The following is a 57,312-nucleotide window of genomic DNA, read 5'->3' as shown; positions in this document are numbered from 1 at the left end:
AGGTCGCCGGTCGACGACTTGCCGAAGCCGTAGACCAGGGCCGAGTCGATGTCGCCGTGCTGGAGGCGTACCCATGACTCGTACAGGGCCCAGGCGCCGTCCATCTCCACGTGGCTCTCCTGGATGGGCGGCCAGGCCCCCAGCGCGTCGAGTGACGACACGAACGAGAACGGCGCGCCCGCCAGGTAGTCGCAGCTCCCCGAACAGGTGAAGCCGAACCGGTCGAGCCCGGTGCGCTCCTTGACCTCGTTGATCACGGGCAGGATCAGCTCGGACTCGGTCAGCCCGGTGTCGTGGCCGGTGTGCCGCGTCTGGGCGAACGCGACGATCGCGATCTCTCTCATGGCAGCTCCCTGTCCGGCTCGCCGGTGGGGGCGAACCAGCGGACGTTCGCCATGGACGCCGTACGCTCGCCCTCCGGGACCCAGACCGCCTTGACGCGCATGCCCTGGCGTACCTCGTGCGCGGGGACGTCGCCGATCAGCGCGATCATGGGGATGTCGGCGTCGTCGACCAGAATGTACGCCGACACGAACGGCACCTCCGGAGCCCGTGGGTCGGGCAGGTTGTTGATGGCGAACGTGGTGATCGTGCCTGTGTCGGGGAGTTCGATCGTCTCCGGGATGGCGTTCCCGCATTGGGGGCAGGACAGGCGGTAGGGCACGTACACCTTGTCGCAGGCGGCGCACCGGCCGCCGAGGAAGACTCCGCGCCGGACGCCCTCAAGGAAGACGCGCAGCGCGCCACCGGCCTGGAGTCGGTATTCGGTGCGCACGTTCGACACGATCTTCGTGACCTCAGGAACGAAATACGAAATGTCGGTGATGTTGCCGGTGGGCCGGTCGCGCCAGACCGGCCAGACCCGGGTGCCCGCCCGCAGCGCCTTGGGGTCCCCGGCGTCCACGGCGTGCACCAGCGCGGTGTCCGCACCGTCCAGGTCGATCAGCGCCCACGCGAACGGGCGGTCGAGCGGGTGGCCGTCGAGCGGCTCCTCGACCCAGGCGCACGTGGTGACCGTGCCGGCCGGGCCGACCTCGACGTACTCGCCGGTGACCGGTTCGCCGGTGGCGGGGTCGTACTCGAGGGGCGGCACCAGGACCCTGCCCTCCCTCGTACGCACCCCGACGATGCGACGCGCGCGCAACTCGCTCAGGAACCGGCCGATGACCGGCCCGGTCGTACGCGTGTAGCCACCGGGGAACTCCAGGACGTGCCGGGCGACCAGCGGATCAGATGGCACGGTCGTGTCCCTCCCAGTACGGGTCGCGGAGTTTGCGTTTGAGCAGCTTGCCGTTGGGCTCGCGGGGCATCTCGGCGATGAAGTCGATGCTCCTCGGCCACTTCATCCTGGCCAGCCGGCCCTCCAGCGAGGCGATCAGCTCCGCCGCCAGCTCCGGTCCCGGCTCGATGCCTGCGGCGGGCTCGACGACGGCCTTGATCTGCTCGCCCCACTCCTCGTCCGGGATCCCGAACACGGCCACGTCGGCCACCTTGGGATGGATCACGAGCTCGTTCTCGATCTCGGCGGGGTAGATGTTCGCGCCGCCCGAGATGATCATGTCGGCCTTGCGGTCGCGGAGGTACAGGAAGCCGTCCTCGTCCAGGTAGCCGATGTCGCCGACGGTGAAGAAGTCCTTGAGCCGGTTCGCCTCGGTCTTGGCCGGGTCGCCCTTGTACTCGAAGCCGGAGCCCATCATCTTCATGTAGATCGTGCCGGAGGCGTCGGTCGGCACCGGCTCGCCGGCCTCGTCGACGACGAGCAGCTCGCTGATCGGCCAGGCCCGCCCGACCGTGCCCGGGTGGGACCTCCAGTCTTCGGGGGTGGCCAGGGTGCCGCCGCCCTCGGTGGCCGCGTAGTACTCGTAGACCACGTCGCCCCACCATTCGAGCATGGCCTGCTTGACCGGCACCGGGCAGGGGGCCGCGGCGTGGATCATCCACCTCAGCGAGGACAGGTCGTACTTCTCGCGGGTCCGCGCCGGGAGCGACAGCAGGCGCTTGAAGTGGGTGGGGACCAGGTGCGAGTTGGTGATCCGGTGGCGCTCGCAGAGCCGGAGCATCTCCTCGGCGTCCCACCGGTCCATGTAGACCAGCGTGTGACCCATGTGCAGGGCCGTGCCGCCGAACTGGGTGACGGCCGTGTGGTAGCTCGGCGAGGTGACCAGATGCGCGTTGGGCCGCCCGGCGGTGATGCCGAACATGCTCGGCAGGAACGCCATCGACTCGGCCCCGTCGTCCGGGTCGAGGCCGGTCAGCGGTCGCCGGACACCCTTGGGCCTGCCTGTCGTGCCCGAGGTGTAGTGCATGGTGGCGCCGGCCGTACGGTCCTGCGGCAGAGTGTCCGGCCGGCCGTCGGTGAGCTCGCCGATCGGGCGGAAACCCGCTGTATCGGCTGTGGCGAACCGGCGCTCCGCGGCGATGACCTCGGCGCCCCTGGCGCCCTCGGCCGCGTGTCTCGGGTGGACGAAGAAGGCCCTGGCCTCGCTGTCGGACAGGATGTACGCGATCTCGGGCCCGGTGAGATGCCAGTTGATCGGGGTGTAGTACCAGCCGGCCTGCAGGGCGGCCAGGTAGAGGACGAGGCCGTCGGCGCCGTTCGGGACCAGCCCGCAGAAGCCGTCGCCGGGCCGCAGACCCAGCTCGCGCAGCCCATGAACGAGACGGTTCGCCCTGGCCAGCAGGTCGCCCGCGCGATGCTCCGTACCGTCGGGATCCACCGCCGCGACCCACTCGGGATCCGCCTGTGCGAGCCTCCAGAAACCGAGCGTCCCCATCCGAACTCCTCAGGCGAGCGGGCAAATAGGAACCTGTTCTCGTTTGTTGGGGGGAGCGTATCCTGGGGCAAAGTTGGTAGCAAGCGCTTGATCTTCGTGACTTCGGAGGCGTACGTGGAGCTCTTGACGATCAGCACTCCCCACTGCCGGATCGAACGCGACGGCCATGTCCTGATCGTCACCATGAACCGCCCGGAGGCCCGCAACGCGCTCTCCTCGGACATGCTGGTCGGCCTGGCCTCGGCGTGGGCGTACGCGTCGGCCGAGGCCGGGATCCGGGTGGCGATCCTGACGGGCGCGGCGGGCACGTTCTGCTCCGGCGCCGACCTCAAGGCCATGGGCCTGCCGTCCAGCGACCCGGAGGTCCAGGAAAGGGCCGCGCAGATCCCGAACTACCACTGGAAGGGCCTCCTGCGCGAGGACCTGCCGACCAAGCCGATCATCAGCGCCGTGGAGGGCTACGCGGTGGCGGGCGGCACGGAACTGCTGGTGGGCACCGACCTGCGCATCGTGGCGGAGTCGGCCACGCTCGGCCTGTTCGAGGCCAAGCGGGCGCTGTTCCCCATGGGCGGCAGCGCGGTCCGCCTGCCCCGCCAGATCCCGTACTGCCACGCGATGGACCTGCTGCTCACCGGACGCGCGGTCACGGCGGCGGAGGCCCTGGGGATGGGCCTGGTCAACCGGGTGGTGCCGGACGGCCAGGCGCTCAGCGCGGCTCGCGACCTGGCGGCGGACGTGGCGGCGTCGGGGCCGCTGGCCGTGCAGGCGATCCTGCGCGCGTACCGCGACACGCTGGGACTGCCGGAGCCGGAGGCGCTGAAGGTGTCGGACGAGCTCGGCTGGCCGGTCATCGGCTCGCAGGACGCCGCGGAAGGCGCCCGCGCCTTCCGCGAAAAGCGCCCCCCTGCCTACCACTCCCACTGAAGAGACGCAGGGGTACGGCAGGCGCATGGCGAAGGTCATCACCCAGCGGGAGTTGCGCGACGACTCCGCCGCCGTCATGGATCGGGTTGAGGCGGGCGAGATGTTCCACATCACCCGCGACGGAGTTGCGACCGCTCCCGCGCAAGCGGCGCCTGAGCGCCGATGAGTTCGTCGCCAGGCATCGCCGGCTCCCACGCATGGATCACGGGGAGATGCGCGGGGAGGCCGGCGAGTCGTTTCCCGTTCAGGGGTCAGTCGGTGGTGAGGCGTTTCAGGCGGTCGAGGGCCTCGGCGTACTCCTCCAGGAGGCCGAACACCACGTCCTTCGTGGAGCGGACCTGGTTGGTGATGCCGATGATCTGGCCCGCGGGGAACGTCGCGAGCTCCGACGCGTCCGACCGGCCGATCCGCCGCAGCGCGTCCGAGACCAGCATGAACTGCAGCGGCATCGGCAGCGTCCCCGGCGACTCCGCGGACTCCCACGCCTCGGTCCATTCGTTCCTGAGCAGCCGCGCCGGCTTCCCCGTCCAGCTGCGGGACCTGACGGTGTCCCTGGAGGTGGCCTCCAGGATGCGGCGCCTGGCCATCTCCGGCGTGTCGGCCTCCTCGACGGTGAGCCAGAGCGAGCCGGTCCACACGCCCTCCGCGCCCAGAGCCATCCCCGCCGCCATCTGACGGCCGTTGCCGATTCCGCCCGCCGCCAGTACGGGCACCTCCACGGCATCCACGACCTGCGGGATCAGCACCATGGTCGAGATCTCGCCGGTGTGGCCGCCGGCCTCCGTGCCCTGGGCCACCACCACGTCGACGCCCACCTCCACCTGCTTGAGCGCGTGGCGAGGGGTGGAGGCGAGCGCGGCGACCTTGACGCCCTGGGCGTGGGCGAGGTCCACGACGTCGGCGGGCGGCGGGCCGAGGGCGTTGGCCAGGAGGGCGATGGGGTGCCGCAGCGCGACCTCCACCTGCGGCCGGGCCGTGGCGTCCGTCCAGCCGAGCAGCACCCTGCCGGGATCCGCGTCCGAGGAGAGCGCCGGCACCCCGTGCCTGCCGAGCAGCTCCTCGACGAAGGCGCGGTGGCCCTGGGGGATCATCGACTGCAGGCGGCCCACCAGCTCGTCGGGCGCGAAGTCGGCGCCCTCGTAGGAGGCGGGCATGACCACGTCCACGCCGTACGGCTTGCCGTCCACGTGGTCGTCGATCCACTTGAGCTCCAGTTCGAGCTCTTCGGGAGTGAAGTAGAGAGCGCCGAGCACACCCATCCCTCCGGCCCGGCTGACCGCGGCGACCACGTCGCGGCAGTGGCTGAAGGCGAAGATCGGCAGGTCGATTCCGAACATGTCCGTGACACGTGTCCGCATGCCTCGACGATACGACCGGCGGGGAGCAAACTGCAACGCGTTCTAGTTGGTCATTCGGCCGTACCCCGCCTGCGTCCGACGAACACCGCCACCAGGAGCACCAGCACGCCGAGCGCGAGCAGCGCGATGGGGATCGTGACCTTCAGCAACGTGATCTGGCTCGTGGCGTCGGTGGCCACGCGCAGCATGGCGTCGACGGTCTTCGGCGTGTAGGTGGCGGTGATGACCAGGGCCTTGGTGCGCTCGACACCGTCCTGGGTCGTGAGCGTCTCGTCGCGGTGCACCTCCTGCTTGACGGGAGTGCCGCTCGTCGGCTCGATCCAGTGCGTCTCGACGCCCTCGTACCAGCGGTCGAGCTGGACGTCGCCCTCCTCATCCAGGCCGAAGAGCGAACCGGGAGCGGTCATGGTCGCGATCTTGGTGGGTGGCACCCGCATCTGGAACTTGTAGACGGGCACCCCGTTGATCGTTTCCTCGCCGACGAAGGTCGAGTCGAAGGCCTTGCGGGCCGTCTGGCTGAAGAACTTGTAGGTTTTCTTCTCCACCCCGAACGGGTAGAGGTAGACCTGACCCTCCAGGCGCACCGGCTCCTTGTCGACGCTGACGCCGCAGCAGTTGACGGCCACGCCTGTGTGCCGGTCGAAGGCGCTGCGCCGCTCGGAGATGTTGATCTGCGAGTGGTCGTTGGTCACGTCGTCTACCACGGTGAACTCGTCCCAGACCACCCGCGAGTCGGTCGCCTGCGCGACGTCGCCCCGGGTGGTGACGAGCACGCTGAGGTCGGCGGTCAGCACCTTGCCTTCTGCGATGGAGAAGTACTGCGAGCTGGGAGCGGCCAACTCGAGCACGCTGTACTGGTTCGCCGGCGCCGAGATGATCCTGTCGGCGGCCCAGATCCGGACCATGCCCGCCAGCACGACCAGGAACGTGCCGATGGCGACGAGGACGAGAACAGGTGTGCGTCGCATCCAGAATCCTCCTGGCGGTCGCGGGACATGAGAACGTGTTACATGAGACACCTGGTCACCCCGAACGACAAGTCACCGTCCACCGCCTGCGACCCGCTCGCTACTGGAAATTAGCATTTGCTGACAAACCGTCGCAGCCCCTTCTGGATAACAAAAGTGTCAGAGCGGGATGTTGCCATGCGCGCCCCGCGCGGGGACCGCCTCGGCCAGGGCCCGGCGGATGGCGCCCCGCGTCTTCTCCGGCTCCACGACCTCGTCCACCACCCCGAGCTCGAGCGCCCGCCCCAGCCCGCCGGCCCGCGCGGCGTGTTCCTCGGCCAGCCTGGCCTCCAGACCCGGCCGCTCCTCCTCCGACGCGGCCGCCAGCTCGCGGCGCTTCAGCACCCGCACCGCCGCGACCGCGTTCATGACCGCGATCTCGCTGTCCGGCCAGGCGAACACCTTGGTCGCGCCGAGCGCACGGGAGTTCATCGCGATGTAGGCGCCACCGTAGGCCTTGCGGGTCACCACCGTGACGCGCGGCACCGAGCACTCGGCGAACGCGTGCAACAGCTTGGCGCCGCGCCGGACCACGCCCCCGTGCTCCTGGGTGATGCCGGGCAGGTAGCCGGGCACGTCCACCAGAGTGATCAAGGCGGTGCCGAACGCGTCGCACATGCGTACGAACCTGGCGGCCTTCTCCGCGGACAACGCGTCCAGGCAGCCTCCGAGACGCAGGGGATTGTTCGCCACCACCCCGACGGTCCGGCCCGCGAACCTGCCGAGCGTGGTGACGATGTTCGGCGCCCATCGGGGGTGCAGTTCCACGCCGGGCTCGTCCAGCATCCCGGTGACGAGCGGCCGGACGTCGTAGGCGCGGCGCGGTGAGTCGGGCAGCAGGCCGGACAGGTCGGCCTCGGCCACCTCCGGCCGGAACAGACCCTGGTGGCCGAGCAGCGCGGCGAGCCGCCGCGCCGCGTGGCAGGCCTCCATCTCCGTGCCGGTCACCATGTGCGCCACGCCGCTGCGCCTGCTGTGCGGTTCCGGGCCGCCGAGAGTCTCCATGTCGAACCGCTCCCCCGTCACGCTCCTGACGACGTCGGGACCGGTGACGAAGATCCGGCCTGGGCCGGCCATGATGACGATGTCGGTCAGCGCGGGGCCGTACGCCGCACCGCCGGCCGCCGGCCCGGCCACCACGGAGATCTGGGGGACCAACCCGGAAGCCCGGGTCATGACCGCGAAGACCCGGCCGACCGCGTCGAGCGACTCGACGCCCTCGGCGAGCCGGGCGCCACCCGAGTGCCAGACGCCGATGATCGGCAGCCGCTCGCGCATGGCCACGTCGTAGCCGCGGACCACCTGCTCGCAACCGTCGGCGCCGAGTGCCCCGCCCTGGACCCGCGCGTCTGTGCAGAAGGCCACCACACGCACCCCGTCCGCCCGTCCCCAGGCCACCTGCACGCCGCCGGCGGCCGACCCGATCGGCCGCATGGTGCCGGGATCGAGCAGCGCGGCGAGACGGGCCACCGGGTCGCGGGGGTCCGCCGCGCCCGTGAGGATCGTGCCGTCACGGCCGTTCATGTCTCCTCCTCGACCCCGAACCGCCGGATGTACGCGGCGAACGTTTCGCCCCATCCGTCATCGGTCCCGAGGATGCCGCGGTCGTAGGCGACCCGCCCGTGCCTGCCCGGCGGGTGCGCGGCCACGTACGCGGCCAGCTGCTCCCGCGCCACGTCGGTGAAGGGCTGCCCCGCCCGCTCGTACACCGCCTCGGCCACCGCCAGGTTGTCGGCGACGAGCGCGGCGAACCGCACGTCGATCGAGCGCTCGGGCGCCGGCAGGTCCCTGGTGCCGGTGCAGGCGGCCAGCATGTGGCGGGTCCGGTCGGCCCAGTACGCGCCCACCCGGGCCACGTCCACCTTGTCGAGGTACATCCGCGCGGTGTAGGCGTGCATCGTCGCGAAGGAGGTCGCGACCGAGTACGGGTCACGGTGCGTGACCACCACGGTGGCGTCGGGGAAGACCGTGGACAGCGGCTCGAACAGCTCCAGGTGCTGGGGCGACTTCAGCACCCAGCGGGAGCCGCCGCGCAACCGCGTGAGGACCTGGAGGACCTTGCGCAGGTAGCGGTAGGCGAACGTCTGGTCGGCCGACCGGTACCAGTCGCGGTAGGTGGGCAGCCCGCCCGCCCACGTTTCGAAGTACAACGTCGAGAACGCCAGAGCCAGCAGATGGATCTCCTCCGGCCGGTGCCCGACGGTCATCTCATGCATCTGCCGCAACCTCGGCATGCACGTGTTGAGCATGCCGACGACCTGCTTGGCCCGGTCGAGGCGCGGGTCACGCCGGGCGCGCACGCGGCGTTCCTGCGGCGGCGGCACCGGCTCGTTCGCCTCCCAGAAGGGCATGGAGCGCAGCGCGGGATCGGCGGAGAGCAGGTTGTGCAGGTGAGTGGTGCCCGATCGGGGCATCCCCGCGATCACGATCGGCCGCTCGATCGAGATGTCGAGGATGCTCGGATCGGTGCGGACCAGGTCCTCGACCAGCAGCCTGTTCATCAGCAGCCGGCTGATCTGGTTCCACGCGTACACCTGCCCGAAGGGGCTCAGCGACACGTCCTTCGCCAGCGACTCGCACAGGACGGCCAGCGGCTCGTGGAACGACGGGTCACCGAAGTCAGACAGTCCCGTCTCGGCCATCGCCGTGTCCATCAGGGCGGACGGTTCCAGGTGTGGTGACGCGGTACGCACCATGAACGCCCGCATCGACTCGACCATCGGGGTGAACCGCGGACAGGCGAGATCGTCAATGGTGGTCGCCTCGGTACTCATGGTCTTCACCTCATCCTCATGACCGAACGGCGGAACATGAACATCGACCCGGCGGTCAGCGCGATCCCCATGCCGAGCAGCACCGCGAGGGGCGTGAGCGCGCCGTCGAGGCCGCGCAGTGGCAGCGCCAGCAGGGCGTCCATCGCCCAGGCGTGCGGGAAGACGTGGCCGGCGGCCCGGAGCACGGGCGGCACGATGAGCAGCGGCCACATGCAGCCGCCGAGCATGCCCAGCATGATGCCGATGGGCGGCGCGAGCGCGGCGGCCTGCAGGCCGGTCTTGGCGAGGCTGCCCACGAGCATCGCCACCCCCGTCGCCACCAGGCAGAAAGCCGCCGTGACCACCAGCACTCCGGCGGGCGGTCCCCACTCCACGCCGAAGAGCAGGGCCGTCACCACCACCACGAGCAGGGCCTGCAGCAGGGCGATCAGGTAGCGGCTCACCGCTTCCCCGGCCAGGAGCACTCCCGGTCTGACCGGCGCGGCCAGACTCCGGCGGCTGATGCCCAGCCGCCTGGTCTCCACCAGCGCGCCGGCGACCGCCGCCGAGTTGATGAAGGTGAACAACACAAGATTGGCCGGCGCGGTGTAGGCGAACCCGAGCCGCAGCGACTCGGCGCCCGGGACGATCCGGATGTCGGCGAAGATCGGGTCGGTCTCCGCCACCGCCGTGTCGACCTGCGCCGGGGTGACGCCGACCGCTTCGGCCACCCGCCGAGCGTCGGCCAGCGCGCCGTACCGGCCGAGCGCGGCGTGCACGTTGTTGCGTACGACGGCGGCCTCACCGCTGTTCTCCACCATGACGAACCGCAGAGCGGCGGCCGTGGAGTCGGCGCCCTCGGGCACCACCAGGCCGGCCACCAGCGAGCCCTGCCCGATCTGGCGGCGCAGTTCGCGCTCTCCTCCTGCGACCTTCGCCACCGTCAGGCCGGGATGCTCCACCAGGCTCGTGATCAGCTCGGCCGAGCCAGCTCCGGTTCCCTCCACCACCAGTCCGAGGCGGAAGCGCTGCACGTCGCTGGAGTGCCCGCCGAGCGCCAGCCCGACGACGGTGATGATGACGAAGGGCAGGATGACGATGAAGAAGAGCCCGATGCGGTCGCGGCCCTGTCGCCGCAGGTTGGCCGCCACCAGCGCGGCCACGATGTAGACGCCCCCGAAGAGGGCGGCGAAACGGCTCACGTGAGTCCCCTCCTGAATCGCACGACGACCATGCCGGCGAAGAACAACGCGATGACGGCGAGCACCGCGAGCGGAGCGCCGAGGTCGGCGAGCCCGCCTTCGCCCGCCGTCAGGATCGAGAACCCGCGCGTGGCCCACCCGTTGGGGGTCAGCAGCGAGACCCACTGCATGAACTCGGGCATCTGGTAGAGGCTGACCATGTTGCCGCCGAGGATGGCGAAGGTGAACGCGGTCACCAACAGCGAGCCCTCCGTCTCACCACCGGTACGCGGCCCGGACACCAACGCCATGGTGATGCCCGTCGCGGCGAGCGCGAAGACCGTCAGCAGCGCCACGACCGCCACCGGCTCCCCCCAGTCCGCGCCGAAGAGCAGCGCAGACGAGGCCCAGGTCGTCACCATGCTGAGCAGTGCGAAGACGAAACCGACCAGGCCCTTGGCGGCCACCACCGCCAGCGGCGAGACGGGCGTGGCCCGAATCCTGGCCAGCGTGCCCAGCCGCCGCTCGGCCAGCAGGCTGCGCGCGGCCGCGGCCACGGCGAAGAATCCGAAGAGCAGCGCCATGCCAGGCCCGTAGTAGGCCGCCGCGACGGACGAGCCGCCCGGCATGGTCTGGGTGGTGAGCGTGAGCCCCGCCATCGGGACGTGATGGCTCTCGGCCAGCCCCTTCGCCTCGTCCTCGGCGACGTCGCCGAGCACGGCTACCTTGGTGGCCAGCGTTCTGGCGTACACCGCGGCGGAGACGCGGTCCACCACGCCCTTGGCCGCGACGCCGCCGCGGGCCCCTTCCGCGGGGCTGAGGACGCGCAGCGACTGCCCGCCCGCGCGCTCCACGTTGCGGCTGAAGTCCGCGGGGAACACCACCGCCGCGCCGATCTCACCGGTCTTGAGCGCCTGCTCGGCCGCCTGCTCGGAGGGCAGCCGGCGCAGCTTGATGACCGCGGCGAGCTCCGGCGACTTGGCGACCTCGTCGATGACCTGGGTGGAGGCCTCTCCGCCGTCCAGGTTCACGACACCCAGCACACCGCCGGCCGGCGGATCCGCGCGTCCGAGCGCGAAGCTGAAGAGGGAGGCGAGCACGACGGGCGCGAGCACGATCACCAGCAGGGCGGTTCTGTCACGCAGGCGGGCGGTGAACTCCCGGCCGCTCATGACGAGGATGGTTCGCATCGGACAGTCCGTTCAGTCGCGTAACGAGGTGCCGGTCAGCTGCAGGAAGACCTCTTCGAGGGTGGGCCGGACCGCCTCGGTGCGTACGACGGTCACCACGCCGTCCAGGGCCCGCAGCACGTCCGCCAGCCGGTCGGCGCCCTCTCCCCAGGCGATCAGGAGCCGCGAGCGGTGCGCGGTCACCGTCACCCCGGCCAGCGCGGCCACCGCGGCCTCGGCCGCCCGTACGTCGCCCTCGACCTCGATCTCGGTCCGGCCGCCCGGCGCCAGCATGCCCATCAGTTCCTCGGGGGTCCCCTCCGCGAGGATGCGGCCGTGGTCGATGACGCCGACCCGGTCGCACACCTTCTCGACCTCCTCCATGTAGTGGGAGGTGTAGAGCACGGTCATGCCGTCGGCCACGAGCCGCTGGACGCTCTCCAGGATCGCGTTGCGGCTCTGCGGGTCCACGCCGACCGTCGGCTCGTCGAGAATCAGCACGGACGGCTCGTGCACCAGACCGGCGGCGATGTTGATGCGCCGCTGCATGCCGCCCGAGTACGTGCCGAGCAACTGGTCGGCACGGTCGGCCAGGCCCACCACGTCCAGCAGCGCCGACACCCGCTCCGCGAGCCGGCGCCCGCGCAGCCCGAACAGCCTGCCGAAATAGCGCAGGTTCTCCCGCCCGGTGAGGTCCGGGTAGAGCGCCACTTCCTGCGGCACGTAGCCGACGAGCCCCTTGGCCTGCCGCGGCTGCCGCCACACGTCGTGGCCGTGCACCCTGGCGATGCCGCTGTCGGGCGCCAGCACACCGACGATCATGCCGATGGTGGTGCTCTTGCCGGAGCCGTTCGGCCCCAGCAGGCCGTACGCCTCGCCCTGGGCCACGCATAGTTTCAGCCCGTCCACGGCCAGCAGGCCGCCGTACCGTTTCGTCAGTCCTTCGCACTCGAGTGCTGTGCGCACGATCCCTCCTCCAAGAGCACCGCGATGGCCAAGATGTGATCTTCTTTCTGTCCCCAGAGCGCCGCCCCGCACAGACCGCGGTCCGAGACGGCGCAGCCCGTGACGCGGAACTCCGCGGGGCCGTCCGCCGCGCGGAGCGCCCGGCCGGCGTCGGCCAGCAGCGCCCGCGCGTTGTCGCAGGCCACGCCGCCGGTCCTCAGGTCGTGCCAGCTGAACGGGTCCGGCCTGGCACCCAGCGCCTTGATCAGGCACTCCTTCACGGCCAGGCACGCGGCCACCCCCAGGGGCTCGCTCCCCCACTCCTCCCGCTCGGCGGGGGAGCAGATCCGGGCGGAGTAGGCGGGCCCCCACTCGGACATGGCGCGCGCCACCCGCTCCGGCTGAAGGGCGTCCACCCCCATGAGGATGTTCATGCCAAGGCCGCGTGCGCCAGGTCGAGTTCGGCCATGAAGTCGCGCATGATGGCGATGTACTCCGCCGACTTCTCTGCCATGGGCACGTGCCCGCATTGCTCGATCAGGACGAGCCGGTGGTTGTCGTACATCTCCGCGACGGCGATCCAGGGCTCGACCGGGGTCGTGCGGTCCGAGTCGCCCCAGATGTTCAGCACCGGGCAGTGGGTGTGCTTGAGCGCCGCCCGGATGTTGTAGCGCCTGATCGCCCTGATCCCGCGGCTGATGCCGACCATGCCGTCGCGGTCGGTGAAGACCGCCTTGATCCGCTCGAGCCCTTCCTGGGTGGCGACTTCGTTGTCCATGCCCTCGTGGATGAGCGCCTTCGCCATGCGGTCGATGAAGTCCTCGGAGAAGATGAGACTCCCGCCGCGCCAGTCGGGCGCGATGCCGAGGTCCGGATCGGGGGTGAGCCCGGGGGTGCCCGTCAGCACGAGCGCGTGGACGCGTTCGGGCTCTGCCAGCGCCGCGTCCAGGACCACGGCCGCGCCCATCGACACGCCCACCAGGATCACGTCCGAGATCCCCGCCTTGTCGCATGTGTCCATCAGGGCTTTCCTGACCTTGGGCACCGAGCCCGCGAGGTCCGGCAATTTGGCGATCGGCTCAATGATGCGGGCGACCGGCCAGCCGTCCTCGGTAAGCGCTTCGAAGGTAAGATCCCACGTCCACGCGCCGGCGAACATACCGGACATCAGGACTATGGTGGGCCGGGTGCTGTCGCCCGCCCGGTGCTCCAAGGCGAATGTCGTCGTCATCGTCACTCCTTCGTTCATAACAGGGGCCGTGGTCCTGGCGTCCGGCCGCAGGCGCACTGCGGCGTGGCCGACAGCTCGTTCAGTGACCCGCAGCCGGGGCAGCGGACGTAGTCGGAGATGCGCAACGGGGTCCACACGGTGACCGCGCCGCCCGTGCAGAGCCCCGAGCGGAAGAATCGCCGTACGGCCCGCTGATGGGGTTTCATGTGCACGGCCCGGGTGGACTCGGGCCGGTCGAACGCGCTCAGCGTGTACATGCGCCCGCCGACGTGCAGCTCGGCGGCGCCGAGGAAGCCCCGCGAGTTGCGCAGGCCGGCCGTCACGGCGGCGCTGAGCATGCCGACCTGCTCCTCCTCCTGCTGGTCGGCGGCGTCCAGGCGAGTCAGGACGAGCGCGCCAGGCCGTTCCGCGCGGGTCGTCTCCAGCCGGGACCCCAGGCCGTACTCCCAGCCGCGGATCGGCTGCGGCTGCGGCGAGACCTGGATACCGAGCCGGTCGAGCAGGTCGAGGCGGTCGAAGGCGCGCGCCACGTGCACCCGCCCGTGGCCGGCGCGGACGGTGTCGGTGCCGCTGATCGTGGCCGTCGCCTGGGTGGGCGGCACGCCGAGATAGCGGCCCAGTTGCTCGACGTCCAGCGTCCAGGAGAGCACGGCGTGGCCGGGCCCGGACGCCTCGACGTCGATGCCGAACTTCAGCCCGGGAAACGCCTCGAACAGCTCCGCGGCGTGCGCCCGCAACTCCTCGCCGGCGACGGGCCCGCCGGTGCCTGGGGCGTCGAACAGGTCGGCCGTGGCCGCCACCCGCGCCGGGTCGTGGCCGTTCCACGCGTCCATGTGCAGCACGGCCGCTTGGTGCGCATCCACCGCTCATCCTCCGTTCGGGGTCCGGGTCACCAGGGCGACCGCCAGGGCGACGTGCGAGGTGTGACTCACCGACACCTGGATCCGCGCGATCCCGGCTCCGGCTGCGCGCTCGGCCAGCTTCCCGCCGAACCTGACGGCGGGCGGGTGGCCGTGCGGGCACGCCTGCCCGCGGCGGCAGCCCGGTGGGGTGGCGGGCAGGATCTCGACCTCGCTCAGCGGGCCGGGCGCGCGGTCGTAGCCGAGCGCCTCGATCACCGCGTGCTTGGCCGCCAGCCGCCCGGCCCAGGAGGCCAGGGAGGCGCCCGCGCCCGAGCGCAGCCGTTCGAGCCGGGTGAAGACCGCCTCCAACGGCGCGGGCCGGACCAGGTCGGCCGGCGCACCGGCCGAACCGTAGTCCACCCGCGAGCACGACCAGCGGCCGGCGGCCGCCGTGCCGGTCATGCGCTCGCCCGCGCGGTGGCGCGCAGCGCGCGGGTCATCCTGGGCCAGGCCGGATCGGACATGCTCACGCAGCTCAGCCCGGCCGCCCTGGCCAGCCCGGTGAGGGCCTTGCTGTCGCCCACCTCCACGCCCGCCCGTACGCCCATGCGCACGGCGCTGCGCAGCACGCCCGCCCAGAGCACCCGTCCGGTGAACTGGGCGATCAGTCCCTGTCTGATCTCCGCACGGTCCATGGTCGCCCTGCCGGTGGCGTTGAGCAGGACCGGGCAGGCCGGGTCACGCAGCGTCTCCTCGCCGACCCGCTCCGCCCACTCGTCCGCCACCTCGGCCATGAGCGGGCTGTGGAAGGCGTGGCTCACGCTGAGCGGGAGCACCTTCCTGGCGCCGCTCGCCATGGCGAGCGGGACGAAGCCGCCCAGGGCGTCCGGCGGCCCGGACACCACCACGTGGTCGGCCCCGTTCTCGATGGCCACGGCGAGCGTGCCGCCGGGCTCGGCGACCCGGGCCAGGGCGGCGACGGTGGGGACGTTCAGCCCGAACACGGCCGACATACCGCCCTCGCGCCTGACCCTGGCCATCAGCCGGGCACGGAAGTCCACCAGGCGCAGCGTGGCCGTGAAGTCCAGCACCCCGGCGGCGTGCACCGCGCTCAGCTCGCCCACGCTGTGCCCGGCGACCACGTCGGGCTCCAGCCCGTTGGCCCGGAGCGCGGCCAGGCCCGCCAGGTTGCAGGCGGTCACGACCGGTTGCGCGTTCTCGGTACTGATCAGGGTGGCCAGCGGGCCACGCGAGCACAGGGCGGACAGGTCGCGGCCGAGCACGAGCTCCGCGTCCGCCAGCGCCGCCGCGGCGGCGGGGTGGCGGCGGAACGCCTGGCCGATTCCCAGGCGCAGGGTGCCCTGGCCGGGAAAGAAGCATGCGATCATGGCAACGTTCCTCTCCTTCAGTTGCGGCGGCGCCGGTGTGCCGCCTGCACCGGCTCGGCGTGCCCCGCGAGGAAGTCCAGGAGCAGGCCGCCGACGACACCGGGGGCGTCGAGCGGCAGCCAGTGACTCGCCCCCTCCACCCGCTCGTAGCGCCAGGGACCGCGGACGAAGCGCGCGGATCCCGTCATCGTCTCCTCGATGATCTGGCGGTCGCCCGACGACCAGACCCCGAGCGTGGGAGCGTGCACAGGGAGGCCCACAGGAGCCGGCGCGAGCTCCAGAGCGGGCGCGAGATTGGCGCGATACCAGTTCAGCGCCGCCGTCAGGGCCCCCGGCCTGGCCAGGTCCACCACATAGCGGTCGAGGTCGCCAGAATCCGCCAGGATCTCCCGCAGCAGCCGCCAGTCGCCGGTTCGCAGCAGTTCCTCGCTCACCTCCGGGAACTGGAAGAGCAGCACGTACCACGACTTCTCGCGCTGCTCCACCGAGGGGTGCGCGCGGGCGGCCGGGTGACCCACCGACAGCGCCACCAGATGGTCCACCTTGGCCGGCAGCATGGCGGCGTACGTCCAGGCCACCGCGGCGCCCCAGTCGTGCCCGACCACGTGCGCCCGGTCCACACCCAACGCCTCGGCGATCCTGGCCACGTCGCTGACGATCAGGGGCAGCCGGTAGGCGGCCGTCTGCTCCGGCTTCGCCGACGCGCCGAACCCGCGCAGGTCCGGCGCGATGACCTGGTACCCGGCGGCCACCAGGAGCGGGATCTGGTGCCGCCACAGCGCCGCGGAGTCGGGGAAGCCGTGGAGCAGGATCACCGGGCGCCCCTCCCCCGCGACGGTGACCGCCAGATCGAGCCCATTGGCCCTGACCCTCCGCACGATGCCGGTCATGGCGCCTTCTCGTCTCCCCATCGGTTCCAGAACGTCCGCTCGGCGGCGGGGGTGCGCTTGGCCGGCCGGAAATCGGTGCCGATCGTGTACGCCACCGGCATCATGCAGATCGGCGTCACGGCGGTCGGGAGCCCGAGCACCTCGGCGAACGGGCCGGGGAACATCAGGTTCAGGCAGGTGATCGTGCTGCCCAGGCCCCTGCTGCGAAGCGCCAGCTGGAACGACCACACGGCCGGATAGATGGAGCCGTAGAAGTTGCTGGCCATCATCTCGCCGATGCGGCCCTGCAGGCGTATGTCGTCCCGCTCGAACTTGGCCGCCCGCTTCTGCCATTCGGCGTTGGCCCGGCCGATGTCCGGAGTCCTGCCCATCACACACGGGACGACCAGCGCAGGCACCTTCGCGATGGTGTCGACCAGCGACGCCACGGACTCCTCCAGCCGATGGGTCTCGGCGGCGTGCCGCCGGCGGCCCGAGAGGCCGGAGATCCGCTTCTGGTTCAAGTACCACGCCATACGGAACAGCTCGGCGATCTTCGCCCGGACCTTCTCGTCGGTGATCACCAACCAGCGCCAGCTCTGCTGGTTGTGCGAGGTGGGCGCCTGGATGGCGATCTCAAGCACCTGCTGGATCAACTCCGCAGGCACAGGGCGGTTCACGTCCAGGCGCCGGCGCACCGAGCGCGTGGTCGTCAGCAGGCGGTCGACCTCGGCCACATCGAACGGGGTCGGTTCCGATAGATACACCGTCATCCCAGCCTTCCGAGTAGGACGGCTCCTCGAACGGAGCCGATCGCGGCCGTCAGCGCCACGGCCGCGTCGACACGCGTCGCGGAACCGGGACGGGTCACGTAGCGGGCGAGGTCTCCGACCTCCGGCTCGGCGAGCCCGGCGACGGGCGGGACCACGCCCTCCCGCACGGCCAGCGCGGCCACCGCGAGGTTCATGGCGCCAGAAGCCGCCTGGCAGCCACCGGTCAGCGCCGCCGGGGCGGTCACCAGCGCCGACGGCAGGCACGCGGCCAGCGCCTCGGCCTCCGCGGCGTCCTCCGGACTGCCGTCGGCCATGCCCACGACCAGTTCGGGCCGGTGCCCTCCCGACGCGGCGGCGGCCAGGCTCCGCCGCACGGCGTCGCACTCGCCGTCGCCGCCGCGGCTGGCGTGCATCGTGCTGATCACCCGCGCGTACGGGACGCCGCCGCGGGCCGCGCAGTGCTCGGCCGACTCCACCACCAGCGCGACGGCGGCCGTGCCCGGCACCGCCCCGTCCCGCCGCCGGTCGTAGGGCAGTGCCGCGCCCTTCGCGGAGAGCCGGCCGCCCCCCAGGAGGCTGCCGAGCATGGGCTCGTTGAGGTCGTCGGCGGCCAGCACGACGACCACCTCGGCCTTGCGCGCCCGGATGAGATCCAGGGCGCAGTCCAGGGCCAGCGAGGCCGACACGCCTCCGTGGCAGATCGTGGTCGTCTCGCCCCGCAGGCCGAGCGCCTGGCAGACCGCTCCGCCCGTGGCGTTCAGCACCACGCTGGAGAAGTCCATGACCGACGCGTGGCGGGGGTCGGACGTCACGCTCTGATCGAAACTCTGCACGCTCTCCATCGAGCCGCCGGCGGTGGCGAAGATCAGGCCGACCTCGTCCATCTGCGCCCTGCGCAGTGCCAGCCCGGCGTCCTCCCAGGCCAGCCGGGTGGCAGCGGTGGAGAGTTTGGAGAGGTGGTTCATGTGCCGCCACACGTTCCTTGGCGCGTACGGGCGTTCGAGCGGGGCGGCCTCCGCGCGCATGCCCGTGCCGCGCCGCGAGACACCGGACCTGCCCTCCGCCAGGGCGGCCCGCCACCGCGCCACCCCCACGCCCAGCGCGGACACCGGGCCGAGACCGCTGATCACGGCCTCCCGCGGCGGGTGCACCGGCCGCTCGGGCCCGCCGGGCTTGCGCAGGACCACCGAGACGTTGTTGCCGCCGAAGGCGTAGTTGTTGGACACCACGACGTCGATCGGCATGGCACGCGGCTCGTTCGGCACGAAGTCCAGGTCGGCGACCTCGATGTCGGCCTGGTCGAACCCCGCGGTGGGGGGCGCCGTGTCCTCGTTGAGAGCGATCACCCCGGCCAGCGCCTCGATGGCGCCGGACGCGCCGAGGGTGTGCCCGACGAAGGACTTGATGCTGCTCATCGGCACGGTGGCGGCCCGGTCGCCGAACACCGTGCGCATCACCTTCCGCTCCATGGCGTCGTTGGCCGGCGTGCCGGTCCCGTGCCCGCTGACGTAGTCGACGTCCTCGACGCCCAGGCCGGCCTCGGCCAGCGCGCGCCGGACGGCGCTCGCGCCGCCGCGGCCCGTGGGGTCCGGGGCCGTCGGGTGGTGGGCGTCGGCGGACAGGCCGTATCCGGCCACCTCGGCGAGGAGCGTGGCGCCCCTGGCCTCAGCGTGCCGCCGCGACTCCACCAGCAGGAACGCCGCCCCTTCGCCCAGGCTGAGCCCGTCGGACCTGCTGTAGGGACGGGTGGGGCCGGGGCTGAGCGCCTGCAGGCCGTTGAATCCGGCCGTCACGTCGAACAGCAGCGGGTCCAGCCCGCCCGCCAGCATGACGTCCGCCTCGCCGGCAAGGATCCTGTCCCTGGCCATCCCGACGGCGTTGCCGCCGGCCGCGCAGGCCGTGCTGACGAGGATCCGCGGGCCGTACGCCGCCACCCGGCCCGCGATGATGTCGAGCGAGGCGTGCATGGGCTGGTACTTCCAGCCGCCGCTGGCATCCCGCTGCTTGAGGTTACGTGCCGCGACACACCTGCCCAGCACCACCCCGAACCGGCCGGCGTCGGCTTCGGTGAGATCGAGGGATCCGTGCGCGATGGCCTGGCGTGCCGCGACGAGTCCCATCTGCGAGTCCTTGTCGAGCTCCAGATCAGCGCCGGACAGTTGGTCGAGCAGCCATTCGCCGGGGATCTGGCCGGCGTACGCGGATTCGAAGACCGCGTACGCCGGATCAAGGATGGCGGTGATCGCGGTCTGCCCGGTCAGGAGCCGCGCCCAGAACTCCTTGGGGTTCCTGCCTCCCGAGCAAATGATCCCGAGACCGGTCACGACTACGGAATGAAGCTCCACGAGCGGCCCTTCCTACGAGATGGGGGTGATCCAGCTCTTCGGCAGGATGTAAGGGGTGCTCATCGTCTCGACGTCGAGCTCTCCCACGGTGAACGGCAGGCCGGCCGCGGCCAGCGTCGCGTCCACTCTCATCAAGCCGAGTACGGCGCCGAGGCCGCTGCTGTCGACCGCGTGCACCACGGAGCCGACGACGTGGCCGTCGGCCAGCACCGGCGTGCCGGAGGCGGGAACCGTCCCACCGGACTCCCCGGCGAAGCCGATGGTCCTGATGGTCGCCGGCGTCTCGAACTCGGCCAGCATCGCCTCGCGGCCGACGAACGTCTCCTTGGCGGTCTCCACCAGCCAGCTGAGGCCCAGGACGACCACGCCGTGCTCGTCCGACACCTCGCGGTGCATGATCGGCTGGCGGACCTCGAGCATCGCCGCCTCGACCGTCTCCATCCCGATCGGGGTGGCGCGCTCGGCGGCGATGTGCCAGAACTCGACGGCGGCGGCGTGGCCGGTGATCAGCTTGTAACCGTACTCGCCGGTGACGCCGGTGCGCGCGAGCAGCACGTCAGTGCCGTTGAGGCTGGTGTCGGCCATCGACTCGAACGGCATGGCGGTCGTCTCTTCGCCGAAGAGGCGGCCGATGATCCTCCAGGCGTTGGGCCCCTCCAGGCCGACGACCGTGAGGTCGCCGCTCCGGTCCACGATCTCCACGCTCTCGTCCGCGTGCGCGGTCAGGTGCGCCCAGAGCCGGTCGCCGCCGGCGGGCGAGCTCTCCAGCAGCATGCCTTCGTCGCGACCGTAGACGGTCACGATGTCGACGACCTTGCCCGCCTCGTCCAGGACCAGGCTGCAGACACACCGCTCGCCTGCGAGGTACTCCACGTCCCTGGTGAGCAGGCGCTGCATGAAGTCGACGGTCTCGCCGCGGACCTCGATCACCCTGGCGTCGCCCCAGTCGATGAGGCCGGCGTCCTCGCGCAGCGCCTTGTACTCCGCCTCGCGGGTGGAGAACCGCCAGGCGAGTTCCGTCCCGCCGACCGTCCGGAACTCGGGGGTCACGGGATATGCCGTACTCAGCGGGGTGCCGTTCTTCGTCACGACTGTCATCTGCTGGCTCCTTCAGCCGTCATGCTTTGGATGTGGTGGGCGTAGTGGGCGTCCGCGGCGGTGAGCACACCGGTCACCGCCAACACCCCGTCGACCCTGGCCTCGCCGCGGAACTCGCCGGTCCCGTTCGCGCCGGCCGTGCGCTCGATCTTCATGACCAGCCGGTCTCCTGGCACGACCAGCCGGCGGAACCTGAAGTTGCGCAGGCCCGTCAGGTAGCCGATCGACCGGGTGGGGCGGCCTTTGTACAGCGCATCGACCGCACAGACCAGGAGGGCCAGCTGGGCCAGCGCCTCCACGGCCAGGACTCCGGGAAAGACGACCTTGCCGGGGAAGTGGCCGGGGCACCAGGACTCACCGTTCGAGACGTTCTTGATGCCGGTCGCGCTGACGCCGGGAACCATGTCCGTGGCGGAGTCCAGCATGAGCATCGGCCACCGGTGCGGCAGGATCCTGGCGATCTCGTCCGCGTCATAGGAGTGCTTCGGCTGGACGCTGTTCGTGGCTGGGGCCGCGTCCTGGGTCATGTCTGCGGCTGCAGGTCGGGCTGCCACCGGCTGCGCCGGAGACCGGGCTCGACCGCGTTGGCCAGCGTGCTGACCGATCCGAACACCGAGATCTGGCTCTCGTAGAGCGCCACCCCGAACTCGACCTCGACGCCCACGGCGAGCTCGAGGAAGTCGAGGCTGTCCAGCTCCAGCCCACGGCCGAAGAGGGACTGGTCGTCGGTGATCCACTCCGGGTCCATGGTCAGGTCCAAGCGGGACACGATCATCTTCTTGATCCGGGAGCAGGTCATCTGACGGCGCTCGACCTCGGCGCGCATTTCGTTGATGTCCATGGTTTTCTCCTTCTAGTGGATGATGGCGCCGTACTCGAAGCCTCCGCCGTGCACCTCGAGCACGGAGCCGGTGATGTAGGAGCCGCGGCTGGAGGCGAGGAAGCTCACCAGGTACGCGACCTCTTCGGGCCGCGCCATGCGGCCCAGTCCGATCCGGGAGGAGTACTCCTTGCGCCGCGCGGCGGGCAGCGCATTGGTCATCTCGGTTTCCACGAAGCCGGGCGCGACCGTGTTGACCCGGATTCCGCGCCTGCTGACCTCGTTCGCCAGCGTCTTGGAGAAGGCGATGATGCCTCCCTTGGAGGCGGCGTAGTTGGTCTGTCCTGGCAGTCCGCCGTGGATGCCGACGGCGGACGAGATGGTGACGATGGAGCCGCTGCGGCGGTGCTCCATCAGCCGTACCGCCTCGCGGCAGGTCAAGAACGTGCCGACCATGTTGACGTCCAGGACTTCGCGGAAGCGGTCCACGCCCATGGTGATGAGGTGGCGGTCGCGGGAGACCCCGGCGTTGGCCACCAGCACGTCCAACCGGCCGTACGTCTCCCTGATCTCCTTGAACAGCCCCCGGACCGAATCCTCGTCGGCGATGTCCGCCTTGGCGAGGGCGGCCCGTCCGCCGGCCGCCTCAATCAGGCGGATGGTCTCCTTGGCGGCCTCCTCGTCCTGCCGGTAGTTCACGATCACTTCGGCACCCTCGTGGGCCAGGTCCATGGCCACGGCCCGGCCGATTCCTTTGACCGCGCCGGTGACCAGGGCCACCGTGTCCGTTGGGAAGAGCATCGAGACTCCCCTCAATTGCTCGTTGGTCGATGTCGTGTGCGGCCCGCGCGCCGGAGCGAGAGGGTGAGGCGACGATCGCTCGGCGCCCCGTCCGTGGCAGGGCCGTCCGGGACGTCACCGGACGGCCCTGCCTCCATCACTGTCGTACGCGGATTGCTACGTGACGTTGGTGCTGCTCAGTACCGGACTGGGCGAGGGGTAGCAGCTCGACGAGGCGATGATCGGCGGGTCCGGGTCGACCGGAACCACCGAGGTGATCCGCAGGCCCGGGTTGGCGTAGTCGGTGCCCGCGATCTTCAGCCTGATCGTGCCGGTCGTGTTGCCGGCCGTTCCTGTGATCTTGATGCTGGGCAGGGTCACCGTCGTACCGGCGGGCAGCGGACCGGCCACCTTCATCGTCACGGTCGTGCTGGTGGTGGTCACGGTGCGCGGGCCGGGCCCGAGGTTGGCACCACCGGAGAGAGTGGCGCCGCTGATGGCGCCGGGGCCGGACATCACCAGCGTCAGGGTGAAGTCACGCAACTCCGTGACGGGGATCTCGCCGTTGATCCACTTGGGCACGACGAAGGCCCCGGACGATCCGGTGCCGGAGAAGGTGGCGCCCCGGGCCACCGACGACGGCACGCTCACATTGACCGTCTGGCTGTTGGTGAAGAACAAGTTGTCGAAGGGCCAGTCCCCTCGACACGCGAACGACACCGGAGTGGCCGCGGCGGCGGCGGTCGCCGCGTTCGCGGGAACCGCGGACGCTCCGCCCGCCACCAGAGCGAGACCGAGCGCCATGCTGGCAATTGCCTGTGTTTTCCGACTTGGCATATCTATCTACCTCCTGAAGAAGGAGAATGCTGGGCGCTGATCCACCCCAGGTACACGGCAGGTTCACGGGCGATACACAGCACGGACAAGGCCATTTTTTCCGGCTTAAATTGCGTCATGGATATCTTTGAGGCGCTTTATACGACCCGCGCTATGCGCCGGGTGAAGCCCGATCCCCTCCCCGCTGAGGTGCAACGGAGCATTCTCGACGCGGCGGTCCGCGCCCCCAGCGCGGGCGACCTCCAGAGCTGGCGCTTCCTGCTGGTGGATGACCCAGCGATCAAGGCACGCCTCGCCCCGCTGTACCAGGACGCGTTGACCCGGCTCTTCGCCGGGCCGTACAAGTCACACGACGGGCCGCGCATTCTGGCGTCGGCCCGGTATCTGGCGGACCACTTCGAGACCTATCCGCTGTTGATGTTCGCCTTCTCCACGGACCCGTCGGGGGCGTCGATCTTCCCCGCCGTGTGGAGCGCCCAGCTCGCCGCCCGCGCGCACGGTGTGGGCAGCGCGCTGACCACCGTGCTCGGGATCTATCACCCCACGGCGACGATGCGGATCCTGCGCGTGCCGAAGACCGAGGGCTGGCGTCCGGCCTGCATGGTCACCTTCGGCTATCCCACCGGCCGGTGGGGCCTGGCCGTCCGGCAGCCCGCCGGTCAGGTGAGCTACCGCAACCAGTGGGGGGCCGGCGTCGGCCTGGACCTCATCGAGCCCGTCTGGCAGCCGCGGTCATGAACCGGCTGGCCGGCCGCAACGCGGTGGTGACCGGCGCCGCCTCCGGCATCGGCTGGGAGATCGCCAGGCTCTTCCACGCCGAGGGCGCCGACGTGACCCTGATCGACTTCAACGCGGAATCGGTCCGCAAACGCGCCGCAGAACTGGGCGAGCGCGCCCTCGCCCAGCCCGCCGACGTCACCGACGAGGACCAGCTGGCGGCGGGCATCGAGGCCGCGGTGGCGGCCTTCGGCCCGGTGCACATCGGCGTGAACTCGGCGGGCGTCGGCGCCCTCGCCCCCATCGCCGAGCTGGCGGCGAGCGAGTGGCGGCGGATCGTGGAGGTCTGCCTGACCGGGGTCTTCCTGTCGATCAAGCACGAGGCGCGCCACATGTCCGAGGGCGGCTCGATCGTGAACATCGCCTCGCTCAACGCCCGCCAGCCCGCCGAGGGCTTCGCCGCTTACTGCGCGGCCAAGGCGGGCGTGGAAATGCTCACCAAGGTCGCCGCGATGGAGCTCGGCGCGCGCGGGGTGCGGGTGAACGCGCTCGCTCCCGGGCTGGTGGACACCCCTCTCTCCAAGGCGTTCACCGGATCCCCGCTGCGCAGGGAGTTCGTCGCGAACATCCCCCTGGGCCGGATCGGGGAACCAGCCGACGTGGCGGCCGCCGCGCTCTTCCTCGCCTCCGCCGAATCCTCGTGGGTGACCGGAGACACCCTCGTGGTGGACGGCGGCCAGCACACCAAGCGCTACCCCGAGCTGATCAAACACTTCCGGCGCGGAGAACGCGGCCGCCGACGATGACAGTGCGTATCCGACCGGGATCACATCACGGAAAAACGTGATGTGACCAGCGGGTAATACGCCGAACCCGGCTCAGCACACAAAAAATCATGTTTTAGTACGGAAGCCAACACCGCACAACCCCTTGATTCGCCGCTGGACGACGAATATGTTCACGTTTGGCAGATCGGGTGTAAACGTTTTCGGGTCATCACCCAGAGGGTTTCGACCGAGTGCCGCGTCCACTGCTGTGAGCCACGTGCTCGCATCACGCGGACGCTCCCTCCGCTCCACCGTCCTACGGCTCGGGCCATCCGGCATGCGTCCGGGCCGCCCCTCGAAGATCCCGGGCCCGCTGCGAACGTACGGAAGGAGAGGAGCAGTGCTCACACTGCCGAAAAGCACCCTGGAGACGCAGTCACCCATCTACTTACGCAGGCCGGAGTTCCTCTTGTTAGGGAACGTCGGCATCCGTCTCGCGACCGGTGACTATTCGTCACCACCACGACCGAAACACCGTCAACTGCTGGCGCTGCTGCTCCTGCAGGCCAACTCTCCCGTGCCCACGGACACGCTGATCGAGCGGCTCTGGGACGGCACGCCCCCCTCCTCGGCCTTCGGCAACCTCAAGACCTACATCTGCCAGCTGCGCAGATACATCTCCCCCGGCGATCCGGCGAACGCGCCGATCAGCACGATCTCCAACGGCTACCGCATCACGGTCGGCTCCGACGACCTGGACATGGCCCGCTTCAAGCGGCTGGCCAGGGAGGGACGCCACGCCCTCGACCACAACGACCACATCACCGCGTGGGATCGGTTCGACAGCGCGCTGCGTGAGTGGCGCGGCCGGGCGCTGCAGGACACCCAGACCGTCAGGGCGCTGCGCGACGAGGCGGACTACCTGGAGGAGCAGCGGATCAGCGTGGTGGCCGAACTGGTCGACCTGCTCATCGCCCGCCGCGCGTACGCCGACGCGATCGAGCGGCTGCGCCTGGTCATGGACACCGAGAAGCCCAGGGAACGACTGTGGGCCCAGCTCATGCTGGCCCTGTATCTCGACGGGCGCCAGATCGAGGCGCTCGACACCTACCAGCAGTTGCGGCGCCTGCTGATCGACGGTGCCGGCGTCGAGCCCACCCACTCCGTGCAGCGACTCCACCGGCGCATCCTCTCCGCCGACTCCACACTTGTCCTGGTCTAGCGTCGACCTGCGCCGAGACAGCACCACGCTAAAGTGGCAGCTTCTCGAGTGCTCGGGGGTCACGCGCATGTGCGCCGATCTGGCCAGGTCCATCCGCCTGTTCCGTGCGTTCAGGACCGAGCAGGCCGTGCCGGGCGCCTATTACGCCACGCTCGCCGCCGACACCGCAGCCCAACTGGGACGTTACGTGTCACTGTCCGGCAAGACCGTGCTCGATGTGGGCGGCGGCCCCGGTTACTTCTCCGCGGCGTTCCGGCGCGCCGGCGCGCGCTGCCTGTGCGTGGACGTCGACGCCGGCGAGCTGGCCGGCCAGGGCGCCCGCGGCGGCGCGGTGCTGGGCAGCGCGATGAGCCTGCCTGTCGCCGACGCCCGCTTCGACGTCTGTTTCTCCTCCAACGTCCTGGAACACGTTCCGGACCCGTGGCGGATGGCCGCCGAGATGGCGCGGGTGACGCGGCCCGGCGGCCTGATCTTCCTCACGTACACCAACTGGTTGTCCCCCTGGGGCGGGCACGAGACCTCGCCGTGGCACTATCTGGGCGGCGACAGGGCCGCCCGCAGGTACGCGGACAGGAACGGCGAGCCGCCCAAGAACCACTACGGCCGGAGCCTCTATTCCGTCTCCGTCGCCGGCGGCCTGCGCTGGGCGCGGTCCCAGGACGACCTCCAGCTGGTGGACGCGCTGCCCCGCTACCTGCCCGGCTGGTACCGCCCGGTGCTGAAGGTCCCGATCGTGAGGGAGTTCGCCACGTGGAATCTGCTCCTGGTGCTGAGGAAGCGCCGTGAAGGGCCGTGACGCGGCTCTCGACGGCATCCGGGCCCTCGCGGCGCTCGGCGTGTGGGTGTTGCACGTCGGCGGCCACACGGGCCTGATGTATCGCGACGGCATGTACGCCTGGATGATGAGCAGGCTGGGCATCGCCGTGCCGATCTTCTTCCTGCTCTCCGGCCTGCTGCTCTACCGGCCGTGGGCCCGGGCGGTGCTGGAGGACGCCCCGGCGCCCCGGCCCGCCCGCTATCTGTGGCGCAGGATACTGCGGGTGATGCCCGCGTACTGGCTGGTCACGGTGCCGGTGTTGCTGGCGTGGAGCTCGCTCGACTGGACCGGCTGGGTCAAGTGGCTGCTCCTGCTGCAGAACTACACCGAGCAGGAGCAGGCGCCAGACGGCCTCTACCAGATGTGGACGATGCCGGTCGAGATGGCCTTCTACCTGGTGCTGCCGGTGCTGGCCTGGCTGCTGCACCGGTGGGCTCGCGGCGGCGACAGACCGGTCAGGCTGCTGGTGGGCATCGCGGTGCTGCCGGTGGTCTCGCTGACCAGCGTGGTCGTCTCCCACGCGCTGCAGCAGTATCAGCTGGCTCTGTGGCTGCCACACCATCTGGTCTTCTTCGCCGCGGGGATGGCGATGGCGGTGCTGTCGGTGTGGGGCAAGGGCGGCAAGGCCGTCGACGCGATGGCGCCGCAGCTCCTGGTGCTGGCCCTGCTGCTCTACGCGGTGCTGAGCACGGAGCTGGCCGGACCGCGTGAGCTGACGCTGCCGAGCCTGTCGCAGTCACTCTGGCGGCTGGTCCTGGAGTCCTCGGTGGCGGTCCTGGTGGTGGCGCCGTTCGCGCTCGCCCCGCGGCGCGACTCGCTCAGGCACCGTGTGCTGGGCAATCCCGTCGCCGCCTACATGGGCCGCGTCTCCTTCAGCTTCTTCCTCTGGCACGCCCCCGTGATCACGCTGTTCTACAAGCTCACCGGCAGCCCGTTGTTCACCGGCGACTTCGTCCAGATCGTGACCGTGACGTTCGTGGTGACGGCGCTGCTCAGCGCGGCCTCCTACCACCTGGTCGAGGAGAGCGCGCTGCGCCTCAGCGGGCGCGGGTCAGGGGCCGCTCCGCCGCCTCCTGCGCCGTCTCCTCAACCGGCGGCGCCGGCTCCTGCTCCCTGACCAGGGTGCCGAAGAGCGCGCCCACGGCCGCGCAGGCGGCGAGCTGCGGCACGTGGTCCGCCAGCGCCGCCACCTCCACCCCGCGCTCGCGCAGCGCCATGGCCGTGGCCAGGCTCAGCGTGGCGATGCAGAACAGCCCGGCGGGCAGCCAGTGCACCGGCTCGTTCCGCCCGCGCAGCCACGGCACGGCGGCCAGCGCGAGGACCGTGACGAGCATGCCTGGCCACCCCGCCACCCAGGTTCCGAACGCCAGCCCGAGCACGACCGCGTAGGGCGCGCGCCAGCTCCGCAGCCGGGCGTCCGCGGCCGAGGCGGTCTGCCGCACGTGCTCAGGGCGCGGCCCACGCAGCACCACCGAGAACAGCGCGAGCAGCGCGACGCCGAGCAGCCCCAGGCCCAGCGCCAGCCGGTACGGCCGGTCGGGCAGGTACTCCAGCCGGACCGTGCCTGACGTCCCCGCGGGCAGCTCCCAAGCCTGCTTCCAGCCGTCCAGCCGGGCAGGGGTGAGCGTCCGGCCGTCGAGCGTGGCCCGCCAGCCGGTGTTGTGGTTCTCGTTGACCACGAGGAAGGCGTCCTCGGGCGCGGAGACCCGCACCTCGCGTTCGGTGGCGGCCCACGTCCTGACGGTCGCGGCGCCGTCCACGGACAGCGGCCTCGCGGGCAGCTCGCCGACCGCCAGATCACTGATCGAGTACGCCTCCCAGCCCGCCACCCGCACCCGGTTGTCCCCCTTCTCCAGCTCGGGCCGCGAGCAGCCGGTGAACCGCAGCGGCCGCTGCTCCAGCAGGTCGGCGTAACTGCCGGTGACCTTGGTCCGCACGGTCGTGCCGTTCACCTGGACGCTCGGCCCGAGCCCGCACGGCAGCAGGAACGGCATGCCCGATGGCCGGCTCGCCGGCTCGACGCCGGGGATCACCAGCTCGGTGACCTGCAGGCGCTTGGAGGCCGGGTAGAAGCGGAGCTTGAGCTCCGTGGTGGTGATCGGCTTGAAGCGGACGTATCCGTCGGCGTCCACCACACCGGACCGCACGGCCCCCTTGTCGCCGGTGAGGATCACCTCCAGCCGCTGCCTGTCGCCGCCAGGACGGGCGACCTGGATCCGCGAGACGCTCCGCTTGCCCTTCCAGCCGAGCGTGAGCGTGGGCTGGGCGTCGGTGGCGGCCGGGACCCAGGTGGTGCCGGCATCGCCGTCGAAGGCCGATCGCGGAGCGAGTACGACGTCCTCGCTCATCTGGGAGGACCCGGTCACCGTGGTCAGGTCCGCGCTGAGCCGGGTGAAGCGGTCGGCGAGTTCTCCGTCGCGCAGCACCGCCGAGCCCCACACGTCCGTCTCGCCCGCCGCGCCGGTGGTGAAGACCCGGTCGAAGCCGGCGCCCTCCTCGCCCGGCCTGGCCAGCATCGGGTTGCAGATCCACCGGTGGCGGTCGCGCATGCACTGCGGCCTGGAGTCCAGGCCGCTCTCCATGACGTGCACGTCGCCGCCCTGGCCGGGCAGCCGGATGGTACGGCTCGGCACCACGCCGGGGATCGCGATCTCGGTGATGCCCACCCGCTCCACGAAGCTCCACCGCTCGCCGGCGGTCGCCACGACCTCGATCCGCACCCAGCTCGCCGGCCCCGGAGGCGTGCGCAGCCACTGGGCGTCGCCGGCCCGCCTGACGTCCTGCTCCAGGCGCCCGCCGTCGGTCACCACGGCCACCCGCCTGATCGACTGGCCGAGCATGACGTTGTCGGTGAAGGAGACCTGGAAGCGCGGGATCGTCATCTGCCGTGGCAGGTCGACGCGGAGCCACTCACCCTGCGGCGCCGTCCAGCCGCCGCTCTCCCAGCCGGTCTCCAGGTCGCCGTCCATGGCCGCCCACGGGCCACGGCCGGGTGTGCTGAGTCCGGGCACGGCGTCGGGGTCGGCGACCGAGGAGGAGGCGGTGATGCCGGCGATGCCGCCGTACTCGGCGGTGGCCGTGTCGTCCAGCCAGCCGTCTTCGAGCAGGTCGAGCTTCGTGACGCCGGTGAAGTCGTCGCGCCGGTCGGCGGTGAGGGTGGCGGACCAGTTGGACCGGATCTCGCCGAACTGCCGCTCGCGCAGCCGCAGCCCGTCGGTGGCCACGGTCGGCACGTCGTACTTGCGCGCGTCGTCGTTCACCAGCACCGGGCCGGAGCCGAGCAGGCCGAGGTCGGCCATGGCGAACAGCGAGTCAGGCCCGGAGCGCACCCGCAGCGCGTCGCCTACCGGCTGCACGCCGACCGGTCCCGTGACGTCCGGGACCTCGTACAGCTCCACGGCCGGCGACGGCCAGTCCACGGAGTCGATCACGTCGTCGGTGGCGGCGTCGCCGACCTCGCCGCCGAACGCGCGCACCCGGGTGATGCCGGGCGACTCGCGCAGCGCCTCGTGCACCCGAGACGGCCAGGCGCCCTGGAGGTGGGCCCGCATGAGGTCGTTCCTGACCACCAGGTAACGCACGCCCATCCTGCGCAGCACCTCGGTCAGCCCCGCCGACCCGTAGCCGGCGGTGAGCCGCTGGTCGATGGCGTCGAGCAGGCGGGTCAGCCCGACCGATCCGGCAGCCGCGACCTGCCTGGCCGTCCAGCGGGCCTGGAACAGCGGCTGCATGGGGTCGTCCATCGGCCGGCCCCACAGGTACTCGCCGAACTTGGCGCCCGGCACCACCAGCACGCCGTCGTCACCGGCGTTCTCGTTGATCCAGGTCGCCGCCTGCCGCCAGTAGAGCGGCACCTCCTTGAACGAGCCCGGCGCGGCCAGGCCCTGGTTGAACACGGGCAGCACGAGCACGGCGAAGCTGACCAGGGCCACCGCCCGGAGCCTGAACCGCAGCCGTAGCCGGGCGGTCACCAGCAGGTGCGTCAGCCCGAACGCCAGCGCCAGCCGCACCAGGGGGTCGAACTTGCGCAGGTTGCGCAGCGGCGCGAGCGGCCCGTCGAGCAGCCAGCGCACGGGCTCGGCGACGACCGGCTCCAGCGCGCTCGCGTGCCCGGCGACCAGCGCCGCCGTGCCGACCGTGAACAGCGCGATGAGGAAGCCCTTGGCGGGCAGGTCGCGCCGGGCCAGGCCGGCCAGCCCGAGCGCGGCCAGAACCCCGGTGACCACGATCATCGCCGCCGAGGTGGCGATCGCGTAGCCGGGGGGCTGCTCCGCCACGCCGCCGACGCCCAGGAAGCGTACCCAGTCGGACGCGCCGCGCAGCACGTTGGTCAGCGAGGTCACCTGGGTGGTGGTCGAGGCCGTCTCGGTGTAGGGCAGGAACGAGAACGCGTAGCGGCCGACGAGCAGCAGCGGCAGCCACCAGAACAGGGTGGCCACCGAGACCGCGCCGGTCCACCAGCCGAGCATCCGCCAGCGTGGCACCGGACGTGGCCGGGTCAGGATGTAGATCACGGGGGCGACCAGCACGGCCAGCACCGCGACCGCGTTCACGCCGCCGCACAACGCCACGGCGAGGCCCGACCTGATCGCGCCTCTGGCCCGCTGACCGGTCTCCGTGGCGGTGAGCAGCGGGATCAGGATCCACGGCAACATCGCGGCGGGCAGCCACTCGATCGAGATCTCGCCGAGGATCGACAGCGTGCGCGGCGCCAGCGCGTACGCCAGCGCGCCGACGATCCTGGTCCCCCGAGTGCCGACGCCCAGCTGCGCCGCCAGCCGTTCGACACCGAGGAAGGCCACGCACAGCAGCAGCGTCAGCCAGAGCCGCTGCGTCACCCACGGCTCCAGGCCCACCAGGTCGCCGAGGGCGAAGAACGGCCCCATCGGGAACAGGTAGCCGGAGACCTGGTTCTGGAGCTGGCCGAAGTGCTGGAGGTCCCACAGGTGGGCGGCCCGCTCCAGCCAGCCGACCGGGTTGAGGGCAAGGTCGATCTTGGTGTCGGAGATGACGCCGCCCGGCTCGGTGGTGAACGACAGCACGGCGAAGCCCAGGCAGCAGATCGCCAGCCAGAGCCGATGCCGCGCCTGCTCGTTCACGGCCCCTCCCAGCCGGGCTCCAGGTGGCGTCCCTCGATCAGCGCTTCCATGCGTTCGGCGCTGCGGTCCCAGGAGAAACCGGCCGCCCAGGCCCGGCACCGCTCGCCGTAAGCCTCGGCCGCGGCGCCCTCCACCTCGTCGAGCGCCGCGGCGATGCCCTTGCCGAGGTCGGCGCCCTCCGGCACCAGCCAGCCTGTCTCACCGTGCCGTACGGCGTCCCTGAGCCCGTCGACGTCGAAGGCGACCGTCGGCACACCCAGCGCGGCGGCCTCCAGCACGCACAGGCCCCAGCCCTCCCCCTGCGAGGCGCTCACCTGCAGCCACGCGGAGGCGATGAGGCTCTCCTTGTCCTCATCGGGCAGGTAGCCGTGCATGGTGACCCCTTCAGGCAGCCCGGCGCGCAACCGCGCCTCCTCAGGCCCGCGGCCGATGACGTCCACGGTGAGTCCTGGCCAGCGCTCCCTGAGCTCGGGTACGGCGTCCAGCAGCAGGCCGACCCGCTTGTGCGCGACCAGCCTGCCCACGCAGACCAGCCGCGGCGCGGCGCTGCGCGGCTCGCGCGGGACGGTGGTGACGGTCACGCCGTTGGGCACGATGTGGATGGGCCCGGTCCAGCCGAGCCGTTCGCGCATGGCGTGCACCGTCGAGGGGGACACGGCCACGCTCTGGTGCCGCCGGTAGGTCCACCGGGAGGCGGGCCCTTCCAGGAACCGCCCGACCGCCGCGAGCCAACGCGGCAGATGCACGTCGAACTGCCGGTCGTGCACGTGGTGCACGACGCAGAAGATCCCGGTACGGCGCGGCAGCACCCATGGCGTGAAGAACGGGATGCCGTTCTGGCAGTCGAGCACCACGTCGAACGCCTGGCGCCGGCCCAGCAGCCAGGCCAGCACCCGCGGATAGACGGTGTAAGGGCCACCCATGCGGGCGATCCGAACCCCCTCGCGCTCCGCACGCCGCCGCTGTCCCGGCGCGCGGGCCGTGACGAACCAGACCGAGTGGCCCGACCTGGCCAGGCGACCGGCCATCTCCCACGCGTACGCCTCGGCGCCGCCGGCGGCCGGATGCCAGGGGTCGCGCCAGTTGATGACAGCGATCTTCACGGATATCCGACGGGGTCGAGCGGTGTACCGACGGGGTCGAGCGGCGGCTCCCAGGCCGGACGTACGGCGGTACGCGGCTGGACGCGCAGCCGCAACCAGATCCGGCCGAGCTCCAGCACGATGCCGAAGGTGTGCCGGGCCGGCGAGAAACGGGAGCCAGGCATGTCGCGCCAGCGCACGGGGATCTCCCGCACCCGAGAGCCCTGCCCGGCGCAGCGCGCCAGCAACTCGACGTCGAAGGCGAACCCGGGCGTGCGCAACGCCGCGGCCGCCTCGCGGACCAGCACGCCGTCGAAGAACTTGAAGCCGCACTGGGTGTCGCTCACCCCGGGTACGAGCACGCCCGCGAGCGCGCGGAACCCGTACGCGCCCAGCTCGCGAACCCTGCTGTGGCGGTTCTCCACGACGGAGTCCTCGTGCGCCCTGGAGCCGATCACCACCGGCTCGCCGGACAGCAGCAGCCTGAGTGCCGTGTCGACGGCGGAGAGGTCGGTGGCCATGTCGGCGTCGCAGAAGCCGGCGAACGGGGCGGTCGTGCCGAGCAGCCCGGCGCGTACGGCGGCCCCCTTCCCGGAGATCGCGCACTGGACCAGGCGCACCGGCACGGGACCTGGCGGCCAGGTTTTGACGACCTCGGCCGTGCGGTCGGTGCTGTTGTTGTCCACGACGATGACTGCGGTCGGGAACGGCATGCGGGCGAGCTTCGCGCACAACTGCATGAGTCCTCGGGGGAGTCGTCCTTCCTCATTGAACGCCGGAACGACGATCTCGAGCAGTGGTGGCCGGCTCGTCCTCTCATCCCCTTGCCGGGAGAGCGGCATGGTGGTGCGGACTACCGGTTGCCGTAGTTGTAGAGCGGCTGGTTGACCGGCGTCGCGGTGGCGCCGGTGAACGAGACCGTCGTCACCGTCGCCACGAGTGCGGCCACGGCCATGCCGGTGATCGCTGCTAAGAGGATCTTGATCATCGGGGGGTTCCTCCTGAAGCCGGCGTTTGAGGGAGCCGTCACCAACCTAGAACCAACTCTTGCTACTCGGAAGTAGCTAGCAGGAATCTTAATAAATCCGCTGATCAAGGAGTCTATTGGGGCGAAACTCGCGTAATCGGACCGGCGAAACGGTAGAGGCGCAGATCAGCGGTGTCCACCACCAGCTCCGCGGCCCGTAACCAGCCCGCGAAGCGCCGGAGCTCCGCCGGGGTCCCGGCGTCCACCACGACATAGCGGAAACCCGCGCGGGGCAGGTCAGGTGACGATCCTTCTAGTACGCGTTCTACACTGCGCGCCCGCTCGTTCTCGCTGCCGACGACCATGGATCCGACCCGCACGGTGTCGTTGGCCACCACCTCGCGCTCCCATCCGGCGAAGTAGCGCTGGGCGGGATCCAGCACCGCCCTCCCGCCGTTCCACGGGAAGCGCCGGTAGGACTCGAACGGCAGCACCAGGACGTCACCGGGCTCGGCGTCCCGCCGGATCACCTCGCGGGCGGCCGCCCAGCCGGCCGGGTAGTCCACCGCCCGCAGCGCCCCGGAGGCGCCCCAGGCCATCGTGGGCAGCACGGCCGGCGGCACCAGCACCATGACGGCCACCCACGCCGGCGCGTGGCGAGCCGCCTCGGCCGCCAGCAGGCCCAGACCGACGGCCACCAGCAGCGCCAGCGGCGCGACGAACTGCTGCGCGTCCCTGAACACCGCGAAGCCGCCCCACACCCCGATCAGCCAGGCCAGCACGTCACGCCCGCCCTGGCCGACCCCGAGGCAGGCGATCCCGAACCCGGCCGCCGCGGCCACCATCAGACCCTTCCTGTACGGCACCCGCCCGGCGAGGACGAACCCGGCGATCCCGGCCAGCGCGAGCACCAGCCTGGCCACCGCCCCCGGCAGGGTGTCGTAACCGGCGGGCACGGCGCCCGCGTTCCAGATCCCGCCCAGCGACAGCAGGCTGCCCACCGCCCCGAACGGGGTGTCGGCCCGGGCGGCGAACGCCTCGACCCCCACCCCGTCGCCGGTCACCGACTCGGGCCGCAGCGCCGCCGGCACCAGCCACGGCAGGCTGAGCAGGAGCACGATCGCGCCCACCCGGACGGCCCGGCGGCCGGAGACGAACGCGGAGACGGGCAGCACCGCCAGCGCGGTGACCGTCATGGCCGCGAACCCGCCCACGGCCGCCGGCAGCACGGCGCTGACCACCCGGCGCCCCGAACTCGCCGCGGCCACCGCCCATGGCAGGCCCGCGTAGCCGAGCAGCAGCGCCCACTGCCCCATCAGCAGCCGCTCGGCGACGTACGGATTCCACACGTAGCACGCCCCGGCGATCAACCGGGGGGCCGCCCGCTCCGACGGCACCAGGAGCGCGGCCCCCGAGCAGCCCAGCACGAAGATCCCCAGCAGAATCGCCTTCTGCACCAGTTGCGCGGGAAGCACGGAGGCGAGCGCGGTGACCACCGCGTCGCTGGGCACCACCCGCGGCGCGCCTCCCGACAGCCCGAACGTGAAGTGTGAGAACGCCGGACCGGGCACGAACACCATGTCCTGCACGAGGATGAATCCCCAGCCCAGAGCCGGCCCGAGGGCCAGGCAGCCGAGGACGAGACCGAGCAGGGCGGCGGCCGGCCCGGCCCGGATCGCGCGTGGCATCCCGCTATGACATCACAACCACACAACGGTCATTCCACCGATTGCCCGGCCAGACTAACCTTCCGGACAGGAGGGACGGGTTGGCTACGATCGAGACGGCGGCGCGGCCCCGTTCCGCCGCACGCGGGGACGTGGTGCCGGCCGCGGCCCTCGCCATGATCGCCGTACAGCTCGTCTGGAAGTTCGACCTGGTGCGGCGGACCTACTTCCGGCAGGACGACTTCTTCTTCATCGCCCGTGGCCTGGAGCGGGAGCTGTCCTGGGACTACCTGATGCGGGTGGACTACGGGCACCTGGTGCCGGGGCCGTTCGCGATGCAGTGGGCGATGGGCCGGCTCGGCGTCTACAACGACGTGCTCGCGCACGTCGTGGTGATCGGGCTGCAGGCCGCGGCGGGGCTGGCGTTGCTGCGGCTGCTGCACACGCTGTTCGGCGCCCGCCCGGCCATCCTGGTGCCGCTCGGGCTCTACCTGCTGACGCCGATGACGATCTCCGCGTTGTCGTGGTGGGCGGTGGCCATCGAGACGCTGCCGTTCCAGATCGCACTGCCGATGGCGCTCTGCGCGCACGTGGGTTACCTCAGGACCGGGCGGTTGCGGCACGCGCTGGCCGCGGCGGCGTGGACCGCCTTCGCCATGCTCTTCTTCGTCAAGGCGCCGTTCGTCCTGGTGCTGGCGTTCGTGCTGACCCTCGGCTGGTTTCCGCGGGCGAACAGGAAGCCGGCCTGGCTGCTCTACCTCTTCGTGATCGCGCTCTACGCGGTGGTCTTCTTCCGCCAGTTCTTCACGTCCGTGCAGCTCACCAACGACACCGTACGACCGGAGCTGCCGGATCCCGCGGTGGCCGCCGGCTTCGCCTGGAAGCTGCTGAGCGAGTCGCTGGTGACCTCGGCGCTGGGCGGGCCATGGCGGTGGCGGCCCATCGGCGGCGACTACGCCATCACGGCCACGCCCCCTGCGCTGATCTGGGTGAGCCTCGCCGTCGCGGCCCTGGTGGTGACCTTCTCCGTCGTGTACCGCAGGCGTGCCTGGCTGGCCTGGACGATGCTGCTCGGCTACTTCGCGGTGGCCGACGTGGTGCCGGTGACGATCGGGCGCATCACGCAACTCGGCCCTGACCTGGGCGGCGCGGAGCTGCGTTACATCTCCTCCACCTCGGCCGTGCTGGCGATCGTCGTCGCGCTGGCGTTCATCCCGCTGCGGGACGAGCCGGAGCCGTGGCGGCGTCCGCTGCCGCGGCCGCACCGCGTCTGGATCGCCCCAACGGCCGCGCTGGCGGTCGTCATGGCGGCGGGCTCAGTCTGGTCGGTCGCCGCCTACACCCGCCTGCCGCTCGGTGAGCCCGTCAAGGCCTACGTCGAGACCGGCAGGCTGGCGCTCAAGCGGGCGCCGAGGGACGCCGTCGTCCTCGACACCCACGTACCGGCCGAGGTCGCCTACCCGATCTTCTTCTACGACTACGCCCGGGTCTCCAAGGTGCTCGGCCCGATCGCCGGACGGCCGGTCAACTGGACCAGGCGGCTCAGCGGCCCGGTACGCGGCGGCCCGCTCATCTTCGACCAGGAGGGCCGCCTGCGACCGGCGCAGATCGAGGGCGTGACGATCCCGCAGAGCAGCCGTGGCTGCACCGAGGTGGCCGCCAAGGAGGTGCGGTTCCGGCTGCCGCAGCCGATTCCCCAGGGTGATTGGACCGTTCAGGTCGGTTACCTCAACCCGGCCGCCGCCGAGCTCGCGGTGCGCCTGGGCGGCGACGCGGCCGTGGTGGACGCGGAGGAGGGCTTCGGGTCGACCTACGCCCAGGTCAACGGCGGTGGCGGCGAGCTGAGCCTGCGTACCCGGGGCGGCGGCACGGTGTGCGTCGGCGAGATCAAGATCGGCGTGCCCAGGCCCGCCGGGCACCTCGCCCCGATCCCCCCGGAGCCGGTTCGGCCGTAGGGGGATCGGGGAGGCGGGTCACTTGCCCGGCTCGGGGTCCCTGGGCAGGCCCAGCATGCGCTCGGCGATGATGTTGAGCTGCACCTCGGTGGTGCCGCCGTAGATGGTCATCGCCCTGGTCGCGAGCACCGCCCGGTTCCAGTAGCCCGCGTCGCCCAGCTTCATGTCGGCGGCCACCGTGGCGGCGGCGCCGAGCAATTCGACCGCGGTCTCGGAGACGTGCTGAGCGTGGGAGGTGGACAGCAGCTTGCGTACGGAGGCGTCCGCGCCCGGCTCGGACCCGGCGAGCTGCTTGAGCGTGACCCGCAACGACAGCGCGTTGATCGAATGGCCCTCGCAGATCACCTGGGCGACGTGCTGCTCCTCGGCCGGCGTCAGGTCCCTGCCGAGCCGCCCGGCCAGGCCGAGCAGGTCGGGGACGGAGGACCCGGTGCCGCCGGAGCCGGACGAGAGCGAGACCCGCTCGTTGGACAGCGTGTTGCGGGCCACCTTCCAGCCCTCGCCGACCTCGCCCACGACCAGGTCGTCAGGCACGAACACGTCGTCGAGGAAGACCTCGTTGAACAGGTTCTCGCCGGTCATCTCGGTCAGCGGCCTGACCGTGACGCCTGGGGCCTTCATGTCGACGAGGAAGTACGTGATGCCCTCGTGCTTGGAGCCGTTGGAGGAGTTGCGGGCGATGCAGATGCCCCACTCGGCCACGTGGGCGACGGAGGTCCAGATCTTCTGGCCGTTGAGCTTCCAGCCGCCCTCGACCTTCTCCGCCTTCATCTGCACGTTGGCGAGGTCGGAGCCGGCGCCGGGCTCGGAGAAGAGCTGGCACCAGATCATCTCGCCGCTGAGCGTCTTGGGCAGGAAACGCTCCTGCTGCTCGCGCGTGCCGTACGCGGCGACGGACGGCACCACCCAGGCACCGATGATCATCGCGGGCAGGCGTACCTTGGCGGCCCTGAGCTCCTGGGCGATCAGCACCTGCTCCAGCGGCTTGGCGTCGCGGCCCCACGGCTTGGGCAGGTGGGGCATGACGAAGCCGCGCGCGGCCAGGGCCCGCTTCTGCTCCTTGCCCTCCAGGGCGGCGATCTCCGCGATCTCCGCACGGAGCGACTCGCGCAGCTCTTCGGCGTCCTCCGGCAGGTCGATCTCCATCTCGCGGGAGACCCCCTGCAGGGCGAGCTCGGTCACCGTGGCGGCCCACTCGGCCGACGAGCCGAGCAGGGCGCGCAGGGTCAGCGCGCGGCGGTAGTAGAGGTGCGCGTCGTGCTCGAACGTGTAGCCGATGCCGCCGAACGTCTGGATGGCGTCCTTGGCGCACTGGACGGCGGCGTCGGGGGCCATCACGCCGGCGATGGCGGCGGCGTACTCGAGCTCCTTGCCTTCCGCGCGGGTGGCGTCCCACACCGTGGCGCGCGCCTGCTCCAGGGCGACGAGCATCCGGGAGAGCTTGTGCTTGATGCCCTGGAACTGGCCGATCGGGCGGCCGAACTGGACGCGTACCTTGGCGTATTCCGCGGCGGCCGTGACGCACCAGGAGGCCACGCCCGCCGCGTCGGCGCCGAGCAGGACCGCGGCCAGGTTGAGCACGTCGGGGCCCTCGACGCCGTCCAGGATCCGGTCGGCGGGCACGGACACGTCCGCCAGCTCCACCTTGGCCACCGGCCTGGTCAGGTCGAGCGACTTGAGCGGCGTGACGGTGGCGGCGGAGGCGTCCAGCGCGATCCACTCCTCGCCCTCCGACGTGGTCACCGGCAGCACCAGCACGTCCGCCAGCGAGCCGCCGAGCACCGGCTCAGCGGTGCCGGAGACGACCAGCGCGCCGTCGTCGCCCCGGGTGCCGCTCAGCGTGCCCGTGAGGGCCACGGCGCCGGTCAGCGTGCCGTCGGCGAACGACCCCAGCAGCTCCTGCCGCTTCGACGCGTTGATGACCGCGCCGGCCAGCACCGTCGGCACGTACGGTCCCGGCGCCATCTTCTCGGCCAGCGCCTCGACGGCCACCGCCGTCTCCAGCAGCCCGTAGCCCGACCCACCGGCCTCCTCGGGCAGGTGCAGGCCGAGCAGCCCCTGCTCGGCGAGACCCGACCAGAACGGGGGACGTTCGTCCGCCCCGGCGCGCAGCAGCTCGGCGGGGATGTTCCGCTCGGCCCAGCCGCTCACCGACTCGCGGAGCGCCTCGTGCTCCTCGCTCAACCCGATCGCCATTACTCATCCTCCAGCCAGGTCCGAGTCATGCCCAGAACCATATTCTAGAGGATGCTTCTGACCTATAGCGGACGAACCTGGGCGGCGAGGGTGTTCAGGTCACGCCAGCGGGCCTTGTTCGCCTCCGGGATGGAGGCGATGAGCATCGCGGGCTTGGTCTTGCCCACCTCGATGACGGAGACCATGGCCTGGGCGACCTGCTCCTTGCCGCCGGAGGTGAAGGTCACCTTGTAGCCGAGGGTCCAGCCCTTGCCCAGCGAGACCTTCTTGGAGGCCGTCCATTCGAGGGTGGCGCCCTTGGGGTACTGGGTGCGGATCGCCCAGCGGGCGGCGTCGGTGGCGATCTCCCGGTAGTCGGCGTTCGAGCTGGGCTTCTTCGCCGGCGAGTCGCCGGGGAACATGGCCGAGCCGACCACCGTCTGCGGGATGTCGAGCTTGCCGATGCGCTGCGCGATCGCGTACGGCGGGAAGTCCCTGGCCTTCCACGGCGAGGCGAGCCTCGGGTAGCTGATCCCCGACTCCTTGTCGCTGATGGTGTTGATCACCGCGGACGCCTTGCCTGGCAGGTTCGCGTACGCCTTGCTCTCCGGCACCGGCGGCAGCACGATCGGGCTCTCGGTGACGGTCGGAGTGGCGCTCGGCTCGGGCGTGGCGCTCGTCGGCACCGGCGCGACCCGCACCACCTCCTCGCCGGGCTCCTGGCTGGTGGGCACGTCACCGGAGAACAGCACGAAGACCAGCGCGACCGCCGCGACGGTGGCGAGGATGGCGCCCAGCAGGTAGAGGGCCCTGATCGGGATGTCGCCGATGCCCCGGCTCGGCGGCTCCGGTGGCACGATCGGGCGCTGCAGCGGGACCTGCCCGGGCGGGCGAGGGATCTGGACCGTCTCCTCGGCGGGCAGGACGATCTTGCGGAACGGGGTGGTGGGTGAATCATATGAAGGTCTCTGGTCGCCGACGTCCGCCATGACCTTGAGGTTACGTCACTACGGCAAGGGACAATTCCTCTATTCCCCCAGCAGAATCTAATTCTGTATGGTCTGCGGATATGAGGGGTTTCTATGAGATCGCGGCCGACGACCCTGCTCGCCCGGCGCTGCTCGGCGACGGGAGCGCGACGTACGGAGAGCTGCTCACCCTGGTGAACCGCGCCTCCAACGGCCTGACCTCGCTCGGGACCGGTCCAGGCGACTACGTGGTGACCGTGCTGAAGAACGGGCTCGACGCCCTCACCATGATGCTCGCCACCTACCAGATCGGCGCCTACCTGGTGCCCGTCAACTGGCACTTCACCCCCGAGGAGATCGACTACATCGTGGCCGACTGCGGGGCCAAGGTGATGATCTCGCCGGACGCCCTCACGGTCAGGGAACTGGTTGACGGGCAGTCCGAGATGGCCCCGGGGTATCGGCGGGCCGGGTCGATGATGCTCTACACCTCGGGGACCACCGGGCGGCCCAAGGGAGTGCGGCGTCGGTTGCTGGACCTGACGCCCGAGGAGCTCTACCCGATCCTCATGCGCAAGAGCTGGCGGCACTTCGGGCTGCCGATGGGCGGGGTGCACCTGGTGTGCTCGCAGCTCTACCACTCGGCGCCGTACGGGCAGGCCATGATGGCGCTGCAGTTCGGGCACTCGATCGTGGCGCCAGAGCGGTTCGAGGCCGCCGCCGCGCTGGAGCTGATCGAGCGGCACCGGGTGACGAACGCGTTCATGGTGCCCACGATGTTCCACCGGCTGCTGGCGGTGCCGGAGCGGGAGTCGTACGACCTGTTGTCCCTCACCCATCTCTACCACGGCGCGGCCCCGTGCCCGCCGGCCGTCAAGCAGGCCATGATCGACTGGCTCGGGCCCATCCTGTGGGAGTACTACGGCTCCACCGAGGCCGCCGTGGCGACCATGGTCTCCTCTCAGGAGTGGCTGGCCAGGCCGGGAACGGTCGGCAGGGCGCTGGACGGGATGACGTTCACGATCGTCGGCGAGGACGGTCACGAGGCGGCCGCCGGGGAGCCGGGGCTGGTGTACATCGGGGGCATCAACAGGTTCGAGTACCACGGCGATCCCGCCAAGACGGCGGCGGCCATGCGGGGGGCGGCGTACACGCCCGGCGACATCGGCTACCTCGACAAGGACGGCTACCTGTTCCTGCTCGACCGCAGGACCGACCTGATCATCTCGGGCGGCGTGAACATCTATCCCGCCGAGATCGAGGCGGCGCTGCTCGAACACCCCTCCGTCGCGGACGTGGCGGTGATCGGCGTGCCCGACCCCGAGTGGGGGCACAAGGTCGTGGCGCTCGTCCAGCCGGCCGCCGGGATCTCCGGTGGCGAGGAGCTGACCGCGGACCTGCTGCGGCACTGCGCGCCCCGGCTGGCCAGGCTCAAGCATCCGCGGGTGATCGAATATCGCGAGTCGCTGCCGCGTACGCCGACAGGCAAGCTGAGCAGGCGTAACGTCCGGGAAGCGTATCTTTCGGGCTGAGATGGGCAGAAGTGTCCCCCATGAGGGAGATCGTCGCGGGACTGGCCGCTGCCGCCGTACTGCTCGCCGGCTGCGGGCCTCCCATCGCCACGGGCCCCACCACCTCGCCCACGGCCACCGGGACGCCCGCCACGCCGACCGCGACCGCCACGTCGCCGTCCCCGTCGCCCACGGCGGCGCAACCGCTGGAGGCGGCGTACGAGCGGGTCATCACGAACGTGCTGCCGTCCATCGTGCAGATCAACACCAGGGTCGGGCTCGGCTCCGGCATCGTGTACGACTCCGCGGGCCACATCGTCACCAACGCGCACGTGGTCGGCCAGGCCACCGAGATGAACGTCACTACCGCCACCGGCGGCGCGCCACGCCGGGCCAGCCTGGTCAAGACCTTCAGCGTGGGGGACCTGGCGGTGATCAAGGTGGAGAACCCCGAGGGCCTGCGTCCCGCCAGGTTCGGGAACTCCGCCAAGCTCAGGGTCGGGCAGATCGTGCTCGCCATGGGCAACCCGCTGGGCCTGTCGGGCAGCGTGACGAACGGCATCATCTCCGCCCTCGGCCGTACGGTCACCGAGCCGCAGAACCCCGGCTCGCCCGGCGCCACCATCGCGGGGGCGATCCAGACCTCGGCCGCCATCAACCCGGGCAACAGCGGCGGCGCGCTCGTGGACCTGTCGGGTCAGGTGATCGGCATCCCGACGCTCGCGGCCACCGACCCCGACCTGGGCGGGGGCGCGGCTCCCGGGATCGGGTTCGCGATCCCGAGCAACACCGCCACCGACATCGCCGCGCAGATCGTCAAGCAGGGCAAGGTCACCAACAGCCGCCGGGCCGCGCTCGGCATCCGGGGCAGCACGGTCATCGGGGCCGACGGGCAGCCGGCCGGGGTCGGGGTGGCCGTGGTCGAGCGGGGCGGAGGCGCCGACAAGGCCGGGATCAGGGCCGGGGACGTGATCGTCTCGATCAACGGCAAGGAGACGCTGACCATGGGGCAACTGTCCGAGATCGTCGCCTCGCTCAGGCCCGGCCAACGCGTCCAGGTCGGGGTGATCCGGGCCAACGGCGAGACCGAGACGATCAACGTGACCCTGGGACAACTGCCAGGCGAGTGACCGAGCGGGCCTGCGCCCCGGCCCGCTCCCGGACGGGCCGCGTCGGTCCGGGTGCCCGCCCGTGCCGGCCCGCGCCCGGCAGCCCGCCCGCGCGCGCTCCCGCGCTCCCGCGCGCCTGCGCGCCCGCGCGGCAGGAAAGCGCGTCAGCGGGCTGCCTGGGTCAGGCGGTAGCGGGAGGGCGGGATGCCGTACCTGTCGGTGAACGCCTGCCGCAACGTCTCCGCCGTGCCGAACCCGCACCGCACCGCGACGGACGCCATCGGCAGCGACGTGGACGCCAGCAGGTGGGCGGCGGCCTCGGTGCGCGCCTGCCGGACGAACCGCCCTGGCGTCAGCCCCAGATGCTTGAGGAACAGCCGGGTGAGGTGCCGCTCGCTGACCCCGGCCTCCGCCGCCAGCACCGCCGTGCCGAGGTCGGCGGACAGGTGGGCGGTGATGTGCTCGACGGTCCGCTTGACCAGGCCGTCCGCCGGTGAGGGGCCGCTGACGAACATGCTCATCTGCGCCTGGTTGCCGGGCCGCTGCAGGTAGGTGACCATGTTGCGGGCGACGGCCCTGGCCACCTCGGTGCCGTTGTCCTCCTCGACGAAGGCCAGGGTGAGGTCGAGCGCGGCGGTGACGCCGGCGGAGGTCGAGACGTTGCCGTCGCGAATGAAGATCGGGTCCGGGTCGACGGACACCTTGGGGAAGCGGCTCGCCAGCGTGTGCGCCTGCTCCCAGTGCGTGGTGGCGCGCCGCCCGTCGAGCAGGCCGGCGGCGGCGAGGATGTACGCTCCCGTGCAGACGGACGCGACGCGCCTGCTCTCCCTGGCCAGCCTGCGGACATGGCTGGTGACCAGCGGGTTGGCCGCCGCGTCCTCGTGGCCGATCCCGCCCGACACCAGCAGCGTGTCGAGGGGCCCGGTGGTCCGCTCCAGCGCCTGCTGGCTCTGCAGGGTCAGCCCGGTGCCGCAGGTGACGGCGTGTCCGCCGGGGGCGACCACGCTCAGGTCGTAGCACGGTTTCGCGCCGTGCCAGTTCGCGATCACCAGGGTCGAGGTGACGCAGGCGATGTCGAGCAACTCGGCCGCGTCGTAGGCCACGATGACGAAGCGCCGTACCTCCATGGAACGACTGTAGGTCCGAAAGACGAAGAACCCAAGTTTCCGGACCTCCTCGCCGCCTTTCCTCGCTCCCCGTGGGCGGCCCGGACACAGTCGGACCATGACCACCTGCCGTACGGCCTGCGCCCGCAGGCCGGCCAGCGAGGAGACCCCCGTCTCGTCGATGACCGCGGGGAAGTCCCTGACCGGGTGGAACATCGCGTAGTCGTAGATCAGCTCGCCGTACAGGTCGCGGATCAGCGTCGGGTGCAGCGCCCGGTAATCCTCCGGGTGCGGCACCACGAACGCGCCGGCCAGCGCGTCGGCCACATAGAGCAGCAACCCGCACTGCCCCGGGTAGATCTCGAACACCTTGAGCGCGTCGTCCAACCCGTGCACCTCGGCGCCGGTGTAGGCGTCCTCGGCGCGGGGGGACAGGCCGTGCGCGACCGCCTGGCGCGACCACTCCTCCCAGGCGATCACCGGGCCGCCGAAGTGCAGCGCCAGGAAGCCCTCCAGGGCCAGGTGCAGCGGCAGGAACCTGAGCCGGTTCTTGTCGGCGCTCCGCGCCATCCTGCGGCGAAACCTGACGCCCATGTGCCGCAGGGGCTGCCCGAGCTGCGTGCCGTACGCCGCCGCCGGGGTGCCGTCGTCGGTCCACGACGCGACGAAGGCGTGCGGCACGTACGCGGTGTAGACGGCGCTGTCGGGCAGGAACACGGCGGAGGCCTCGTCGCCGTACACCTTGGCGTGCAGCCGCAGGTCCTCGACGGGCTCACGGCGTACGAGCGGCACCAGACGCACCGCCCCCCAGGTCTGCGCGGGCCGCGTCTCGAGCCCGGTCAGATCAATCACGACCGCCCCACCCGATTCCCCCGCGCCACCTGATCCGCTGCCGCCACTTGATCCACCGAGCTCGACGGATCCCCCGGCGTCACCCGACCCGCCGGTGCCGCCCGGTCCGTCAGGGCCGCCGCCCGGTCCGCCAGGTATGCGCGTAGCTCCGCGAGCCCGGTCCGCCCCTCGGCGAACCTGGCCAGCTCCACCAGCGCCGGCAGGTCCTCCGCGTCGCGGATGCCGGCCGTCGGCACCATCGGCGACAGCCGCCGCACGTCGAACCGCTCGGCGTCATAGACCGGGTTCAGGTGCACGATGCCCACCTCGCCTCCGGGGTCGAGCTTGCGCCGCCAGACCCGCAGCACCTCGCCGGCCAGCCCGGGCGGCGCGTTGTCCCAGCCGTCGGAGACGATGACGAGCAGGCCGGGCCGGTGTTCGAGGGCGTCGAGTACGCGCTGACCGAGCGGCGTGGGGCCGGACGGCCGTACCTGCAGCGGATCGGTCCCGCGCGACACCCACAGGCCCCGGTAGGAGCCGGCCAGCGCGGCCAGCAGGTGGTGGCAGGCCAGCGCGACCGCCAGCGGGCGGCGCCGCTTCACCGGCGAGCCGAACGACGAGAAGCTGTCGTCGAGCACCGCCACCACGCTCCCCCACGTGCCCGCACGCGCCCCGGCCGCGCGGGCCGCCGACGCGCGCAGGGCGGCCACCAGCTCGGCCCGCCGCCGGGTCCGCACGTCTGCCCGCAGCGACAACACGTACGAGGCCAGCCTGACCAGCGGCATGGCGGCCAGGTTCGCCTCGGTGTCCACCCCGTCCCGCCGCGCCGACTCGGTCATCCGCAGGCGTTCGAGCCTGGTCAGCTTGGGGGCGATGCGGTCGAGGAAGGTCGGCCTGTCGATGCCGTGGCGGGCGGCGAACCCCTCCGCGACGGTGTAGGGCAGCTCGTACATGGCCGACTTGTCATAGTGCGCGCGCCGCCACGCCTCCAGGAGGGGCGTGTCATAGCGGGTGCGGCTGAACGGCGCGAACAGGAAGTCGCCCAGCTCTCCGTCCGGCCGCAGATGCGCGTGGCGCACCGCGGACTTCACCGCCGCGCGGTACTTGACGGCGTCGAAGGCCAGGTCGGGGCGGGCGGCGAGCCAGTCCCGGATGACGGCCCTGGTGCGCCGGTTGTTGACGCCGTCGCGGCGAAGGCGCTGGAAGAGCCGGTAGACGCGGGGCGGACTCATCCGCTCCAGCCGCCGCGCGATCAGCCGCCCGTCGCCGTGGCCCGGCCGCTTGAGCAGGTTGCCGATGATCAGCGCGGCGTTGTGGTCGTTGATGTCGAGTGCGAGGGCGGCGGCGTACAGGTCGGGATAGTTGCCCTGGATGTAGAGATGCAGGAAGTCCAGGGACAGCCGCTGCTCGCCGGCCGCGCTGTGGAACTCGCGCTGGCCGGTCGAGGTGATCGCCGCGTTCGCGAAGAGCAGCACGTCCTCGCACTCGATCAGGTCGGTGTAGGTGTCCACTAGAGCTCCCAGGAAGTCTGGGACTGGCCGGGGAATGGGGGCACGAGCTGCGAAGCATCGCTTTAAAGACGGGTTCCGGAAGTCGCACCGAAGTCCCGCGGCCAGTCTGATTCCGGACCCTACAGCCGCTTTTCCGACATTGCGCTCTCTTTTCGGCTGATGCCGCGTGCCGCGGGCTCGCTCGTCGCCCGAACGTAAGCCGCCGGACGGGGGGCCGGCCAGGGGGATCGCCTCAGGGAGCGGCCCGGGAGGTTCCCTAGCGGACCAGGTCGCCGTCCCGGGCCGGCGCGCGCCCCGACCGTGCCCTGATCTCGCCGAGCGTCGCATGTCCCGCCCGGATGTCGGAGATCAGCACGTACGCGACCAGCAACAGCCCCAGGCAGAGCGCGTCGGCGGCCCACCAGGGGATCTCGGCGAGCAGCAGATAGCCGTCCCTGTCACTCAGCGACCTGATCACCCCCGTCACCACGGCCACCACCACGGTGACCAGCACCCAGGTACGCAGGCCGGGCAGACGCCCCTTGCTCCACAGCCGGATGCGCCAGGTCATGAACACGGCCAGCACGCCGAGCAGGGCGCAGAACCCGATCAGCCACCACGGCAGTGCGAAGGCGGTCTGGTCCGCGATCTGCGCCCGCGTCGTACGCAGCTCGGTCTCGGCCTGCTGCTTGGCGACCAGGGCCGCGTCGAGCTCCCTCTTCAGCTGGGCCACGCTCTTCTCCTGGCGGGAAGGCGGCGTGGCGTTCTCCGTCGGCAGCATCCGCGCCACGACCGTCAGCATGATCGCGACGAAGGCCAGCGCCAGGACGATGGACATGAACAGATCGATGAAGCGCAGGTCGAGCGGCGGCGCGAACGATCTGACCGGGCGCTTCCTCACGGCTCCCTCACCAGGGTGTACTTCTGCGGCCGGCTCTCGGTGGCGCTCAGCCGCTCCACCGCGGTACGCAACGCGTCCAGGCCCTTGACGAGCTCCTCCGTCCGGCCTCTCGACTGGGCCAGTTCCTGGGTGAGCCCGCTCATCGCGGGCGCCGCCTGCTTGGCGGGCAGGCGCGCGATGTAGATCAGGAACACCTCGTCGGCCGCCACCACACCGGCCCGTTCCGCCCGCTCGACCAGCGCCATCGAACCGAACGCGAGCACGCTCAGGAACAGCGCGATCAGCGTGACGCCGAACGCGGACGCCAGCTCGGGCAGCACGTGCTGCTTGAGCGCGGTGATCAGCACGCTCGGGTCTCCCTGGCTGTCCAGGGCGCCGGAGAACGAGCTGACCATCGCGGCCATCGTCAGCGCCGTGCCGATGAACCCGAAGACCGGCAGCGCCCAGATGAGCGCGTGGTCAAGATGGTGCTTGTTGGCCAGCTCGCTGTCGTCCAGCGCGGAGCGGGCGCTCAGCACCGCCTCGCAGTCGTTCCCCGCCTCGGCCGCCTCCCTGAACAGCCTGAGCCGTCGCCCCACCAGCGTGTCGTCCGCCGGCTTCACCGCCTGGACGTTCGCCTTGGCCCGCGCCGTCGCGGCGCTCTCCCGCCGGATGTCCGGCACGGCCCGGACGATCCTGAGCACGGTGGTCACGAACACCGCGATGATCAGCGTGACCACGAGCTCCGCGGCCGCCGGCGCCGTGGTCGCGCCCACGGACACCAGCACTGTCTCCACCACTCCGGCCACCATCAGCAACGCGGAGATCATCAGCCCCATCACGGGCGCGAACACCGAATGACGCCAACCGTCCCTTGACACCCTTCAACCCCACTCTGGCCCACAAGTTGTCAAAGGACCACCTAAGCACACGCAAAGCTATCTTTGGGTCACAGTGCGGGATGTTGGGTCTCCGGTGCGGGCGCCCGGTCCACCGCGACGCCGCCTGACCGGCTTGCGGGACACCTGCCGCCGCGCCGACCTGGGGTACACGGGCATGGGCGGCGGCGCGGGCCGGGAACTCGCCCGATGAGGGAACAGCCCCCTGGGGGACGCCATTTGGGACGCATCCCAATGTGGCCGCAAGCGGTCACGGCGCGCCCTCCGATCGACGACCTTGCGCAGGCACCCCGCTCGGACGGGCCGACGCCGCACCTTCCCGGAGACGCCGCGCGAGATTAGTGACGGGCGTTAAGCGGCCTTCCTCCAGTCGCCCGATTGACCGCCTGAAACCGACGGCCCATAGTCAGTGAGTCACTGCGCCTGCCTGTCACCTCACCTGACGTGCTGAACTCTGGACTGCCCGATCGGCGCCGATCGGGCGTCGCTGAGCGCCCGGGATCCGGGGTGCCGGCGTGGCATGTATGCCTGAATCAGGCCAGCACACGCGTACTCACTCAACGGAGCGGGAGGAATCGCACATGGCCACGTACACGACGCAGATTCAGTGGGGCGGTGCCGACGCCGAATGGCACGACGACGCCGACCTGACCATCGTCATCTCCAACCGGGACGGGGTCGTGCCGCAGAGCGGCATGCCCGGCACTGGCACCCAGGTGGCGTGGGCGTCCCCACAGGGCAACGGGTCGATCACGTTCTTCGAGGACGGCAACAGGTTCATGGGGTCGGCCCAGTTCAAGGGTGAGGGCCCAGTCGGTTACCGCGGCCTGATCAAGCACTGACCGCTGGCTCGGCATGGTGGCGGGCTGCGGACGCCGTGGCCCGCCACTCTGCCGGTCGCGCCCGAACCCGACGTCCGGCGGGCCCGCACCTCTACCCTCTTCATCACTTCGTGCCGTCGATGAAACCAACCCGTCGCCCCGTAAGGTCGCGTCACGGCGACTACGTTCACGAGCCGTCCCAGCCCGTCGAAGTCCTTGGGGTTCGCGGTGAACAACGGCAACTCGTTGCTGGCCGCCGTCGCGGCGATCATCAAGTCGGCAGTCCGGCTTCGTGGCTGTCGGCCCTGTGTGTACACGACAGCACAGATCTGCCCGAACATGCGGGCTGCCTCGGCGTCGTACGGCAGCGGGTCACCGAATGCCGCTTCGGCATGCTGGAGCGCCGCAATTCTTCCCGCGCGCTTGACCGGGTCATCGGTGGCGTACGGGCCGCGCGACAGTGCGCCGAGCGTGATCGTCAGTATGTACCGCTTTCCCTCGCGTGACGCTGCCAGAGTCGTTGACGAACCGGCGCACACTCACTTCGGTCGGACGAGCCCCCGGAGCATCCATAGCTCAATTGCACCCCGCCGTACCACGGCGTGCCCCATCCGGCTGCGAATCGCTGCGGACGGCGCCGGAGAGGATGGCCGAGCGGGCCCTCGGCCTCATCCCGAGCAACTCCATATACGCGAAACCGCCCCTGACCTGTCGACGATTCGACAGGTCAGGGGCGGTTTGATCACGTGGAGGTGGCGGGAATCGAACCCGCGTCCTTCAACCCCAAGTCAGGGCTTCTCCGGGCGCAGCCTGCTGTGCTTTTCTCAGCCCCGGCGATCACGCAGGCGAGTCGCCGACGGGCTCAGCCACTGTTTGGTTTCCCGCTCTCCCCCGTGGCCGGGTCGAGCGGTTGAGCCTTCTAGCGATGCCAGATCCCGGGCCGAAGGCACTCCCGGGCTGACAGTGGTTTCGCTGCTTAGGCAGCGAGGGCCAGGGAGTCCCTGGCCGCCACAGTGCTCTTGGAATTGGCACTTGTTGTTTGCGGTCACAGGATTAACGAGGTTATGTCCGCAGTCCTCGGCCCGCTTCACCTGGCTTGCAAGATCGAAGTCGAAGCCAGTCACCCCCTGTGCAGTTGTCAACCCATCCATCCTCCGGCGGACCGGAAGCGATGAGCAACATGAATGTACATGGGACAACGCCCTCAACGCCACCTTAATTCCCCGTGGCGAAACCCCCGGGAACCCGGCACAGAAGCTCGTGTCCCCGGGGGCCGACCGGCAGGGTCGAGCCGGTCCGGACGGCAGGACTTCCCCCGAGATGAAGTCCTGTCTCGTCACGGCGACTGGAACCGCAACCCCCCGAGCGGGTCCAGTCACTCAGTAAGACGCAACCGGAGGCTCCGATGGTTGCTCGGCGTACCGACAATTTCACAGTGAGCTGTGAGAGCACCTCATGAAGGCATCCGGACGGCCGAGAAGAAGCTGCCCGCCACCGCCGCCGCGTTGTAGTTTCTGGACAGCACCGCGACGGCCACGTCGCCCTGCCAGCCGACGAACCAGGTCATCGGCCTGTCCTCCTGGTCGCCCGCCGTCGCCGTGATGCCGTAGACCCGGCCCTTGCCCGCCTGGGCGGGCGTGCCGGCCGCGCCGGCCCGCATCATCGCGGTCAGCGTCGTGCGGACCGCCGCGTCCACGACCACCGGATCGGGCTGAGTGACGGGCACGACCTCGGCCGCCGGACCCGGCGACGTCGGGCTCGTCACCAGCACGGGCGGCCGCCAGGTCCCCGAGGAGACCGCCGCCGCCACCAGCGCCATGCTCAGCGGGCTCACCTCGACGTTCTGGCCCGCGATGGCCTTGGCCTTGTCGGCGTCGCTGGACAGCGCCGGCATCGAACCGCTGAACGACTTGAGCGGCAGCCGCCACGGCTTCCCCACGCCGAACGCCTCGGCGCTCTTGACCAGATCGGCGGCCGTGACCCGGCGGGCCAGTGAGGCCAGCGCGGTGACGCAGCCCTTGGCGAAGTGGTCCTGGAACGTGGCCGACCCCGTGGTCCCGGTGGTCTGACCGGTGTTGACGAACCTGGCGCCGCCGACGGTGCGCTCCTGAGGGCAGGCCAGCCGCTGCTTGGGGCTCACCTTGGCCTTGAGCAGCGCGTCCGCGGCCACGATCGAGAACGCCGTGCCCGCGGGGAACTTACCGGCCAGCGCGTCCTTCTCCTGGTGCATCCCCTTGGAGCCGACCGCCAGGATCTCGCCGGTGTCGCCCTGCACGGCCACCAGCGCGCTCGTCTCCGTATCGGCCACGGCCTGCTCGGCCGCCGCCTGGATCTTGCTGTCGATCGTGGTCTTCACCGAGACGTTCTGCCGGCCGGGCCACTCCTTCAGCTTGGCGACCTCCTTGCCGGTCTTGAGGTCCAGGATGATCACCTTGGTCTGCGTGGAACCGGTGAGGTAGTCCTGGTAGGCCTGCTGCAGGCCGCTCTTGCCGACCGAGTCGCCGGCCCGCTGCGGGCCGCCCAGCTTCTGCTCGGTCTCCGGCGTGAGCGCGCTGACGGTGCCGACGACCTGCTTGGGCGCCCCGGGGTTGACGGGCTGGTCCTGCGGCTGCGTCTCGATGCCTGAGATGGCGTCGAGCTCGGGCCGCATCGTCTGGTATCGCGACCGGCCGAACGTGACCAGCGGCACGAACTTGTCCGGCGGCGACGACCTGATGCGGCTCAGCAGCCGGTCCTGGGCGTAGCCGGTGACCTCGGACAGCCGCGCGACGACCTCTTCCGCCTGGTCGCCCAGCCTGGCCGGGTAGACGCCCGCGACGTAGAGGACGGTGTCGGTCTGCAGCGGGTCGCCGGCCCGGTCCTCCACCGGCTGACGCGGCTTGGGGTCGGTGTCGACCGCGAACCGCTGGCCCTCCTTGAGTTGCGGATGCAGCACGGAAGGCGACCAGCGCACCTTCCACAAGCCGTCGACCAGGTGCAGCGGCAGGACGCCCTCATACTGCCAGAGGGGGTTGTTCTCCCCCAGGTCGACCTCGGCGTGGAAGGCGGCCTTGGACTCGTCGCCCGTCATGCTCACGCTCGTGATCTTGAAGCGGAACGAGGCGGCGTCGAGCTCCAGCTTGGCGTCGGACAGCGCCTTGCGCACGGTGTTGAGATCGCCGTCGGTGCGGCCGGCGGCCAGATCGTAGTCGCCAGACTGCCAGCCCACGAGGAAGTCGCGCACCGCGTCGTGCGGCGACGGCTCCTCGAAGCAGCCGGTCAGCGTCATGCACGCGACCGCCAGAGTGACGGTCGCGGCGAGGGTGCGGCTGGCGCGGGTCATGGTTGCGGTGCCGCCGCTCTCATCGGTTGCGGTGCCGCAGCGCCCGGGCCATCTCCCGCTTGGCCTGCTGCTCCGCCAGTGACTGCCGCTTGTCCCAGTCCTTTTTGCCGCGGGCGACAGCGATCTCGACCTTGGCCTTGCCGTCCTTGAAGTAGAGAGCCAGCGGCACGATCGTGAGCCCGCCCTCCTTGATCTTGGCGGCGAGCTTCGCGATCTCCTTGCGGTGCAGCAGCAGCTTGCGCTTGCGGCGGGCGGCGTGGTTGGTCCACGTGCCCTGTGAATATTCGGGAATGTGTACGTTGAGCAGCCACGCTTCGTCGTCGTCGATGCTGGCGTAGCCGTCGACGAGCGAGGCGCGGCCCTCGCGTAGCGACTTCACCTCGGTGCCCTGCAGCACGAGCCCCGCCTCCAGGGTGTCCTCGAGGTGGTAGTCGTGCCGAGCGCGCTTGTTCTGGGCGACGACCTTGCGCCCGGTCTCACGTGGCATGCTTCGACTTTACCGGCGGCCGGGACGGCGACGACCCACCACTAGACCCTGAGATAACGCCGCAGCGTCACGAACGAGGCCAGAACACAGATGACCACACCGATGAGCATGGTGAACGTGATGGTCTGGGCCACCGCGTCCCATCCGAGCTGGGCGCTCGCGTCACCGATGTAACCGCTCAGTTCGTCGAACAGGAAGACCTTCGTCACGATCAACATGACCGCCGCGAACACGCCGCCGATCAGGCCGGCGATGACGCCCTCCATGACGAACGGCAGCTGGATGTACAGGTTGGACGCGCCGACCAGCCGCATGATGCCCGTCTCCCTGCGCCGGTTGAACGCCGAGAGCCGGACGGTGTTGCCGATCAGCAGCGCCGCGGCCAGCACCAGGACGATCGCGACCGCCAGGGCGTAGAACGCGAGCCTGTCGAGCAGGTCGAAGAACGGGCCGATCAGTTCCTTCTGATCGATCACCTGCGACACGCCGGGCTGGCCCTGCACCGCCTGGATGACGGACTCGTAGTTTTCCGGGTCAACCAGCTTGATCCGGAACGACTGCGGCAGGTCCTCGACCTTGGTGGCGTCCACGAGAGCCTTGTTGGCCGAGAACGACTGCTTGAAGTTCTCGTACGCGGCCGACTGGTCCTCGAAGAACACCTGCTCGACACCCGGGGTGCCCTTGATGTGAGTTTCGAGGGCCTTGAGCTGTGTGGTCGTGATGGCCTTGCCGTTGCACGCCTCGATGGCCGAGCCCTTGTTGCAGACGAAGACTGAGATCTCAACCTTGTCGTCCCAGTAGCCCTTCATCATGCCGACCTGGGAGTTGATCATGAGACCGACACCCAGCATCGCCATGCCGACCGCCACGGTGATGACTACCGCGATCGTCATGGTCAGGTTGCGACGGAGGCCGATCCAGACCTCGGAGAAGATGAAATTCGCCCGCATGTTGTGTCTGCAGCTCCCTGTCAGTACGCCTGGCCGTAAACGCCACGCGACTGGTCACGGACGATCTTGCCGTCCTCCAGCTCCACGACACGCTTGCGCATGGAGTCGACGATGGCCGCGTCGTGCGTGGCCATGACGACCGTGGTGCCAGTCCGGTTGATGCGGTCGAGCACCTTCATGATGCCGATGCTCGTCGCGGGGTCGATGTTGCCCGTGGGCTCGTCGGCCAGCAGGATCATCGGCCGGTTGACGAACGCGCGGGCCATGGCGACGCGCTGTTGCTCGCCGCCGGACAGCTCGTCGGGCATGCGGTGGGCCTTGCCTTCCAGGCCGACCAGCTCGATGACCTCGGGCACCACCTTGCGGATGAACCGCCGTGGCTTGCCGATGACCTCGAGCGCGAACGCCACGTTCTCGTAGACGTTCTTGTTCGGGAGCAGCCTGAAGTCCTGGAACACGCAGCCGATGCGGCGGCGCAGGTGCGGCACCTTGAAGTTGGAGAGGCGGGCCAGGTCCTTGCCGGCGACGTGGATCGCGCCGGAGTTGGGCCGCTCCTCCTTGAGGATCAGACGCAGGAACGTGGACTTGCCTGATCCCGAAGGACCGACGAGGAACACGAACTCACCCTTGTCCACGTCTACTGATACGTGGTCGAGGGCGGGCCGGTTCTGGTTCGTGTAGACCTTGGTGACATTATCGAAATGGATCACGAGAGCATCACGGCATGCCAGTCTAGGGGTCAGGACGGAAGCGAGGGTGGCACATGCCCACTTCCCGCCGCCGACCGATCGGGGGCGTCTTCTTTACCAATGATCGACGTTCCGATTGGCCAGAGCACAGTCTAGGGGGAAGACTGGCATGCAAACGTCCATAACGGAAACAAAACGATTGTGCGGCTAGACTTGAGGCTGACATGAGTTGTGAACACCTCGTATGCGCGCAGTGTGCCCACCCGGTCGTCGAGGGCCGCTGCCCCCTCTGCCGCGCCAATCGCGAGCGGATGCACAGCCACGGCTTCGCCGGGCTGCCACCCGCCCTCATCGCGCTGCTCCTGATCGTCCTGCTCTTCGCGACGCTGGCGCTCAAGCACCTAAGCGGTCTCTGACTCCTGGCGCCGCATCCAGCGGATCTCGGACTCGATGAACTCGTCGAGGTCGCCGTCGAGCACGGCCGACGGGTTGCCCGCCTCTGTGCCCGTGCGCAGGTCCTTGACGATCTGGTACGGGTGCAGCACGTAGTTGCGGATCTGCGTGCCCCATGACGTCGTGGTCGCGCCGCGCAACTCCGACATCTTCGCCGCCTCCTCCTGCCGCTTGCGCTCGAGCAGCTTGGCCTGCAGGACGTTCATGGCGGTCGCGCGGTTCTGCAGCTGCGAGCGCTCGTTCTGGCAGGAGACGACGATGCCGCTCGGGAGGTGCGTGATGCGCACCGCCGAGTCGGTGGTGTTGACGCCCTGGCCGCCTGGGCCGCTCGAACGGTAGACGTCGACGCGGATCTCGTCCTCGACGATGTCGATGTGGTCGGTCTGCTCGACCACCGGGACGATGTCGACGCCGGCGAACGACGTCTGCCTGCGGCCCTGGTTGTCGAACGGGCTGATCCGGACCAGACGGTGGGTGCCGTGCTCGCCGCGCAGCGTGCCGTAGGCGTAGGGGGCCTTGATCGTGAAGGTGGCCGACTTGATGCCGGCCTCCTCGGCGTAGGAGGTGTCGTAGACCTCGGTGGAGTAGCCCTTGCGCTCGGCCCACCGCAGATACATCCGCAGCAGCATCTCGGCCCAGTCGGCCGCGTCGACGCCGCCCGCCTGGGAGTTGATCGTGACGAGCGCCTCGCGGGCGTCGTATTCGCCCGAGAGCAGGGTGCGCACCTCCAGGGCCCCGACGTCGGACTTGAGCGACTCGAGCTCCTTGTCGGCCTCGGCGCGCGTGTCGTCGTCGCCTTCCTCGGCCGCGAGCTCGTAGAGGACGCTCAGGTCGTCGAGGCGGCGCGCCAGGCCCTCGACACGGTTGAGCTCACCCTGAAGGTGGGAGAGCTTGCTGGTGACCCGCTGGGCCTGGTCGGGGTCCTCCCACAGGTCGGGCGCGGCAACCTGCTGCTCCAGCTCCGCGATCTGCTTGCGCATCGCGTCGAGGTCGAGCACGTCCTGGATGCTGCGGAGTGTGCCCGCGAGCTCGTTGATCTCTTCTGCCGGATCGATGCCTGCCACGTCTCCCAAGGGTACGCGCACCGCAACGGACTTCGCTCCCCAAGCACCCCCCAAGAAACTCCACCCGCCTCACGGACCGTCCTCCCGCCTCACGGACCGATCTCTTGCTTGGAGGCTTCCCCTCGGGGGACTACGCCCCCCAAGCACCCCCCAAAAAAACTACGACCGCTTCGCGGACCGATCTCTTGCTTGGAGGCTTCGCCTCGTCGTTCGCGCGAATAACATGGCCAGGTGCGTGCATACGGTCGGCGGAAGGCGCTGGCGCTCGCCGCGGGCGTGCTCGCCGCGGCGACCGCCTGCTCGGCCGACGTGCCACCGGCGCCCAGCAAGGCGCCCGCGTCCGCCGCCGCGGCCAGCCCGACGCCGTCCGAGCCCGAGCCCGCGGTCACCAGGGAAGAGGCGGCCAAGGTGTTCAGGGACATCACCCTCACCGACGACGCACTGCGGGTGAAGAGCGACGAGCACGATCTGGAGGGTCGGCTGAGCCTGGCGACCGACATCACGACGGGCGGGCAGACGCAGCTCACCGTGGCCGCCTACCTGTCGACCGACTACGCGCCGCCGCGTTACCGGTGGGGGGCGCCGACCCTGTACGTGCCCAGGTTCCCGCCAGAGGAGCGGTCGCCCTGGTTCAGCGCGCTGGCGACGCGCGCCGGGGATCCGACGCTGCTGACGTTCGCCAAGTCCGATCGCTGGCGGCTGAGCTCCGTGGCACGGCTGCTGCCCGGGCAGGAGTCGCCGCGGATCGAGCTCGACGAGGAGGGCTATGCCACCGCGCTGGCCTCCGATGACAAGACCGTCACGATCAGCCCGCAGTTCATCGGACCTGTGCACGCCACGATGGCCGAGACCGGGTCCTCCGGCGTCACCGCCGGCCTCATCGCCCCCGGGCAGTACACGTCCGAGATCGCGGAGCAGATCGCCCAGGACAGGGAGCAGGCCAGGGAGGACGGGTTCACCTATGACTCGATCTTCAGCGCCGACAACTGGCCGGTCTACGGGCTGCGCACCGAGAACGGCGGGGCGCTGATCCAGTACTCACTCACCCGCAACACCTCGACGCGCAACGTGGCGAACAAGTCGTACATCATCCCCGTGCCCGAGGATGCCAGCTGGTCGATCCCCACCCGGTCAGTGCCCCGCAGCCTCAAGGTCACCGAAATCCACCAG

Annotated in this window: 52 protein-coding genes, 1 other RNA gene and 1 pseudogene (1 of these 54 only partly in view); 13 read left to right on the top strand and 41 right to left on the bottom strand. The window is 70.6% G+C overall.

Going from position 1 to position 57,312, the window contains the following annotated elements:
• The 3 genes in view from ITP53_RS14500 to ITP53_RS14490 are tightly spaced (each overlapping or abutting the next) and all read right to left on the bottom strand, a layout consistent with a single transcriptional unit that may run on beyond the window.
• On the bottom strand, nt 1–344 hold the beginning of the coding sequence (locus ITP53_RS14500) for a thiolase domain-containing protein (RefSeq protein ID WP_195895897.1). 676 nt of this gene lie to the left of the window's left edge; 344 of the gene's 1,020 nt are visible here — the first part of the coding sequence; the start codon lies at nt 342–344; the stop codon falls past the left edge of the window.
• Nucleotides 341–1,240: a Zn-ribbon domain-containing OB-fold protein gene (locus ITP53_RS14495; protein ID WP_328814467.1), complete on the bottom strand. Its 900-nt coding sequence runs from the start codon at nt 1,238–1,240 to the stop codon at nt 341–343. Before ITP53_RS14495 ends, ITP53_RS14500 begins: the two co-directional genes overlap by 4 nt.
• Nucleotides 1,230–2,774: an acyl-CoA synthetase gene (locus ITP53_RS14490; protein ID WP_195895896.1), complete on the bottom strand. Its 1,545-nt coding sequence runs from the start codon at nt 2,772–2,774 to the stop codon at nt 1,230–1,232. The genes ITP53_RS14495 and ITP53_RS14490 overlap by 11 nt, the downstream gene beginning before the upstream one ends.
• Before the next feature lie 114 nt (nt 2,775–2,888).
• On the opposite strand from ITP53_RS14490, the gene ITP53_RS14485 reads away from it, so the two are divergent.
• Both ITP53_RS14485 and ITP53_RS14480 read left to right on the top strand, forming a co-directional pair.
• Entirely contained in the window at nt 2,889–3,698 is an 810-nt protein-coding gene (locus ITP53_RS14485; RefSeq protein WP_195895902.1) for a crotonase/enoyl-CoA hydratase family protein, read from the top strand.
• 25 nt (nt 3,699–3,723) lie between these two features.
• On the top strand, nt 3,724–3,864 hold the full coding sequence (locus tag ITP53_RS14480) for a hypothetical protein (RefSeq protein WP_236050802.1): 141 nt from the start codon (nt 3,724–3,726) through the stop codon (nt 3,862–3,864).
• A gap of 85 nt (nt 3,865–3,949) precedes the next feature.
• Here ITP53_RS14480 and ITP53_RS14475 read toward each other — a convergent pair whose 3' ends face one another.
• The 20 genes from ITP53_RS14475 to ITP53_RS14380 form a co-directional block, all read right to left on the bottom strand.
• Nucleotides 3,950–5,056, bottom strand: a complete 1,107-nt coding sequence (locus tag ITP53_RS14475; RefSeq protein WP_195895895.1) for an NAD(P)H-dependent flavin oxidoreductase — start codon at nt 5,054–5,056, stop codon at nt 3,950–3,952.
• A gap of 50 nt (nt 5,057–5,106) precedes the next feature.
• The gene (locus ITP53_RS14470; protein WP_195895894.1) at nt 5,107–6,024 is read right to left on the bottom strand and encodes a DUF3068 domain-containing protein; all 918 of its coding nucleotides are present in this window, start codon (nt 6,022–6,024) and stop codon (nt 5,107–5,109) included.
• A 159-nt stretch (nt 6,025–6,183) separates the two neighbouring features.
• The gene (locus tag ITP53_RS14465) at nt 6,184–7,587 is read right to left on the bottom strand and encodes an acyl-CoA carboxylase subunit beta (RefSeq protein WP_195895893.1); all 1,404 of its coding nucleotides are present in this window, start codon (nt 7,585–7,587) and stop codon (nt 6,184–6,186) included.
• Nucleotides 7,584–8,837, bottom strand: coding sequence for a sulfotransferase family protein (locus tag ITP53_RS14460; protein ID WP_195895892.1), 1,254 nt, complete (start codon nt 8,835–8,837; stop codon nt 7,584–7,586). Before ITP53_RS14460 ends, ITP53_RS14465 begins: the two co-directional genes overlap by 4 nt.
• A gap of 5 nt (nt 8,838–8,842) precedes the next feature.
• Nucleotides 8,843–10,018: an ABC transporter permease gene (locus ITP53_RS14455; RefSeq protein ID WP_328814461.1), complete on the bottom strand. Its 1,176-nt coding sequence runs from the start codon at nt 10,016–10,018 to the stop codon at nt 8,843–8,845.
• Entirely contained in the window at nt 10,015–11,187 is a 1,173-nt protein-coding gene (locus ITP53_RS14450; RefSeq protein ID WP_195895891.1) for an ABC transporter permease, read from the bottom strand. Before ITP53_RS14450 ends, ITP53_RS14455 begins: the two co-directional genes overlap by 4 nt.
• Nucleotides 11,188–11,199: 12 nt before the next feature.
• Entirely contained in the window at nt 11,200–12,132 is a 933-nt protein-coding gene (locus ITP53_RS14445; protein WP_195895890.1) for an ABC transporter ATP-binding protein, read from the bottom strand.
• A complete protein-coding gene (locus ITP53_RS14440; RefSeq protein WP_195895889.1) occupies nt 12,102–12,527 on the bottom strand; it encodes a holo-ACP synthase in 426 nt (141 codons plus the stop codon). The genes ITP53_RS14445 and ITP53_RS14440 overlap by 31 nt, the downstream gene beginning before the upstream one ends.
• Nucleotides 12,528–12,541: 14 nt before the next feature.
• Nucleotides 12,542–13,342: an alpha/beta fold hydrolase gene (locus ITP53_RS14435; protein WP_195895888.1), complete on the bottom strand. Its 801-nt coding sequence runs from the start codon at nt 13,340–13,342 to the stop codon at nt 12,542–12,544.
• 14 nt (nt 13,343–13,356) lie between these two features.
• A complete protein-coding gene (locus tag ITP53_RS14430) occupies nt 13,357–14,205 on the bottom strand; it encodes an ester cyclase (RefSeq protein WP_195895887.1) in 849 nt (282 codons plus the stop codon).
• 3 nt (nt 14,206–14,208) lie between these two features.
• Nucleotides 14,209–14,646 carry a holo-ACP synthase gene (locus tag ITP53_RS14425; protein ID WP_195895886.1) on the bottom strand — a complete coding sequence of 146 codons (438 nt, stop codon included), beginning with the start codon at nt 14,644–14,646 and terminating at the stop codon, nt 14,209–14,211.
• Entirely contained in the window at nt 14,643–15,572 is a 930-nt protein-coding gene (locus tag ITP53_RS14420) for an ACP S-malonyltransferase (RefSeq protein ID WP_195895885.1), read from the bottom strand. Before ITP53_RS14420 ends, ITP53_RS14425 begins: the two co-directional genes overlap by 4 nt.
• A 17-nt stretch (nt 15,573–15,589) precedes the next feature.
• The gene (locus ITP53_RS14415; protein ID WP_195895884.1) at nt 15,590–16,462 is read right to left on the bottom strand and encodes an alpha/beta fold hydrolase; all 873 of its coding nucleotides are present in this window, start codon (nt 16,460–16,462) and stop codon (nt 15,590–15,592) included.
• A complete protein-coding gene (locus tag ITP53_RS14410; RefSeq protein WP_195895883.1) occupies nt 16,459–17,214 on the bottom strand; it encodes a nitroreductase family protein in 756 nt (251 codons plus the stop codon). The genes ITP53_RS14415 and ITP53_RS14410 overlap by 4 nt, the downstream gene beginning before the upstream one ends.
• Nucleotides 17,211–19,538: a beta-ketoacyl-[acyl-carrier-protein] synthase family protein gene (locus ITP53_RS14405; RefSeq protein ID WP_328814456.1), complete on the bottom strand. Its 2,328-nt coding sequence runs from the start codon at nt 19,536–19,538 to the stop codon at nt 17,211–17,213. Before ITP53_RS14405 ends, ITP53_RS14410 begins: the two co-directional genes overlap by 4 nt.
• Before the next feature lie 33 nt (nt 19,539–19,571).
• On the bottom strand, nt 19,572–20,657 hold the full coding sequence (locus ITP53_RS14400) for an aminomethyl transferase family protein (protein WP_195895881.1): 1,086 nt from the start codon (nt 20,655–20,657) through the stop codon (nt 19,572–19,574).
• Nucleotides 20,654–21,184, bottom strand: a complete 531-nt coding sequence (gene fabZ / locus ITP53_RS14395) for a 3-hydroxyacyl-ACP dehydratase FabZ (protein WP_195895880.1) — start codon at nt 21,182–21,184, stop codon at nt 20,654–20,656. Before fabZ ends, ITP53_RS14400 begins: the two co-directional genes overlap by 4 nt.
• On the bottom strand, nt 21,181–21,498 hold the full coding sequence (locus tag ITP53_RS14390; protein ID WP_195895879.1) for an acyl carrier protein: 318 nt from the start codon (nt 21,496–21,498) through the stop codon (nt 21,181–21,183). The genes fabZ and ITP53_RS14390 overlap by 4 nt, the downstream gene beginning before the upstream one ends.
• 12 nt (nt 21,499–21,510) lie before the next feature.
• Entirely contained in the window at nt 21,511–22,278 is a 768-nt protein-coding gene (fabG, locus tag ITP53_RS14385; protein WP_195895878.1) for a 3-oxoacyl-ACP reductase FabG, read from the bottom strand.
• Between the two features lie 156 nt (nt 22,279–22,434).
• Nucleotides 22,435–23,061, bottom strand: a complete 627-nt coding sequence (locus tag ITP53_RS14380) for a hypothetical protein (RefSeq protein WP_195895877.1) — start codon at nt 23,059–23,061, stop codon at nt 22,435–22,437.
• 150 nt (nt 23,062–23,211) lie between these two features.
• Between ITP53_RS14380 and ITP53_RS14375 the strand changes: the two genes are divergently transcribed.
• From ITP53_RS14375 to ITP53_RS14355, 5 genes are all read left to right on the top strand, one after another.
• Entirely contained in the window at nt 23,212–23,832 is a 621-nt protein-coding gene (locus ITP53_RS14375; protein WP_195895876.1) for a nitroreductase family protein, read from the top strand.
• Nucleotides 23,829–24,617, top strand: a complete 789-nt coding sequence (locus tag ITP53_RS14370; protein WP_195895875.1) for an SDR family NAD(P)-dependent oxidoreductase — start codon at nt 23,829–23,831, stop codon at nt 24,615–24,617. Before ITP53_RS14375 ends, ITP53_RS14370 begins: the two co-directional genes overlap by 4 nt.
• 361 nt (nt 24,618–24,978) lie before the next feature.
• Nucleotides 24,979–25,800, top strand: a complete 822-nt coding sequence (locus ITP53_RS14365; protein ID WP_195895874.1) for an AfsR/SARP family transcriptional regulator — start codon at nt 24,979–24,981, stop codon at nt 25,798–25,800.
• 67 nt (nt 25,801–25,867) lie between these two features.
• Nucleotides 25,868–26,596 (top strand): class I SAM-dependent methyltransferase, encoded by a 729-nt coding sequence (locus tag ITP53_RS14360; RefSeq protein WP_195895873.1) that lies wholly within the window; start codon nt 25,868–25,870, stop codon nt 26,594–26,596.
• Nucleotides 26,583–27,734 (top strand): acyltransferase family protein, encoded by a 1,152-nt coding sequence (locus ITP53_RS14355; RefSeq protein ID WP_195895872.1) that lies wholly within the window; start codon nt 26,583–26,585, stop codon nt 27,732–27,734. Before ITP53_RS14360 ends, ITP53_RS14355 begins: the two co-directional genes overlap by 14 nt.
• Here ITP53_RS14355 and ITP53_RS14350 read toward each other — a convergent pair.
• The 5 genes from ITP53_RS14350 to ITP53_RS14335 all read right to left on the bottom strand — a co-directional run bounded on the left by ITP53_RS14350 (nt 27,655) and on the right by ITP53_RS14335 (nt 35,453).
• The gene (locus ITP53_RS14350; RefSeq protein ID WP_195895871.1) at nt 27,655–31,716 is read right to left on the bottom strand and encodes an alpha-(1->3)-arabinofuranosyltransferase domain-containing protein; all 4,062 of its coding nucleotides are present in this window, start codon (nt 31,714–31,716) and stop codon (nt 27,655–27,657) included. The genes ITP53_RS14355 and ITP53_RS14350 overlap by 80 nt on opposite strands.
• The gene (locus ITP53_RS14345) at nt 31,713–32,819 is read right to left on the bottom strand and encodes a glycosyltransferase family 4 protein (RefSeq protein WP_195895870.1); all 1,107 of its coding nucleotides are present in this window, start codon (nt 32,817–32,819) and stop codon (nt 31,713–31,715) included. Before ITP53_RS14345 ends, ITP53_RS14350 begins: the two co-directional genes overlap by 4 nt.
• Nucleotides 32,816–33,640 (bottom strand): glycosyltransferase, encoded by an 825-nt coding sequence (locus ITP53_RS14340; RefSeq protein WP_195895869.1) that lies wholly within the window; start codon nt 33,638–33,640, stop codon nt 32,816–32,818. Before ITP53_RS14340 ends, ITP53_RS14345 begins: the two co-directional genes overlap by 4 nt.
• Nucleotides 33,641–33,651: 11 nt before the next feature.
• Nucleotides 33,652–33,786 carry a hypothetical protein gene (locus ITP53_RS59215; protein WP_268961039.1) on the bottom strand — a complete coding sequence of 45 codons (135 nt, stop codon included), beginning with the start codon at nt 33,784–33,786 and terminating at the stop codon, nt 33,652–33,654.
• A 113-nt stretch (nt 33,787–33,899) separates the two neighbouring features.
• A complete protein-coding gene (locus ITP53_RS14335; RefSeq protein WP_195895868.1) occupies nt 33,900–35,453 on the bottom strand; it encodes a hypothetical protein in 1,554 nt (517 codons plus the stop codon).
• An 80-nt stretch (nt 35,454–35,533) separates the two neighbouring features.
• Between ITP53_RS14335 and ITP53_RS14330 the strand changes: the two genes are divergently transcribed.
• Nucleotides 35,534–37,387, top strand: coding sequence for a hypothetical protein (locus ITP53_RS14330; protein ID WP_195895867.1), 1,854 nt, complete (start codon nt 35,534–35,536; stop codon nt 37,385–37,387).
• A gap of 18 nt (nt 37,388–37,405) precedes the next feature.
• Here the strand turns inward: ITP53_RS14330 and ITP53_RS14325 are convergent, their stop codons facing one another.
• Nucleotides 37,406–39,583, bottom strand: a complete 2,178-nt coding sequence (locus tag ITP53_RS14325) for an acyl-CoA dehydrogenase (protein WP_195895866.1) — start codon at nt 39,581–39,583, stop codon at nt 37,406–37,408.
• A gap of 62 nt (nt 39,584–39,645) precedes the next feature.
• Nucleotides 39,646–40,551 (bottom strand): hypothetical protein, encoded by a 906-nt coding sequence (locus tag ITP53_RS14320; protein ID WP_195895865.1) that lies wholly within the window; start codon nt 40,549–40,551, stop codon nt 39,646–39,648.
• Nucleotides 40,552–40,631: 80 nt separating this feature from the next.
• On the opposite strand from ITP53_RS14320, the gene ITP53_RS14315 reads away from it, so the two are divergent.
• Nucleotides 40,632–42,062, top strand: coding sequence for an AMP-binding protein (locus ITP53_RS14315; RefSeq protein ID WP_195895864.1), 1,431 nt, complete (start codon nt 40,632–40,634; stop codon nt 42,060–42,062).
• A gap of 20 nt (nt 42,063–42,082) precedes the next feature.
• On the top strand, nt 42,083–43,171 hold the full coding sequence (locus tag ITP53_RS14310) for a S1C family serine protease (protein ID WP_195895863.1): 1,089 nt from the start codon (nt 42,083–42,085) through the stop codon (nt 43,169–43,171).
• 143 nt (nt 43,172–43,314) lie between these two features.
• Here the strand turns inward: ITP53_RS14310 and ITP53_RS61060 are convergent, their stop codons facing one another.
• The 5 genes and pseudogenes from ITP53_RS61060 to ITP53_RS14290 form a co-directional block, all read right to left on the bottom strand.
• The gene (locus ITP53_RS61060; protein ID WP_195895900.1) at nt 43,315–44,277 is read right to left on the bottom strand and encodes a GlxA family transcriptional regulator; all 963 of its coding nucleotides are present in this window, start codon (nt 44,275–44,277) and stop codon (nt 43,315–43,317) included.
• A 117-nt stretch (nt 44,278–44,394) separates the two neighbouring features.
• A pseudogene (locus ITP53_RS61055) lies at nt 44,395–45,108 on the bottom strand (ARPP-2 domain-containing protein); the annotation flags it as partial.
• Nucleotides 45,105–46,598 (bottom strand): hypothetical protein, encoded by a 1,494-nt coding sequence (locus ITP53_RS14300; protein WP_207755960.1) that lies wholly within the window; start codon nt 46,596–46,598, stop codon nt 45,105–45,107. The gene ITP53_RS14300 and the pseudogene ITP53_RS61055, both read right to left, overlap by 4 nt.
• 256 nt (nt 46,599–46,854) lie before the next feature.
• A complete protein-coding gene (locus ITP53_RS14295) occupies nt 46,855–47,478 on the bottom strand; it encodes a hypothetical protein (protein WP_195895862.1) in 624 nt (207 codons plus the stop codon).
• Nucleotides 47,475–48,311 (bottom strand): hypothetical protein, encoded by an 837-nt coding sequence (locus ITP53_RS14290; RefSeq protein ID WP_195895861.1) that lies wholly within the window; start codon nt 48,309–48,311, stop codon nt 47,475–47,477. The genes ITP53_RS14295 and ITP53_RS14290 overlap by 4 nt, the downstream gene beginning before the upstream one ends.
• Nucleotides 48,312–48,937: 626 nt before the next feature.
• On the opposite strand from ITP53_RS14290, the gene ITP53_RS14285 reads away from it, so the two are divergent.
• Nucleotides 48,938–49,198: a hypothetical protein gene (locus ITP53_RS14285; RefSeq protein WP_195895860.1), complete on the top strand. Its 261-nt coding sequence runs from the start codon at nt 48,938–48,940 to the stop codon at nt 49,196–49,198.
• 723 nt (nt 49,199–49,921) lie between these two features.
• Here ITP53_RS14285 and ssrA read toward each other — a convergent pair.
• From ssrA to ftsE, 5 genes are all read right to left on the bottom strand, one after another.
• Nucleotides 49,922–50,305: a transfer-messenger RNA gene (gene ssrA, locus ITP53_RS14280) on the bottom strand.
• Nucleotides 50,306–50,630: 325 nt separating this feature from the next.
• On the bottom strand, nt 50,631–52,499 hold the full coding sequence (locus ITP53_RS14275) for a penicillin-binding transpeptidase domain-containing protein (protein WP_195895859.1): 1,869 nt from the start codon (nt 52,497–52,499) through the stop codon (nt 50,631–50,633).
• 19 nt (nt 52,500–52,518) lie between these two features.
• On the bottom strand, nt 52,519–52,986 hold the full coding sequence (smpB, locus tag ITP53_RS14270; RefSeq protein WP_195895858.1) for an SsrA-binding protein SmpB: 468 nt from the start codon (nt 52,984–52,986) through the stop codon (nt 52,519–52,521).
• Between the two features lie 41 nt (nt 52,987–53,027).
• Entirely contained in the window at nt 53,028–53,936 is a 909-nt protein-coding gene (gene ftsX / locus ITP53_RS14265; protein ID WP_195895857.1) for a permease-like cell division protein FtsX, read from the bottom strand.
• 20 nt (nt 53,937–53,956) lie between these two features.
• Nucleotides 53,957–54,646 (bottom strand): cell division ATP-binding protein FtsE, encoded by a 690-nt coding sequence (gene ftsE / locus ITP53_RS14260; protein ID WP_103956370.1) that lies wholly within the window; start codon nt 54,644–54,646, stop codon nt 53,957–53,959.
• 203 nt (nt 54,647–54,849) lie between these two features.
• On the opposite strand from ftsE, the gene ITP53_RS14255 reads away from it, so the two are divergent.
• Nucleotides 54,850–55,041: a hypothetical protein gene (locus tag ITP53_RS14255; RefSeq protein ID WP_195895856.1), complete on the top strand. Its 192-nt coding sequence runs from the start codon at nt 54,850–54,852 to the stop codon at nt 55,039–55,041.
• Here ITP53_RS14255 and prfB read toward each other — a convergent pair.
• Nucleotides 55,027–56,142 (bottom strand): peptide chain release factor 2, encoded by a 1,116-nt coding sequence (prfB, locus tag ITP53_RS14250; RefSeq protein WP_195895855.1) that lies wholly within the window; start codon nt 56,140–56,142, stop codon nt 55,027–55,029. The two genes, ITP53_RS14255 and prfB, sit on opposite strands and share 15 nt — an antisense overlap.
• 231 nt (nt 56,143–56,373) lie before the next feature.
• Here prfB and ITP53_RS56005 point away from each other — a divergent pair.
• A partial coding sequence (locus ITP53_RS56005) for a hypothetical protein (RefSeq protein ID WP_207755959.1) occupies nt 56,374–57,312 on the top strand: 939 nt, incomplete at its 3' end.

The organism is Nonomuraea cypriaca, assembly GCF_015645445.1.
GTDB lineage: Bacteria > Actinomycetota > Actinomycetes > Streptosporangiales > Streptosporangiaceae > Nonomuraea > Nonomuraea cypriaca.
The sequence above is the reverse complement of the archived record's forward strand: the minus strand, read 5'-3'. Positions and strand labels throughout refer to the sequence as shown.

Bases quoted from the DNA above. Each gene is read 5' to 3' on its own strand.
- ITP53_RS14490 (WP_195895896.1), bottom strand. From the start codon at position 2,774: ATGGGGACGCTCGGTTTCTGGAGGCTCGCACAGGCGGATCCCGAGTGG.
- ITP53_RS14480 (WP_236050802.1), top strand. From the start codon at position 3,724: ATGGCGAAGGTCATCACCCAGCGGGAGTTGCGCGACGACTCCGCCGCC.
- ITP53_RS14475 (WP_195895895.1), bottom strand. From the start codon at position 5,056: ATGCGGACACGTGTCACGGACATGTTCGGAATCGACCTGCCGATCTTC.
- ITP53_RS14470 (WP_195895894.1), bottom strand. From the start codon at position 6,024: ATGCGACGCACACCTGTTCTCGTCCTCGTCGCCATCGGCACGTTCCTG.
- ITP53_RS14465 (WP_195895893.1), bottom strand. From the start codon at position 7,587: ATGAACGGCCGTGACGGCACGATCCTCACGGGCGCGGCGGACCCCCGC.
- ITP53_RS14460 (WP_195895892.1), bottom strand. From the start codon at position 8,837: ATGAGTACCGAGGCGACCACCATTGACGATCTCGCCTGTCCGCGGTTC.
- ITP53_RS14450 (WP_195895891.1), bottom strand. From the start codon at position 11,187: ATGCGAACCATCCTCGTCATGAGCGGCCGGGAGTTCACCGCCCGCCTG.
- ITP53_RS14435 (WP_195895888.1), bottom strand. From the start codon at position 13,342: ATGACGACGACATTCGCCTTGGAGCACCGGGCGGGCGACAGCACCCGG.
- ITP53_RS14425 (WP_195895886.1), bottom strand. From the start codon at position 14,646: ATGACCGGCACGGCGGCCGCCGGCCGCTGGTCGTGCTCGCGGGTGGAC.
- ITP53_RS14420 (WP_195895885.1), bottom strand. From the start codon at position 15,572: ATGATCGCATGCTTCTTTCCCGGCCAGGGCACCCTGCGCCTGGGAATC.
- ITP53_RS14415 (WP_195895884.1), bottom strand. From the start codon at position 16,462: ATGACCGGCATCGTGCGGAGGGTCAGGGCCAATGGGCTCGATCTGGCG.
- ITP53_RS14410 (WP_195895883.1), bottom strand. From the start codon at position 17,214: ATGACGGTGTATCTATCGGAACCGACCCCGTTCGATGTGGCCGAGGTC.
- ITP53_RS14400 (WP_195895881.1), bottom strand. From the start codon at position 20,657: ATGACAGTCGTGACGAAGAACGGCACCCCGCTGAGTACGGCATATCCC.
- fabZ (WP_195895880.1), bottom strand. From the start codon at position 21,184: ATGACCCAGGACGCGGCCCCAGCCACGAACAGCGTCCAGCCGAAGCAC.
- ITP53_RS14390 (WP_195895879.1), bottom strand. From the start codon at position 21,498: ATGGACATCAACGAAATGCGCGCCGAGGTCGAGCGCCGTCAGATGACC.
- fabG (WP_195895878.1), bottom strand. From the start codon at position 22,278: ATGCTCTTCCCAACGGACACGGTGGCCCTGGTCACCGGCGCGGTCAAA.
- ITP53_RS14380 (WP_195895877.1), bottom strand. From the start codon at position 23,061: ATGGCGCTCGGTCTCGCTCTGGTGGCGGGCGGAGCGTCCGCGGTTCCC.
- ITP53_RS14375 (WP_195895876.1), top strand. From the start codon at position 23,212: ATGGATATCTTTGAGGCGCTTTATACGACCCGCGCTATGCGCCGGGTG.
- ITP53_RS14370 (WP_195895875.1), top strand. From the start codon at position 23,829: ATGAACCGGCTGGCCGGCCGCAACGCGGTGGTGACCGGCGCCGCCTCC.
- ITP53_RS14360 (WP_195895873.1), top strand. From the start codon at position 25,868: ATGTGCGCCGATCTGGCCAGGTCCATCCGCCTGTTCCGTGCGTTCAGG.
- ITP53_RS14340 (WP_195895869.1), bottom strand. From the start codon at position 33,640: ATGCCGCTCTCCCGGCAAGGGGATGAGAGGACGAGCCGGCCACCACTG.
- ITP53_RS59215 (WP_268961039.1), bottom strand. From the start codon at position 33,786: ATGATCAAGATCCTCTTAGCAGCGATCACCGGCATGGCCGTGGCCGCA.
- ITP53_RS14335 (WP_195895868.1), bottom strand. From the start codon at position 35,453: ATGCCACGCGCGATCCGGGCCGGGCCGGCCGCCGCCCTGCTCGGTCTC.
- ITP53_RS14325 (WP_195895866.1), bottom strand. From the start codon at position 39,583: ATGGCGATCGGGTTGAGCGAGGAGCACGAGGCGCTCCGCGAGTCGGTG.
- ITP53_RS14320 (WP_195895865.1), bottom strand. From the start codon at position 40,551: ATGGCGGACGTCGGCGACCAGAGACCTTCATATGATTCACCCACCACC.
- ITP53_RS14315 (WP_195895864.1), top strand. From the start codon at position 40,632: ATGAGGGGTTTCTATGAGATCGCGGCCGACGACCCTGCTCGCCCGGCG.
- ITP53_RS14310 (WP_195895863.1), top strand. From the start codon at position 42,083: ATGAGGGAGATCGTCGCGGGACTGGCCGCTGCCGCCGTACTGCTCGCC.
- ITP53_RS61060 (WP_195895900.1), bottom strand. From the start codon at position 44,277: ATGGAGGTACGGCGCTTCGTCATCGTGGCCTACGACGCGGCCGAGTTG.
- ITP53_RS14285 (WP_195895860.1), top strand. From the start codon at position 48,938: ATGGCCACGTACACGACGCAGATTCAGTGGGGCGGTGCCGACGCCGAA.
- ITP53_RS14275 (WP_195895859.1), bottom strand. From the start codon at position 52,499: ATGACCCGCGCCAGCCGCACCCTCGCCGCGACCGTCACTCTGGCGGTC.
- smpB (WP_195895858.1), bottom strand. From the start codon at position 52,986: ATGCCACGTGAGACCGGGCGCAAGGTCGTCGCCCAGAACAAGCGCGCT.
- ftsX (WP_195895857.1), bottom strand. From the start codon at position 53,936: ATGCGGGCGAATTTCATCTTCTCCGAGGTCTGGATCGGCCTCCGTCGC.
- ITP53_RS14255 (WP_195895856.1), top strand. From the start codon at position 54,850: ATGAGTTGTGAACACCTCGTATGCGCGCAGTGTGCCCACCCGGTCGTC.